General features: G+C 48.9%; 51 protein-coding genes and 1 tRNA gene (1 of these 52 cut by a window edge). 26 read left to right on the top strand and 26 right to left on the bottom strand.

Annotated elements, in window-relative coordinates; genetic code table 11:
• Positions 1-63, bottom strand: the beginning of a protein-coding gene (locus tag HZ996_09690; protein ID QTN39399.1) for a hypothetical protein. Its footprint begins 1,350 nt before the window's first position; the window shows 63 of its 1,413 coding nt (coding positions 1-63); its start codon is at positions 61-63; its stop codon lies off the left edge, out of view.
• A 726-nt stretch (positions 64-789) separates the two neighbouring features.
• Here HZ996_09690 and HZ996_09685 point away from each other — a divergent pair.
• Positions 790-863: transfer RNA gene (locus HZ996_09685), tRNA-Arg, on the top strand.
• Positions 864-930: 67 nt separating this feature from the next.
• On the opposite strand, the gene HZ996_09680 is transcribed toward HZ996_09685, so the two are convergent.
• Genes HZ996_09680 through HZ996_09650 form a run of 7 tightly spaced genes read right to left on the bottom strand, consistent with a single transcriptional unit; the run spans position 931 to position 10,018 of the window.
• The gene (locus HZ996_09680) at positions 931-1,200 is read right to left on the bottom strand and encodes an ATP-dependent Clp protease adaptor ClpS (GenBank protein ID QTN39398.1); all 270 of its coding nucleotides are present in this window, start codon (positions 1,198-1,200) and stop codon (positions 931-933) included.
• 34 nt (positions 1,201-1,234) lie between these two features.
• Complete coding sequence (locus HZ996_09675) at positions 1,235-5,644, bottom strand: hypothetical protein (GenBank protein QTN39397.1); 4,410 nt, start codon at positions 5,642-5,644, stop codon at positions 1,235-1,237.
• A complete protein-coding gene (gene prmA / locus HZ996_09670; GenBank protein QTN39396.1) occupies positions 5,641-6,471 on the bottom strand; it encodes a 50S ribosomal protein L11 methyltransferase in 831 nt (276 codons plus the stop codon). The genes HZ996_09675 and prmA overlap by 4 nt, the downstream gene beginning before the upstream one ends.
• Positions 6,468-7,238, bottom strand: a complete 771-nt coding sequence (locus HZ996_09665; protein QTN39395.1) for a triose-phosphate isomerase — start codon at positions 7,236-7,238, stop codon at positions 6,468-6,470. The genes prmA and HZ996_09665 overlap by 4 nt, the downstream gene beginning before the upstream one ends.
• Before the next feature lies 1 nt (position 7,239).
• On the bottom strand, positions 7,240-8,307 hold the full coding sequence (locus tag HZ996_09660) for an ABC transporter permease (protein QTN39394.1): 1,068 nt from the start codon (positions 8,305-8,307) through the stop codon (positions 7,240-7,242).
• Between the two features lie 47 nt (positions 8,308-8,354).
• Positions 8,355-9,476 (bottom strand): DoxX family protein, encoded by a 1,122-nt coding sequence (locus HZ996_09655; GenBank protein ID QTN39393.1) that lies wholly within the window; start codon positions 9,474-9,476, stop codon positions 8,355-8,357.
• The gene (locus HZ996_09650; GenBank protein ID QTN39392.1) at positions 9,473-10,018 is read right to left on the bottom strand and encodes a DUF1599 domain-containing protein; all 546 of its coding nucleotides are present in this window, start codon (positions 10,016-10,018) and stop codon (positions 9,473-9,475) included. Before HZ996_09650 ends, HZ996_09655 begins: the two co-directional genes overlap by 4 nt.
• Positions 10,019-10,028: 10 nt before the next feature.
• On the opposite strand from HZ996_09650, the gene folP reads away from it, so the two are divergent.
• Both folP and HZ996_09640 read left to right on the top strand, forming a co-directional pair.
• A complete protein-coding gene (folP, locus tag HZ996_09645) occupies positions 10,029-10,889 on the top strand; it encodes a dihydropteroate synthase (GenBank protein ID QTN39391.1) in 861 nt (286 codons plus the stop codon).
• 28 nt (positions 10,890-10,917) lie between these two features.
• Complete coding sequence (locus tag HZ996_09640) at positions 10,918-11,694, top strand: TIGR00159 family protein (protein QTN39390.1); 777 nt, start codon at positions 10,918-10,920, stop codon at positions 11,692-11,694.
• 73 nt (positions 11,695-11,767) lie between these two features.
• On the opposite strand, the gene HZ996_09635 is transcribed toward HZ996_09640, so the two are convergent.
• Genes HZ996_09635 through HZ996_09625 form a run of 3 tightly spaced genes read right to left on the bottom strand, consistent with a single transcriptional unit; the run spans position 11,768 to position 18,266 of the window.
• The gene (locus tag HZ996_09635) at positions 11,768-16,702 is read right to left on the bottom strand and encodes a S8 family serine peptidase (protein ID QTN39389.1); all 4,935 of its coding nucleotides are present in this window, start codon (positions 16,700-16,702) and stop codon (positions 11,768-11,770) included.
• A gap of 59 nt (positions 16,703-16,761) precedes the next feature.
• Positions 16,762-17,775 (bottom strand): glycoside hydrolase, encoded by a 1,014-nt coding sequence (locus HZ996_09630; protein QTN39388.1) that lies wholly within the window; start codon positions 17,773-17,775, stop codon positions 16,762-16,764.
• Complete coding sequence (locus HZ996_09625; GenBank protein QTN39387.1) at positions 17,772-18,266, bottom strand: hypothetical protein; 495 nt, start codon at positions 18,264-18,266, stop codon at positions 17,772-17,774. The genes HZ996_09630 and HZ996_09625 overlap by 4 nt, the downstream gene beginning before the upstream one ends.
• A gap of 53 nt (positions 18,267-18,319) precedes the next feature.
• Between HZ996_09625 and HZ996_09620 the strand changes: the two genes are divergently transcribed.
• Positions 18,320-20,803, top strand: coding sequence for a PIG-L family deacetylase (locus tag HZ996_09620; protein ID QTN39386.1), 2,484 nt, complete (start codon positions 18,320-18,322; stop codon positions 20,801-20,803).
• Positions 20,804-20,921: 118 nt separating this feature from the next.
• Complete coding sequence (locus HZ996_09615) at positions 20,922-22,619, top strand: sodium:solute symporter (protein QTN39385.1); 1,698 nt, start codon at positions 20,922-20,924, stop codon at positions 22,617-22,619.
• Here HZ996_09615 and HZ996_09610 read toward each other — a convergent pair.
• The 4 genes from HZ996_09610 to HZ996_09595 form a co-directional block, all read right to left on the bottom strand.
• The gene (locus tag HZ996_09610; protein QTN39384.1) at positions 22,588-23,232 is read right to left on the bottom strand and encodes an NAAT family transporter; all 645 of its coding nucleotides are present in this window, start codon (positions 23,230-23,232) and stop codon (positions 22,588-22,590) included. The genes HZ996_09615 and HZ996_09610 overlap by 32 nt on opposite strands.
• A gap of 91 nt (positions 23,233-23,323) precedes the next feature.
• Positions 23,324-24,187 carry a DUF2911 domain-containing protein gene (locus tag HZ996_09605; GenBank protein ID QTN39383.1) on the bottom strand — a complete coding sequence of 288 codons (864 nt, stop codon included), beginning with the start codon at positions 24,185-24,187 and terminating at the stop codon, positions 23,324-23,326.
• Between the two features lie 41 nt (positions 24,188-24,228).
• A complete protein-coding gene (locus HZ996_09600; GenBank protein QTN39382.1) occupies positions 24,229-24,720 on the bottom strand; it encodes a 6,7-dimethyl-8-ribityllumazine synthase in 492 nt (163 codons plus the stop codon).
• The gene (locus HZ996_09595) at positions 24,720-25,406 is read right to left on the bottom strand and encodes a tetratricopeptide repeat protein (GenBank protein ID QTN39381.1); all 687 of its coding nucleotides are present in this window, start codon (positions 25,404-25,406) and stop codon (positions 24,720-24,722) included. Before HZ996_09595 ends, HZ996_09600 begins: the two co-directional genes overlap by 1 nt.
• A 92-nt stretch (positions 25,407-25,498) precedes the next feature.
• On the opposite strand from HZ996_09595, the gene HZ996_09590 reads away from it, so the two are divergent.
• Both HZ996_09590 and HZ996_09585 read left to right on the top strand, forming a co-directional pair.
• Complete coding sequence (locus HZ996_09590; protein ID QTN39380.1) at positions 25,499-26,596, top strand: DNA replication/repair protein RecF; 1,098 nt, start codon at positions 25,499-25,501, stop codon at positions 26,594-26,596.
• Positions 26,593-26,880: a DUF721 domain-containing protein gene (locus HZ996_09585; GenBank protein QTN39379.1), complete on the top strand. Its 288-nt coding sequence runs from the start codon at positions 26,593-26,595 to the stop codon at positions 26,878-26,880. The genes HZ996_09590 and HZ996_09585 overlap by 4 nt, the downstream gene beginning before the upstream one ends.
• A 68-nt stretch (positions 26,881-26,948) precedes the next feature.
• Here HZ996_09585 and HZ996_09580 read toward each other — a convergent pair whose 3' ends face one another.
• On the bottom strand, positions 26,949-27,368 hold the full coding sequence (locus tag HZ996_09580) for a nucleoside-diphosphate kinase (GenBank protein ID QTN39378.1): 420 nt from the start codon (positions 27,366-27,368) through the stop codon (positions 26,949-26,951).
• Positions 27,369-27,448: 80 nt separating this feature from the next.
• Between HZ996_09580 and HZ996_09575 the strand changes: the two genes are divergently transcribed.
• Genes HZ996_09575 through HZ996_09560 form a run of 4 tightly spaced genes read left to right on the top strand, consistent with a single transcriptional unit; the run spans position 27,449 to position 31,294 of the window.
• Entirely contained in the window at positions 27,449-28,465 is a 1,017-nt protein-coding gene (locus HZ996_09575) for a bifunctional oligoribonuclease/PAP phosphatase NrnA (GenBank protein QTN39377.1), read from the top strand.
• A complete protein-coding gene (locus HZ996_09570) occupies positions 28,465-28,989 on the top strand; it encodes an FKBP-type peptidyl-prolyl cis-trans isomerase (protein QTN39376.1) in 525 nt (174 codons plus the stop codon). The genes HZ996_09575 and HZ996_09570 overlap by 1 nt, the downstream gene beginning before the upstream one ends.
• Positions 28,986-30,080, top strand: coding sequence for a peptidylprolyl isomerase (locus HZ996_09565; protein ID QTN39375.1), 1,095 nt, complete (start codon positions 28,986-28,988; stop codon positions 30,078-30,080). Before HZ996_09570 ends, HZ996_09565 begins: the two co-directional genes overlap by 4 nt.
• 59 nt (positions 30,081-30,139) lie before the next feature.
• Positions 30,140-31,294 (top strand): hypothetical protein, encoded by a 1,155-nt coding sequence (locus tag HZ996_09560; GenBank protein ID QTN39374.1) that lies wholly within the window; start codon positions 30,140-30,142, stop codon positions 31,292-31,294.
• Here the strand turns inward: HZ996_09560 and HZ996_09555 are convergent.
• The 6 genes from HZ996_09555 to dnaA all read right to left on the bottom strand — a co-directional run bounded on the left by HZ996_09555 (position 31,278) and on the right by dnaA (position 36,039).
• The gene (locus HZ996_09555) at positions 31,278-31,970 is read right to left on the bottom strand and encodes a class I SAM-dependent methyltransferase (protein QTN39373.1); all 693 of its coding nucleotides are present in this window, start codon (positions 31,968-31,970) and stop codon (positions 31,278-31,280) included. The genes HZ996_09560 and HZ996_09555 overlap by 17 nt on opposite strands.
• Positions 31,963-32,457: a peptide-methionine (R)-S-oxide reductase MsrB gene (msrB, locus tag HZ996_09550; protein QTN39372.1), complete on the bottom strand. Its 495-nt coding sequence runs from the start codon at positions 32,455-32,457 to the stop codon at positions 31,963-31,965. Before msrB ends, HZ996_09555 begins: the two co-directional genes overlap by 8 nt.
• 45 nt (positions 32,458-32,502) lie before the next feature.
• Entirely contained in the window at positions 32,503-33,354 is an 852-nt protein-coding gene (locus HZ996_09545) for an alpha/beta fold hydrolase (protein QTN39371.1), read from the bottom strand.
• Positions 33,354-34,070 carry an SAM-dependent methyltransferase gene (locus HZ996_09540; GenBank protein ID QTN40035.1) on the bottom strand — a complete coding sequence of 239 codons (717 nt, stop codon included), beginning with the start codon at positions 34,068-34,070 and terminating at the stop codon, positions 33,354-33,356. The genes HZ996_09545 and HZ996_09540 overlap by 1 nt, the downstream gene beginning before the upstream one ends.
• 19 nt (positions 34,071-34,089) lie before the next feature.
• Positions 34,090-34,539, bottom strand: a complete 450-nt coding sequence (locus HZ996_09535; protein ID QTN39370.1) for a low molecular weight phosphotyrosine protein phosphatase — start codon at positions 34,537-34,539, stop codon at positions 34,090-34,092.
• 69 nt (positions 34,540-34,608) lie between these two features.
• Positions 34,609-36,039, bottom strand: coding sequence for a chromosomal replication initiator protein DnaA (gene dnaA / locus HZ996_09530; GenBank protein ID QTN39369.1), 1,431 nt, complete (start codon positions 36,037-36,039; stop codon positions 34,609-34,611).
• 266 nt (positions 36,040-36,305) lie between these two features.
• On the opposite strand from dnaA, the gene HZ996_09525 reads away from it, so the two are divergent.
• On the top strand, positions 36,306-36,725 hold the full coding sequence (locus HZ996_09525; GenBank protein QTN39368.1) for an acyl-CoA thioesterase: 420 nt from the start codon (positions 36,306-36,308) through the stop codon (positions 36,723-36,725).
• Here the strand turns inward: HZ996_09525 and HZ996_09520 are convergent.
• From HZ996_09520 to ribD, 3 genes are read right to left on the bottom strand one after another with little or no spacing between them, the layout of a single operon-like run.
• Positions 36,701-37,324 carry a YigZ family protein gene (locus tag HZ996_09520; GenBank protein QTN39367.1) on the bottom strand — a complete coding sequence of 208 codons (624 nt, stop codon included), beginning with the start codon at positions 37,322-37,324 and terminating at the stop codon, positions 36,701-36,703. The two genes, HZ996_09525 and HZ996_09520, sit on opposite strands and share 25 nt — an antisense overlap.
• Complete coding sequence (locus HZ996_09515; GenBank protein ID QTN39366.1) at positions 37,311-38,183, bottom strand: DMT family transporter; 873 nt, start codon at positions 38,181-38,183, stop codon at positions 37,311-37,313. Before HZ996_09515 ends, HZ996_09520 begins: the two co-directional genes overlap by 14 nt.
• Positions 38,180-39,205 carry a bifunctional diaminohydroxyphosphoribosylaminopyrimidine deaminase/5-amino-6-(5-phosphoribosylamino)uracil reductase RibD gene (ribD, locus tag HZ996_09510; protein ID QTN39365.1) on the bottom strand — a complete coding sequence of 342 codons (1,026 nt, stop codon included), beginning with the start codon at positions 39,203-39,205 and terminating at the stop codon, positions 38,180-38,182. Before ribD ends, HZ996_09515 begins: the two co-directional genes overlap by 4 nt.
• A 44-nt stretch (positions 39,206-39,249) precedes the next feature.
• Between ribD and prmC the strand changes: the two genes are divergently transcribed.
• The 12 genes from prmC (at position 39,250) to HZ996_09450 (ending at position 50,917) form a co-directional block, all read left to right on the top strand.
• The gene (prmC, locus tag HZ996_09505) at positions 39,250-40,095 is read left to right on the top strand and encodes a peptide chain release factor N(5)-glutamine methyltransferase (GenBank protein ID QTN39364.1); all 846 of its coding nucleotides are present in this window, start codon (positions 39,250-39,252) and stop codon (positions 40,093-40,095) included.
• Positions 40,092-42,107, top strand: a complete 2,016-nt coding sequence (gene ligA, locus HZ996_09500) for an NAD-dependent DNA ligase LigA (GenBank protein QTN39363.1) — start codon at positions 40,092-40,094, stop codon at positions 42,105-42,107. The genes prmC and ligA overlap by 4 nt, the downstream gene beginning before the upstream one ends.
• Entirely contained in the window at positions 42,104-42,661 is a 558-nt protein-coding gene (locus tag HZ996_09495) for a hypothetical protein (protein ID QTN39362.1), read from the top strand. The genes ligA and HZ996_09495 overlap by 4 nt, the downstream gene beginning before the upstream one ends.
• Entirely contained in the window at positions 42,658-43,539 is an 882-nt protein-coding gene (locus tag HZ996_09490; GenBank protein ID QTN39361.1) for a 4-hydroxy-tetrahydrodipicolinate synthase, read from the top strand. The genes HZ996_09495 and HZ996_09490 overlap by 4 nt, the downstream gene beginning before the upstream one ends.
• Before the next feature lie 94 nt (positions 43,540-43,633).
• Positions 43,634-44,497: a UDP-2,3-diacylglucosamine diphosphatase gene (locus tag HZ996_09485; GenBank protein ID QTN39360.1), complete on the top strand. Its 864-nt coding sequence runs from the start codon at positions 43,634-43,636 to the stop codon at positions 44,495-44,497.
• A gap of 50 nt (positions 44,498-44,547) precedes the next feature.
• Positions 44,548-45,060 carry a hypothetical protein gene (locus HZ996_09480; protein ID QTN39359.1) on the top strand — a complete coding sequence of 171 codons (513 nt, stop codon included), beginning with the start codon at positions 44,548-44,550 and terminating at the stop codon, positions 45,058-45,060.
• A gap of 36 nt (positions 45,061-45,096) precedes the next feature.
• Positions 45,097-45,918, top strand: coding sequence for an outer membrane protein assembly factor BamD (bamD, locus tag HZ996_09475; GenBank protein QTN39358.1), 822 nt, complete (start codon positions 45,097-45,099; stop codon positions 45,916-45,918).
• On the top strand, positions 45,918-46,250 hold the full coding sequence (locus tag HZ996_09470; protein ID QTN39357.1) for a DNA-directed RNA polymerase subunit omega: 333 nt from the start codon (positions 45,918-45,920) through the stop codon (positions 46,248-46,250). Before bamD ends, HZ996_09470 begins: the two co-directional genes overlap by 1 nt.
• 4 nt (positions 46,251-46,254) lie before the next feature.
• Positions 46,255-47,463 carry a bifunctional phosphopantothenoylcysteine decarboxylase/phosphopantothenate--cysteine ligase CoaBC gene (coaBC, locus tag HZ996_09465; GenBank protein ID QTN39356.1) on the top strand — a complete coding sequence of 403 codons (1,209 nt, stop codon included), beginning with the start codon at positions 46,255-46,257 and terminating at the stop codon, positions 47,461-47,463.
• Positions 47,451-48,371, top strand: coding sequence for a DUF4835 family protein (locus HZ996_09460; GenBank protein QTN39355.1), 921 nt, complete (start codon positions 47,451-47,453; stop codon positions 48,369-48,371). Before coaBC ends, HZ996_09460 begins: the two co-directional genes overlap by 13 nt.
• A gap of 19 nt (positions 48,372-48,390) precedes the next feature.
• On the top strand, positions 48,391-50,058 hold the full coding sequence (recN, locus tag HZ996_09455) for a DNA repair protein RecN (GenBank protein ID QTN39354.1): 1,668 nt from the start codon (positions 48,391-48,393) through the stop codon (positions 50,056-50,058).
• A gap of 37 nt (positions 50,059-50,095) precedes the next feature.
• The gene (locus tag HZ996_09450; protein ID QTN39353.1) at positions 50,096-50,917 is read left to right on the top strand and encodes an SDR family oxidoreductase; all 822 of its coding nucleotides are present in this window, start codon (positions 50,096-50,098) and stop codon (positions 50,915-50,917) included.
• Positions 50,918-50,999: 82 nt separating this feature from the next.
• On the opposite strand, the gene HZ996_09445 is transcribed toward HZ996_09450, so the two are convergent.
• Entirely contained in the window at positions 51,000-53,612 is a 2,613-nt protein-coding gene (locus tag HZ996_09445; protein QTN39352.1) for an ATP-dependent Clp protease ATP-binding subunit, read from the bottom strand.
• A 217-nt stretch (positions 53,613-53,829) separates the two neighbouring features.
• Here HZ996_09445 and gyrA point away from each other — a divergent pair, with 217 nt between their 5' ends.
• Positions 53,830-56,370 carry a DNA gyrase subunit A gene (gene gyrA, locus HZ996_09440; protein QTN39351.1) on the top strand — a complete coding sequence of 847 codons (2,541 nt, stop codon included), beginning with the start codon at positions 53,830-53,832 and terminating at the stop codon, positions 56,368-56,370.
• 104 nt (positions 56,371-56,474) lie between these two features.
• Positions 56,475-57,656, top strand: coding sequence for a tetratricopeptide repeat protein (locus HZ996_09435; GenBank protein ID QTN39350.1), 1,182 nt, complete (start codon positions 56,475-56,477; stop codon positions 57,654-57,656).
• The last annotated feature ends 15 nt before the right edge of the window (positions 57,657-57,671 follow it).

Here is a 57,671-nt window from a genome sequence, read left to right as displayed (position 1 = left end):
TTCAGCATCAGAGAGTTTAGCGTTGAATCGGTTAAGGCGATTCCACCTTTCAAGATTGTCCATCGTTGTCCAAAATATGAAAAAGTATCGTTTCCCTAGTACTTTGGACTAACGATGTTTGTAGTGTAAGAAAATGAAGATGGAAGGATTCGTTTTTTAAGGCTGTTCGTAAACGTACTGAAAAAGTCCGTAATAGTTCTTTGAAGGAGCGCTACTTGACTAGCGTTGTCCAAATTGGAATATTTTCTCCTGTTGGGTAACTGTACCTTGTTCGATATTTGTCTCAGGTTTAATCGCAAAAACAAATATCATGACATCTCTTATCCAAATTATTCTTGCCTATCTCGGATTCGTTTTACCAGACGAGCAGTAATTAAGAGTAACCCTCTCAATCCTAAAGAAATGGAAGGCTTCGTATTCTAATAAGTCACAGGGGTATATAAAAAACCACGGCCACGAAACTGCCGTAAACAATGTTTCATGACCGTAGCTTTTTCCTAATTATGCTACACACCTTTGAGCGTTGCGTAGGTTAAACGCTCACTCATTGTGTTCATGACCTCCTAATTCTACACAGAGCGTAGGATTTAGAAATCTTGATTAAACCTGCAAATTGGTTTCACCCAAAAAGGTGAGGCCTTTTTTGCTTTATAATCCTCACAAAAATAGGAGATTGATTTTGTAATTCCAATTATTTACTTGGAATAGAGGCTATTAGTTATTCACAATCCATCTTTTCTTTCTTAGGTCTTGTTTTTTGGTGGATTGTTTTATCTTTGCCGTCCCAATGGCTCCGTAGCTTAACTGGATAGAGCACCTGACTACGGATCAGGAGGTTCGGGGTTCGAATCCCTGCGGGGTCACGGAAAAGAAAAGCCGCTGTTATCAATGGATACAGCGGCTTTTCCTATTTAAAAAGTCTTGTTCTTACTATTGAATCTCTGCGTTCAAACCTTCTTCTACAAGTGCAGACCACATAGGCTTGAGCTTGTCAAATTCAGCCGTCTTAACTGTGCACTTTCCATTGTAGTGGACAATCATGGTACATTGCTCTGCTTGGAGCAAATCATGACCACAAATTCGGATCAAGCAATCGATGACGTGATCAAAGGTGTTCACTTCATCATTGTGCAAGACAAGCTCTCGATTGCGAACCAGCTTCTCTTTTTGCTCAACTATTTCCAGTACTTCTTCTATCATTGTCTTGATTTACAGTGCAAAAGTACGAAAAGCTCTAATAGAATTCTTCGAATCGAGAAAGCCACTGATCTACACGACGTCGAGTTGAGATAGTGTATTGGAAATACGTTCCATCGTCCAGCTTCGCTTGTCGCTTGTTCAGGCTTAAGTCCTTAATCACATCATTAAAGGCTTCATCAGAAGACAAGCACTGCATTATGTTCCTGCGAAGGGAGAAATAGTACCAATTGCGTCGATCCAACTCAAAGTACATGTAGAACTCGTCTTGGCGCCGTTTCCTCACCAGTTCAATCTTTCCTCGAACCTTTTTATTGACCTGAATGGGCCCAATGCTCCCGATACCAATGTCACCTATGGTAAGGTAGCTGCTGGTGTAATCGTTCCAAGCCCATTCCACGTCCGTGAGCACGAGCGTCATCGTTCTGAGCTCTTTTGGCAGCTTCTCTACGGAACCATAGGTGCGAATCTCCTCCATGTAGACTAAGGCCGCTTCTTTACCCAGTAGGGCAATCAATGCCTCACGATAGACGTCGCGATCTAGATCAATCCCTTTGAGAATATTGTCATTGTTGATGTTCGCGGCCATGAGTTCGAGGGCTTCCTCAGTAAAGAAGAATCCAATACCCATAAACAGGTCCATTTCAATGGTATCGCGAGTAAGGTCATGAGAATACGCACCCCAGGTGTTGAGGGCAACACCGCTCAGGTCATTATCGAGATCAAAGGTTCCTGTTCCGCGAACTTCACACGTTTTGTTGTTGAAGGCCATGAGTTGGGACGGGTGGTCCGAATCTTCCAGTTTCTCCTCACTCGCAATGCGATATTCATTGCTACCCTCATCATAAATCAGCCAACCGGTACTTGAGAAATTGGGCTCAGAATAGGCATTTGCCTTCTTGGAGAGAAAATTACTGGTCATATCCACGGGATCTGCATTATAGAAGAGTCCCGAGAATAACTGGTTCCGTGCACGATCTGCCTCCAATCGGCTCAGATCAACCGCAATCCGCTCTGGATCAATGGTGGACCGGAAAGGAATTTTGTCGGTTAGAATAGCCTCACAGGCATGTTGGATTTCCGTATATCCGTCAAAGATGTAGTTCGGGTCATTCCCCAAGATAAAGACCTCGCCCTCAAAGCTGAAGAAAGGAGAGAGGTAGAATTCCTGATCCGCCGGAACAACACCGTGTGCGTTGGTCTGATAGGCCGTATCGACCCACATGGTGTCGATCGGGATAGGGAAGGCCTCAGAAAAGCGATCTAGATAGTCGATTTTCGAACGACCTCTATAATCCAGACGTCCTCGAACACGAACATTGGCTTCATAGAATTGATGGTAGGGGTCATCCCTCAGCACTTCAACACGAGAATTATCCAATCGATCCATTTTGGCATTGTCTCGTATGGCTACAAAACCTGAGTCCGGATAAATCCAGGCATCGGCCACCGCCATTTTTTCAACCCCATAACCCTCAAGGAGGGTATCGGCCATATAATACTTAGCGGCTTCTGCCGTATAGTTCAAGCTGTCCTGAGCCTCACGAGTCGAAACCATATACGCGGGACGGCCTGATGTCATTTGGTTCAAATCAAAAGTCTTAGCATCCATATCCCACACGGCGTGGTCCATATACACATCATACTGATTTTCAATCACGTGCAGGGCAAAGGCAGGATCACGAAGAGTGAATTCACCTCGGCGTTGGGCAAAATCAATGTCACCGCGTGCGTTGTCCAGGCCAAAGGCCCAGGGGCTCTCAGCCGTCAAACGCACTTTGAAATTCAGGCGGTCACTGTAAATGCGGTGATGATCAAAGCGATAAAGTGAAGCGTTGGTTTGGGCATTCTCAAAGTCCGTTCGGCCGCCCCCTTCAAGACCACTAGGGCGCAAAGCCAAGAAACCACGATGGCTCGCGTGCACATCAAAGATATCAAAGGGATTTTCCTTGGTATTGTTGATGAACATCACATCGTTATACGGCTCCCAGTGAACAGAGGCCACGAGCGCTCGAGCAGGAGGGTATTCCGTTCCCGACAATTGAGGACGCAACAAGAAGGTATCCGCGACGGCGTTCATCGAATCCAAGAAGAATAGAGAATTCCGAGTATAGGTCGTGCTGGTGATGTAATCCAGTTCACCTTTACCTTCAATTCCAGCATTGCTCACCTTGATGGTATCCCGATAGCGTCCTTTTCCTCCATAAGCCGGATATCCTCCTCCAGGTGTTGTGGTGACGAATCCTAGCGAATAATCCCGCATAACCTTGAGATCTTCCTCAAACATCGGGAAGATATCACCGGAATAGAACTGCCCGTTAAAGGCCAAGCCTTCGGTCTCGAACGTATCCAGACTGTCAATTTCAAAGGGTTCTACATGGAAATAGACTTTTGATCGATCATATACACCATTGTAGATCCGTCGATCATCCCAGTACACATAGCTATCGTTCCCAGATCTGAAGATCGGATACTCCGGGTAGCGCTCTCTGCTCGACTTGTTGTTCGGTCGGTCAATAAAGAGCTCGCCCGTCATGTTTTGCAGCTTATTCCGAATAGGTACCAGCTCACGACGACCGTATTCATCCGCATCAAAAGAGGGAACCAAGAACTTCATGGAGTCAATCACATTCATGTTGACCCGGAAATTCTGATACTCAAAAAAGAAGTCTCGCCCCATGAAATCGAATCTTCCCGCTTGAATGACCCCCGCAAAATTGAAATCGCGATTCTCTTTCAGCACCACTTGACCGCCGGCAGGGAAGAGGACTACTTTCTGAGAATCACTCAATAGAATGGGGCGCACACCGTACAATTCCAAATCTTGATTCAAAAGATTGAGACGCCCATTTTGCTGCTCGGCCATGGAGATAAAGCGAATGATGTCGTAGTCGATAAATCCTCCTCGAGCGTTGATGTAGTCAAACATCTTCTGCTCAAACTTCACACGACCTTTCTCTAGATCGTAGTTGACAAAACCCATAATGGTCATGTCCATCATCAGGAGCTTACACTGATACTCCTCCATTTGAAGGTACTGTGCAATTTCCTCAATCCAGAACTCATCTTGATGATCCGCCCGTTCCCACATGCGTTTTAACACGTACAGAACATTGGAATCATCCATTCCCTGGAGCTGATCAAAGCGTTCGTCTCGATAAAAGTTAACGGACTCCAATACCACGGGATTTACTTCACCCGCCTGGAGGTTGGAGAGCTTCATCACGGGCTCGTCCATGTCCCATTCCAAACGATCAAAGTACATCTCTACTTTGTGGTAGGAGTTGGAGTAGGGGCGTTGCGCTAGCCCCTCATCTTCCCGGAAAAGGGAAAGCACACGGTCCTCTTTGAAGAATCGGAGTTGAATCTTCGGGTGAAACATCGAATCCTCTTCAATCAGAATGGTAAGACGACAGTCCCCTCCTAGAATCTCATCGTCCCGTAGGACAAATCGATTGCTCAAAGCCTTCACCCGAGCTTCATCCTCAAAGTCAAAAAGCATGAGCGCTTTTCGGTCATCAGTTCCATATCCGATGAATCGATCGCCTTCCACGCTAAATCCACCTTCGTAGTATACGCCTTCCACAATGTCTGGGATCTGAAACTCCTTATTGTAGCTATTGAAGATGGGGAAGCGGTAATTGCCCTCACGGGCCGATGCAAGAATATTCTCCTCAAAGGAGCCCAGCATTGGTTCGGCAATATAGAATTGACTGTACAGGGTTACCGAATCAGCGGACCACTTCGTTTTGGTCGTTTGTATCTCGTATTCGTCGAGCTGAGCCAGTAGGCTGTCCGCGCTGATTCCTGCACGGGTCCAAAACACTTCACCGCCAACTCCCGTGAGTCGGTCTTCCATAAGGTCAAAGCGAATGACCGTGTTGAAGACAACACTTGAGTCTCCCTTGGCATAGCAAACCAAGGCGCCTTCCTCTGTTTCGATGACACCGGGCTCGCTTTGAACAAAGGCCCGCAAGTCGCCCAAAAACTTCCATTCCAAGGCTTGAGAGCGAAAAAGCACACTATCTCGGAGCAATTCCTTCGATCGAAGCATGAACTGATCAATACGGCGTCCACTCTGCGCGGAAACGATATCCGAGGTCGCTTGAAACCAGGTCGTCGTCACGGGGTCATTGCCAAGATCAACAACGGCGATCAAAGACTCCACATAATCAATGAAGCCAGGATAGGAGCGTACCCGCTTCTTGAGCATCCGATTGGCGGTCTCAATAATGGCCGTCTCTTCTTCTGGGGTATAAACACCCGAATTCCAATAAGCCGCGAAGAGCTCCATCGTGGCTACAGTTGTTTCCCCATTTTGCCCTTCCAGCATATAGGTGCCCAACTGCTCTAAGAACTGAGGGCCATCCTCACTGAATTCACGTAGGCGCTGCGCCCAAGCAGAACTGGCCCAAAGAATCAGCAACAGAATTAAGCTCTTCTTCATTTTTTAATCCATTTGGCGGCTACCCAATTTTGACGCTCGCGCCATCCTTCAAAGTGAAGCCCTAAAGCAGCCGCTGCACTCTTAAGTACTTCAAGGTCCTCGGTATAGAAGCCACTCATGTATAACGCTCCGCCATCGTTCAATATGCGGGCATAGGTGGGCAGCTGGTCCAATAGAATGTTTCGATTAATATTCGCGTACAGGGTTTGACACTGAATGTCTTGAATGGCTTCGACACCTCCATGGCGAACTTCAACCTGTTCGGATACTCCATTCAGAGTACAATTTTCAACCGCATTCTCATAGGCCCATTCATCGTAATCTACCGCCCAGACTTTGGGTGCGCCTTGTTGAGCAGCCAAAATCGCCAAGACAGCCGTTCCGGCACCCATATCCAACATGGGAGCATGAGGAACCGGCTCGTCCAACATCCAAGTCAACATTAAATACGTGGTGCTGTGATGTCCTGTACCAAAACTCATCTTTGGAGTGATGATGATCTCGCGGTCAAAGTCATCGGGTCGAGAAGGATGGAAAGAAGCGCGCAAATAAAGACGATTTTCCACCTCAATGGGCTCAAAATTCTTCTCCCACTCTTCATTCCAATTCTGTTGTTCTACTTCACGCACAGAATAGGAAGGAAGCGACGTCCCGAGGTACATGGACTTCCAATCATCATCGGAGAAGGCGTCCACAGGGAAATAGGCCTTTAAGCCATCCGCTTCCTCCACAACGCTCTCCGCCTGAGTTTCTTCAAGAAGAACCAAAAGGAGCTGCCGTTCTACGGCATCTTCCGCTAAAGACCAGTGTACCTCGATGTAATTCATACTCGATCGCGGATCTCGACGAGTTTGACAAAGTCGTCGGCTTTCAGTGAAGCTCCTCCGATCAACCCACCGTCAACATCAGGCTGAGAGAATAACTCTTCCGCATTGCTCGGCTTACAGCTACCGCCATATAAAACAGAGACGCTCTCTGCAATATCATCTCCAAAACGACCACGAAGCCATTGACGAATAAAAGCGTGCATTTCTTGAGCCTGCTCTGCAGTGGCTGTTTCTCCTGTACCAATGGCCCATACAGGCTCATAGGCAATAACCACTCGATTCATTTGCTCCTCAGTCAAATCCCCGAGAACCTCTTCTAGTTGACTTTGTACCACGGCTTCTTGTTTGCCATCGTACCGTTCTTGAAGCTGTTCCCCGACACAGTAAATAGGGCGCAAGCCAGCAGCAAAGGCCTGTTCGAGTTTCTTGAGCAGCAATTCGCCGTCTTCTCCGTGGTAGGCTCGTCGCTCACTATGTCCGAGAATGACGTACTGCGCCCCAATAGAGGCAATCATATTTGCGGAAACTTCGCCCGTAAACGCTCCTGACTCATGTGAAGAACAATCCTGAGCAGATACATGAAGGCTCGGAAAGTCTTCCGTCATCTGTTGAATGGCTTCCAAGTGTAAATACGATGGTGCTATCACCACTGCCACATCAGGGGTTTCCATTCCTTCCAATTGCTTTACTACTTCGGTAACGGTATCAATTCCCGTGGGGAAATCGTGATTCATTTTCCAGTTACCAGCGACCATTTTTGATCCCATATCACGTCGTTTTCAAACGAGGGTCGAGCCATCGATAAAGGACATCGACTCCCAGATTAATCAATACAAATAAGGCTCCAACCACCAAGACCGCACCCATTACAACGGGTAGGTCCAACTGATTTAAGGCACCTACAATTTCTTTTCCAAGTCCATTCCATCCAAAAATATATTCCACAAAGACCGCACCGGCCAGAAGAGAAGCAAACCAGCCACTGGTAGCCGTCACTACAGGTGTCAAGGCGTTTCGGAGCGCATGGCGAAGCACCACTACAACACGGCTCAAGCCTTTAGACTGTGCCGTGCGCACAAAGTCCTGACTTAGTACGTCCAACATAGAACTCCTGGTCAATTGCGTGATCACCGCAAGTGGCCGAATCCCTAAAGTGAGTGCCGGAAGAATCAGGTTCTTATAGTTGATGTAGACGCCTTCACCAAAATCATCCACGGAATACAGACTTCCGGTCATCGAGAGTCCTGTCCACTCCGACCAGACAAAACCAAAAAGCCAAGCCATTAAAATGGCCGAGAAGAAAGAGGGGAGTGCCATCCCCAGAGTACTCAGGACCGAAAGTCCTCGATCCAGCCAGCCATTAGGCCAAACGGCAGAAAGAACACCAAAGAATACGCCTAGGATAAAGGCCAGAGTAATGCTCGCAACAGCCAGCACAGCCGTATTGGGCAGAGTATCCGCTATAATGGAGCTTACCGGAGTGCCGTTTCGTTGAAAACTTTCACGTAGATAAGGTGCTTTTAAAGCCAACGCGTGCGCACCAAGCGGTACGGAAACCAGCACGGAATAGCCAGGCTTTTCCAGGTAGTTTAAAGCAGCCTCGTTCTGACGATGGTGCCAGCTTACTGGAGAAAGATCATTTAGATAGTAGAGGTACTGTTGCCCCAGCGGCAAGTCAAAGCCGTACTTGGCCCGAATAGCGGCCAATTGCTCGGCGTCTTCCCGTTGATCGAGCATCATGCGCGCAGGATCACCCGGCAAAACGGCAAACAGCAAGAATAGGACGGTGGCCACGCCCCAAAGCACTGCAATACTGTACCCCAAACTTTTCGCCATATGGCTAAGATACGGGGCTCCTAGGTCTTATGGAATGAGGGTGAAGCTTAGTTTTCCACAGCTTTACGAGCAGCTTCCAGATCTGCAGGCAAGTCGTTGTAATGCCATTTTGCGGCAATGACTCCATTCTTGATGTACACCAATCCAGGGTTGCTGCGCACAATAGTCTTCAAGGTGGTTTCATCACAGAAAGCAACCTGATAGGCGGCCTGTACTTGATGACGATATTCTTCTACTTGATCGTATCCAGAACTGGACATGCCCAAGAAGATGACACCAGCCTCATCACAGCTGCGAACCAAGTCGTTCACGCGCTTGTGCAGCTTTGGACTCACCGGAGCCTCGTTGATGCGATACATAACCAAGAGGAATAACTCGGATTCCTGCATCAGGCTTTCCGTGTAGTCCACGTCATCAATGGCCATGGTGAAGTCGTGAATAGGAGCGTGGTATCCTTCCTTGACGAGTTTCTGATCGCGAGCGACATATTCCGCTCCTTCGATGTTCCAAGGCTCGTCCTCTGTTGAAAACTCTTGATCCACACCGTCAACCTTGTAGGTCCACGTAATCTCGAATTCATCAACGGGTGCTCCTTCGGGAATCGTCATGTCTTCTACAATATCGGTCCCCACCTTGTAGGCGCGGAAATCAATCAGTGGAAGGTGATTCAGGACGTAGTACGCCATAAAGGCCTGCAGGACAATGGAAACGGTCAAGATAATTCGTGCCGTAGGCACAGCTAGTAAGGGCTGAATGCGTTTGGCCTGGACAAAAAGGAATATAGCCGCGGCGCTCAAGATCACGTCCTTCGTAAAACTCTCCCACGGCGTCAGCGGAATGGCGTCACCGAAGCAACCGCAATCCGTCACCTTGTTGAAATAGGCAGAGTAGAAGGTGAGGAAGGTGAAGAAGATCATCATGAGCAAGAGGCCCCAAAGCGTCCACTTGGTGTAGATTCCCATCAAAAGGGCAAGGCCCACCACAATTTCGAAAATGCAGATGACCACCGCCAAGGTCAAGGCCAAGGGAACCATGAATTCGGTTCCAAATACCGTGAAGTACTCCTCGAGCTTAAAGCTGAATCCCAGAGGGTCGTTGAGCTTAATGAAACCGGAGAAAATAAACAGCGCACCGGTTAAGGCGCGGACCAATTGAACAAGGAAATTCATGCTGCTGCTTCGTTAAGTTTAATCAGGGCAAAGACGCTGTAATTGACCATGTCAAAGTAATTGGCATCGATCCCTTCAGATACCAGCGTTAAACCGGCATTATCTTCAATTTGTTTGATGCGCAGGAGTTTCTGGAGGATCAGGTCTGTAAATGAACTGACCCGCATATCGCGCCATGCTTCCCCATAATCGTGATTCTTGGCCATCATGAGCTCCTTGGCCTTTTGCGCTTGTGCGTCAAAAGCATCGGTAGCCGCGTCCAAGTCCATATCGGGCTGTTCCGCCACACCGAGATCCATTTGAATCAAGGCCATGAGGCTGTAATTGAGAATCCCGATGAACTCGCCCCGAATACCATCGGCCACCTTCTGGGTACCCTTGTCTTCGATGCTGCGAATGCGCTGGGCTTTAATGAAAATCTGATCGGTAAGGGACGGCAAACGCAGGATGCGCCACGCGGTTCCGTAATCTTTCCCTTTCTTTGTGTAGAGGTCGCGGCACTCGCTAATCACGGCGTCGTACTGCGCTTCGGTCTTACTCATATTCCTGCTGATGACGTCGTCCAAAGGTACACTTTTTGGCCAACTGCCTTCGATCCGAATCGGAGGTCAATTGCTTGATTTTTCCACACCCAAAGTGATGGGGATTGTCAATCTCACTCCCGATTCCTTTGTCTCCGAAAGCCGCGCAACGCAGCTGGACGATGTGCGCCGTAAAGTAGACCAGCACCTCGACGCCGGAGCCCATATTCTGGACTTCGGTGCCTACTCCAGTCGTCCGGGAGCTCAAGACATTTCGGTCGAGGAGGAGTGGAGTCGCATTGAAGGCATTCTTTTGGCCCTGCGAGCCGATGGTATTGACACGCCCATCAGCATCGATACCTTTCGGGCCGAGGTAGCCCGCCGCGCTTTAGAGGAAGGAGCGGACATCATCAACGACATCTCTGGCGGCTCCGATCCGGATATGTTTCCCCTTGTGGCTCAGTCTCGTGCTCCTTACATCTTGATGCACATGCAAGGCACGCCCCAAAACATGCAAGACAATCCCACCTACGGCGACGTCGTGCGCGATGTCAACCTTTACCTAGCTCAAAAAATCCGAACCTTACGCGAACTTGGGGTCCACGACATCATCGCCGACGTAGGCTTTGGTTTTGGCAAAACCGTCGATCAGAACTATGCACTCCTTCGTGAGCTACGGCAATTCCATGCCTTGGGTGTTCCCTTGCTCGTTGGCGTGAGTCGAAAAAGCATGATCAACAAAGTGCTGGACATCAAAGCGGCCCAAGCCCTGAATGGCACCTCGGTGCTTCATGCCTTTGCCTTAGAGCGCGGTGCAGCTATTCTCCGGGCGCATGATGTTCGTGAAGCAGTCGAAGCTGTAAAGCTGTTTCAGGCCCTACGGGCCGATTGATTATCTTAGCGCCAAAGCCCAAGCGTCAGTGAGTTTCATCGACTTCGGTATTCTGGACATCATCGACATCGTTCTGGTGGCCATCCTTCTGTATCAGCTTTACCAGCTGGTCAAGGGAACCGTCGCCATCAACATCTTAATTGGAGTCACCGCCATCTACCTGCTTTGGAAGATCGTAGAGGCCCTTAAAATGGAGCTCCTCAGCGAAATCCTCGGCCAGTTCATCGGCGTTGGTGTCATCGCACTAATCATCGTTTTCCAGCAAGAATTGAGACGTTTTCTGCTCATGATTGGAACCACCAGTTTCAGTAGTCGGCGAAACATCATGCGGCAGATTGCCAACTTCAACCGGGAGACGGAAGATCATACTGTAGACGTAGACGCCATCGTCGAGGCCTCCAAGGATATGGCTGCAGAAAAAACAGGAGCCCTCATGGTCATCACTCGAAACTCGGAATTGAACCAAGTATCGGACAGCGGTGACCGTATCGAAGCTGGGCTTTCCAAAAGACTCTTAGAAAGCATCTTCGCCAAGAACAGTCCGCTCCATGATGGAGCCGTGATCATTCGTGACGATAAGATCATTGCAGCACGCGCTGTATTGCCAACAACCGAACGCAATGATGTTCCTGCCCACTTTGGGATGCGCCACCGCGCAGCCCTTGGGGTAAGCGAACAAAGCGATGCCTTAGTCGTCATCGTTTCCGAAGAAACGGGCAAGATCAGTTACGCGGTGGGAGGTGACCTCCGCGTCAACCTAGAACCCATGGAGCTTCAAAAACAATTGGAGAAAGACCTTCGATAGACTCAACTGCTTTGAACGAATAAAAAAAAGCCCGCTTCAAAAGAGCGGGCTTTTCTAAATTATAAGGTGTGCCTTATTGCTTGATCAAAGGTGATTGCCAGAAGTGCGTATCACTTTGAGCTTGCACTTGGTACCATCCTGCGGCCAAGTCTTGAATGGACCAAGTCAATCCAGAACTCAAATCACTTGGGTTCACCGCTTCAGAGCGAACAATGCGTCCTTGAGCGTCAATCAGGCGAACTTCGACTTCGCTTTTCAACTCAGTTCCCGTGTATTGGAGATTCATGACATCGCTTGTCGGTTGAGGGAAGAGCACGAAGCTCTCCTCAGACCATTCCTCAAGTCCGATACCCTGAATCAAAACGTTAAGCGAGTACGTGTCAATGCCACATGAACTCCAGAGCATCAACTCAACAGGATATGTGCCATTTGAAGCATAGGTATGCTGTGGTGAATAGGCGCTCGAGTTATTTCCGTCACCAAAGTCCCAATAGAGTGAATCCGCACTAGCTTGAGCGGTGATAGGGTTGAAATCAACCGTTCCAACGCTTGGGTTGGCAATGGTGAACTCGGCAGACTCTAGAGCGTCAATTTGCACGGTATAACTCGCATTGGCCGAACCACCTCCGTTATCTGCAGAGAGGTTTACGGTAATGCTACCGCTGACATCGAAGGATACCTGGTGCGGTCCTGGCCCTGTAGCTGTTTGAGGAGATGCATTTGGTCCAAAGTCCCAATTGTAATTCAAGAACGCTCCACCAGAACCATCACTAAAGTCAATTCCTTCAAACACACAAGCCGAAGGCTGACTAGCAATAATGCTGGCAGCCGGGAGAGGCTGTCCAATGTTGATGTTGTCGATGTATACGTTGTTTCCGTAACCGCTCTTTGAAATCCATCGGAACTGCACGTCCGTTAGTCCAATATAGGCCGATAGGTCAATATCTGTACAGGCATTGAGCGAACCACACCAATCCGTGCTTGCGGATGGGGCAAATGCGGTATTCTGACTTGGAACCGTTTCAAAGTTTCCTCCGGGAGATCCATCGTAGCTCGCAATTCGAGACCAGGTCGCTCCACAGTCTGTAGAAACCCATACCGCCATACTATCGTAAAGCGATACGCTATAACCTGCATAAGCGTGATCGAAGGTTAAATGTGGATTTACGGCTCCGGTAAAGTCAAGAGTAGGGGTTGTCAACCAGTCTTCCACCTCAGAAGTTTGGGCAGATGAATAGTTGAAGTTGTTTACTCCCGCGGCCCAATTCCCTCCGTTGCCGGAGGCAGAACGGCGCTCCCAGGTAATGTCTCCATCTGGGTTTGTCACCCGGAATCGGTCAAAGCCTGACGCCTGCTCAAAGTCTTCGAAGAAGGGGAGTAAGGTGCTTCCGATGAAAACAGGCTGTGCAATTCCCACAGAATCAACACCCACACCATTGTCCGCGGTCATACCTACAGTATATGATCCAGCTGCAGTGAACTGAATACTCACATTCGTGGAAGTCGCACTTGTTCCGTTAACATAGCTCCAACCGGTAGCGGGACTGACGTACCATGCGAAAACGGTTGGCGCACCTGTGGAGGTGTTGATAAAATCAACCACTTGTCCTGGGCAACCTTCAAACGTGCTCGCGTCAAATCCAGCAGATGGAGCATTTGAAGGAGCCTCGATTTTAAAGTCATCCAGCGCGATGTCCGAAGACCAGTCTGGTCCGGTAACTCCTCTAAGTCGAACAACTAATGTATCTCCCAGGTAAGGAGCTAGGCTCAAACTTGCCAAATTCCAAGCGGAACCTTGATCGCCGGAGAGCGCGGGAAGAACGTCTTCAATCAAACGTCCATTGACTATAACATCTGTGTGAAGTTCTCCTACTGCAGTACCATTCATGTGGTATCGATAAGTCAATTCATATGAACCAGTTGAAGGAATGGCCACACAAGGAGAATACATAATGGCTTCCTGGCCCGTACATCCATTGGACGCTTCGAGATAAACATACTTCCCGTTGGATGTTCCTGGGTTATAGTCCTGATTCGGCCCTGTATTGTTCGATGGGGTTCCACCAAAGTCTGTTCTCCAATCGATATCGTCGTCGATTCCATTGGTCAGATTCAACCATCCGCCTGGTAAGGGACATACGGTGGCTCCGCAGTCGCTGCTCGTATTACACGCTGTAAAGGATTCTAGATTGTCCATCCAAGGGGTCATGGACACTGTACTTCCAGTCAGCAGGTAGAAACTGACTTTAGCCGTGTCGTTGTATTTATTTTGATCCGAAAGAATACTGTGGTATACATCCAAACTGTTCGTTCCCGCAACATTCGGAGTAAAGGACTGAGTAAATGTAACGTCCATAGTACTTCCCGACGAAAGAGTATCAGTCCACGTCTGAGTCACAGGTGTCCCTCCGTCATGCACATAACTAGCACTAAATCCGTGTACATCGTTGGCTCCCTGGTTGGTCAAGCGAACGACGACCTCTGAAGATCCTCCTCCCGAACATCCAGGCTGTGGGCCATTAAATGGGGTAATTACCTCCAAAAGAACATCATCGTTTAACGCACAATTCGATAATCCCGCTCCTACAAAGAAGGCGTCACGACGCTCTCCAAGTCCTCCGTTGGGACCGACAGCACGTATGGTATAATAGTAGTCCAAGGAGGGGTCATGTTGCAATACGGCGCCTGTTGTGGTCGTGGAAGTACCCACCACTTGCATATAGGCGGTATCCATCCGCATGATTTCATAGCTTGCGGCTCCGGTTACGGCATTCCAAGAAAAGGCTATGGAATCCGGGCAAATAGACTGTACTTGGAAGCCACCTACACGGCGTAGAGCCGTATTGACGCTGTCACTTTCATCACTTACCGATCCTCGGCTAACGCGTACCAACACTTCATCGCTGGCCAAAGAGGCGGGTACACTCCAGTTACGGAAACGAGCCGTCGCACCGGCGGTACCAATGGTGTTCCAAGTGGTTCCGTTGTCATCACTGTAGTCTAGAGTAAAGCTGTTACCATTGCTCAGCGCATCCCAGCGAATCACTTCCGTTGTTGAAGGCTCAAGGGCCGCACCGCCATTCGGGAAGGTGAGGATGATTTCGTCATCAATCGCATATTCAAAAACCACGACATAGGGCTGTGGTCCATTCGGGATGGAGGCCCCAGAAACTTCAATAGTGTACGTTCCAGCGGCAGGGAAGTCCAAGGTCACCTGCTCAACGTTATTCATGTTGTCTATTCCACGTGTAGCGTTCGCATTAAGGTTGGTCGCATTTGGGGTATCGTCCAATACCCAAGGATCCCAGGAAGTCCCTGAAGGATCTTTCACGACCAACTTCAGGTCATTCACTAATGGTGTAGCCGCGAAAGGACTTCCTTCGACATCATTCCAGTAAAGCATAATTTTAACTTCACCAACGCTTCCAGGCAAGGTGATATTAAAACTGTCGAGTTCGGCTGTAGAAATAGAGTCTTGGAAGAAGTTTCCTTCAAGAATAGTCTTCTGAGCGCGTCGTGCGTTAACACGACCATATCCATAGCGGAAATCCGGACCTGGATTTCCCAAGTCTTCTGCCGAGTTCATCAGAATTCCCTTCATCAACGCTGAAGTTGGCTCCGTTCCTCCGTTGGTTTCTTTGAACGCTTGGTACATCGTCGCCAAGGATCCAGCAACACCCGGACAAGCCATAGACGTACCTGTAAAACTAGCATAGCTATTTACGTCCACCGTAGAGTAAACGCTCGTACCTACGGCACAAACATCTGGTTTGATTCGACCGTCATCCGCAGGACCACGGCTACTGCTGTTCGCCAGTGCATCGTTGAACTGGACATTACCTACCGCCAAGGTATTCTTACCCACCTTGATTCCTCCGGTAATATTTCCCCAACCAGCACCAGCTCCGTATCCACAATTGGACGTTCCGCTGTTACCCGCACTAAAGACGTGCATAAGGCCTGGATTGTCATAAATGGTTTCATCAGCAAAACTGGCGTACGAGGTGTATCCCGCATTACATCCATTTCCATAGGAAGTAGAGGTGATGCGAACTTGGTGTACATCGTAGTGCGAATCTGAGCTATCGACATTGTCAAAAGGCTCATAGGCGAACAAGTAAGCGCCGGGTGCATTTCCGCGACCGTCTGGATCGTAGTTTCCAGAACCAAAGATGATTCCGGCACAATGGTCCCCATGATTTCCAGAACTAGGATCTGCATAGCGCTGGTCAACGCGTCCTTCATAATCGATGTGCGGCCCAATGACTCCGTCATCTCCCATGGCAACAACAACGCCAGAACCGTCAAATCCACCGTATTGAACAGATCCGTTTTGATTGTAATTGACGCGGTGATTGGTGCGGCCACGATCGTTCTCAGGAACAGGGGTGGGGTCAATGGCCTCTACGAAGTATACTTCAGGAAGAGCGGCAATCGCTTCAATTTCGGTGATGGGGACGGACAGTTCGATTTGATTCCGTTTGGAGAAACGACCAATGATGTCTGCTCCTGCGGAGCGAAATACGTTCAATGCCTGATCTGCAGTAAAGTCGCTTTGGTAAATGACACTGAGTAGGATGTCATTCTCACCATTCAAAGCGTGTTCCGGAAAATCGCGATTGGCCAGGCTTACCGTCATTTTATATTCGGGCTCAATGACCATAACACTTCGAACACCCCAGCGATCTAGATCGGCAATTGCCGCATCTGAAGAAATACGTGCCTGAAAAGCATTTTGGGGTAGATAGGTGTTTAGTACGATTCCAGCTGCTTCCATTTCTGCTTTTTCTGCAGCCGTAGGAAGATCATTGAATTGAAGAATGCGGTAGTAAACTCCGTTTCTCAATTCATCAGCTTGATAGGGGTTTTGAACGAAGGAATCCAGGTTTGCTGGACAGTCGTAAACCCCTGTTTTTAGGTGTAGTTGCTGCGCAGAACGGTTTTGCGCTGAGGCTGTGCCTACCGACAAAACAAAAAGGAGAAGCGCTGCGATTCGGGTTAGTTTCATAGCAATATTAGTAGTAGTTAACGTAAGTGGAGGCCTAAGATAAGGCCTAGATCGATTAGTTATGGTTCAATAGCGTCAGTAAAATAGTCACGTATGACCTCCAAAGAGGGTTTGTTTTGAGGTGTAAATCCCGTATGCCCAGTTCCACCAGCACTTTCCGGACGGTCAAACCACTTCCACAAGAAGCCCCCAGCGAAGGATTTTTGCTGCCAAACGGCATTGTACAATCCGATATATCCATTCAGCTGCGTAGCTATGTCATACTCCTTCCGACGACTCGAATCCCAAGGCTCCGTAAAGCCTCCATATACAGAGCGATAGCCGTATTCTGTAAAAAGTACAGGCCTCTCCACCTCATTGGCAAAACCATCGATGACCGCATATTGTTTAAGCCAGATCTTTCGAATTTTCTCAGCAGTGGCTTTAGGATTATCCGTCAAAGGAAAGTAGGCGTCGATACCGATGTAATCTAATTCCTTCCAAAACGGAACGTGGTCGTATTCGTCCCAATTCGCAGCGTAGGTGACCATACCCGAATACACGGCCCGAACAGAATCAATCAAATCAAACCAATAATCGGGACGTTGCTCGACGAATTTCTCGAGTTCAGTACCCAATATAAAGAGTTCGGCACCCTCATCTTCTGCTATTTCAGCAAAGGTGATGATGTACTTCGTGTACGATGCCTCTAGCGTTGCCCAGTCTTCTTCGGTATCAAAGGACCAATGCCCCGTATAGGCGCCATTGAATAGCCAAATATGCGGTTTGATTGCTACGGAATACCCTAAATCATGTGCCATGGACGTGCAGTGCCGGATGCCCTCACTTGTTTCCCCGACCCATTGACGTTCGCTGTTGAATCTGAGGTTCGGATCATCATTCGAAGAAAACCCATAAGGCATGAGGCACAGCCAGTTAACCGATGCCTCCTCAACTGATTTCATAACATCAGCTGTAGGCTTTGATCCACTCGCTACCCAACTGACTCCGTGTATTTTTTTATGCTTTTCGCCCGATGTATTTTGGCCTACGGCCAGATGCGCGAAGAGCACCAACAACAACCAAATCCTCATGGCTTACGACGGTATATTCCGTAAAACAAAGTCTGCCATTCTTCTAGGTCACTGGAAGCAGCCCAATGCTGAACCACACTGCCGTCTTCTTGGGGAATGAAATTCATTCTGTAGTAAATGGGGCCTTGATGATTGTGTCCTTGTCCCATAAAGACCATCCGGTCTTCTTTCCAGTGTCCTTTGAAACTGAGGGTAGAGCCGGCTCCATCCACCCAGGTCTGTGACCATGTATTCGTCGATGGATCATATGAATTAAAGCTCTTTCCTTCACTTCCGGCGGATGCGGTCCAATTCTCGGCTAAAACGCAGTCGTTGAGAATTAAATCGACCCGATTCTCACCAACTTGAACCCCGGATGTATCGAACACCGCCCAATCACCAACCCAAAAATGAAACTGGCGATGACCTTCGGTATCGCAAGGGGCAGGGGTCTGCGCCTGAACGCATCGGCCCGTAAGGGCCAAAAGTAAGAGCACCACTGCTTTCTTCATAAGCACAACAATTTCTCTAATTTAGGCTTTTCTTAAGCGAAACAACCTTCAATATGCTTCCCAAGATCCTCAGAATTCTTTTGGTTATTGGTCTGCTCGGCGACATTGCCGTGGCGCAAGAAACACGCACCGATTTATCGTCCAGTGAAATACGTTTGGCACTCGAGAAATTCGGGCACCTCGGGCGAGTTCTTTACATGGCCGCTCACCCCGATGATGAAAATACACGGCTGATTGCCTACCTCGATAATGGAGCTTACGCCAGAACGGCTTATTTATCCCTAACCCGCGGAGACGGTGGTCAAAACCTAATTGGGACCGAGAAGGGTGCAGAACTAGGGCTCATTCGGACGCAAGAACTCCTTGAGGCGCGGAGCATTGATCGAGGAGAACAGTTTTTCTCTCGAGCAGTAGACTTTGGTTATTCTAAGAATCCTGAAGAGACTTTTGAGATTTGGGATAAGGACAAGGTCTTGGCCGATGCGGTACGAGTGATTCGTCAATTCAAGCCCGATGTCATCATCACACGTTTTCCTCCGAATGAACGCGCTGGGCATGGTCACCACACCGCTTCGGCCATGTTGGCTGAGGAGGCGATGGACGCGGCAGCAGATAAGAATTTCATGAGCGAGGAATTAGGCGAATTGCCGGTCCACGAAGTCAAGCGATTGTACTGGAATACCAGCCCTTGGTGGTTTAGAGACCTGCCGGACCGCATGGCGGCTGGAGACGACAAAATTTTCACGGTAGATGTAGGAGCCTACAATCCACTTTTGGGGCAGGGTTATACAGAGATTGCATCCGAGAGCCGGTCCATGCATAAGAGTCAGGGTTTTGGTTCATCGAAAAGCCGTGGAGAACAACTGGAATACCTCGAGTATGTCAAAGGAGATCAAGTCACCGACGGAGACCTATTTCAAGGAATTGCCCGTAGCTGGGATGATTTGAAAAACGGCCAGGGCATTCACGATCAATGGGAGCAAATTCGATCCAACTTCGACGCTACGGCCCCAGAAAAGTCTATTCCAGCGTTACTCGAGCTCCGCAGATCTCTCGGTTCTGAAAAGATCGACTATGCCGATATCGCCTTCAAGCAGGGTGAATTGGATCGTATCATCTTGGCCTGCGTCGGAGTATACGTTGAAGCCATTGCTCCCGTATATTCGGTTGCACCCGGGGAAGACCTTGAAGTCGTCTTTAGCTTCATTAAGCGTTCCGATTATCCTGTGAGTTATTCTGTTGATGCTAGCGATGATCAATCAACCTCTTATGAAGGAGCGGAGCAAAACAAGATGTATGAAAATAAGCTCACGCTCAAAGCACCTGAGGCTTATTCTACTCCATATTGGCTAGACAAAGCCTATTTCGGAGTATTCCAGGTAGATGACCCCAACAACATAGGAAAGCCGGAGTCAGACCCAGCAATGAGTGTATGGGCCAATATTGAAATTGACGGCCATGATTTCCGCATGATAGTCCCAGTGGAATACAAATGGACGGATCGCGTTCGTGGAGGACTATACAGACCTGTTCATGTTTTACCGGCTGTAACGGCTTCTTACACGGAAGACAATTACATATTTACCAGCTCCGAACCGCGCACGGTCGAGCTACTGGTGAAGAACCACAGCAACTCGGAGAAGACGGCCCTCATAGAGCCTTGTTACCCGGAAAACTGGACGGTGGAGCCAGAGCAAATGACCGTAGAACTTGCTGAGGCTGGAACTGAGAAGCGCCTGAAGTTTCAAGTTACTCCTTCCGATGAGGGATTGGAATCAGGCTTGAGCGCCCTTATCTATGTCGATGAAGACACCTTGGTTCAAGGGTTCACCGAAATCGACCACGAACACATTGAGATTCAAACCTTGCTACCTAAGAATGGGGTAAAGGCTGTCCGAATTGAGGTGGAGAAAGTAGGCGAGAAGATCGGCTACATCATGGGCTCTGGTGACGATGTCCCCAAGGGATTGGAACAGTTGGGCTATGAAGTGGTGCTTTTGGACCAATCAAGCATTTCCACAACTGATTTAAGCCAGTTTCAAGCCGTCATCGCCGGTATTCGTGCATACAACACATTGCCTTGGCTCAAGTATCAAAAAGACCTGCTCATGGAATACGTCCAAGGCGGCGGAAACTACATCGTTCAGTACAACACCAGCAGGGGAGTGGACCCTGCGGATATGGGGCCTTATAGCTTTGCCTTGAGCCGCGACCGAGTAACAGATGAATATGCTAAGGCTACTATGTTAGCTCCAGAACACCCCATTATGACCACTCCTAATGCCTTGGGCGACACAGACTTCGATGGATGGGTTCAGGAGCGCGGTTTGTACTTTCCAAACGAATGGAGTGAAGAATACACGCCCTTGCTCCGTTGGGCCGACAAAGGCGAGAGCGATAAGGACGGTGGTCTGATTGTCGCTGAATACGGCGAGGGAGCCTTTATCTATACGGGTATTTCCTTTTTCCGCGAAATCCCAGCAGGAGTTCCAGGAGCCTTTAGACTATTGGCCAACATCGTGAGCTACGAACCATGAGCGATCCCGTAAGTAAGCCGCCCGGATTTAAGACCTGGCCAAGAATGTACCTCTTTGTCCTGGGAGTGATGCTACTGCAGGTAGCACTCTACCTTTGGATCACAACCTTATACCAATAATGGAGACGCTCGATTGGATCGTACTTTTCGGAACGCTTGGGACTATTGTTGGTTATGGTACTTGGAAGACCCGTCAACAAAACAGCTTAGACAGCTACCTAAAAGGAGATAACCAGATGCGATGGGCCACCATTGGTTTATCCATCATGGCCACACAGGCTTCGGCCATCACCTTCTTAAGCACGCCAGGAAAAGCCTATGAAAGCGGAATGGAGTTCGTCCAGTTCTACATTGGATTACCCATCGCCATGGTCATCCTTTCGGCCTTCGTACTTCCTTTGTACTACAAGCTGAAGGTCTACACCGCCTACGAATACTTGGAAAGCCGCTTTGACCTGAAAACCAGGCTCTTTACGGCCTTTTTATTCTTGATTCAACGTGGCCTAGCCGCCGGAATCACCATCTACGCCCCGGCCATCATCCTGTCAACGATGCTCGGCTGGAACCTCACCTTTACCAACCTCTTTGTCGGAATCCTGGTCATCATCTATACCGTTTCTGGCGGCACACGCGCCGTGAGCCTAACCCAGAAATGGCAAATGGCCATCATCATGGGTGGGATGTTCATCGCCTTCGGAATCCTGCTCAACAGCCTCCCAAACGGCATGGGCATTCGCGAAGCCACGGATGTGGCAGGTTTTATGGGACGTATGAACGTCATCAATACGGAAATTAATCTCAACAACCGCTACACCATCTGGTCGGGTATCTTTGGTGGAGTCTTCTTATTCCTCAGCTACTTCGGTACCGACCAGAGTCAGGTGCAGCGCTACCTGGGAGGGCGGGATCTCACCGAAAGCCGCATGGGCTTGATGTTCAACGGACTGCTCAAAGTCCCGATGCAATTCTTCATTCTCTTCGTAGGGATCATGGTTTTCGTCTTTTATCAATTCGAAAAGCCGCCGGTATTCTTTAATCGCGCCGCTCAGGCGCAAGTCATTCAAACCAATTCCGCACCGGACCTGGCCGCCCTCAACATGGAGCACGATTTCATTTGGGAACAGAAAAAGCGCGCCCAGGAAGAGCTTGTTTTGGCCCTACGGGCCGATGACGAGCCCCGCGCAGCCGCCATATCCGAAGTCGTCAACAATCTTCAAGGCGAACTCGAGCGGGTCCGTACCGAGTATAAGGACGAGGTCAAACGCGCCAATCCGGACCTGGAAACCAAGGACTACGACTATGTCTTCATCACTTGGGTAATGACTTATTTGCCCACGGGACTCGTTGGTTTACTCTTTGCCGTGATCTTCTCGGCTGCCATGAGTTCCACGTCCAGTGAATTGAACGCACTGGCCAGTTGTACCGTGATAGACTTTTACAAAAGACTCGCGAAACCTGAGGCCAGTCAGCGTCACTACTTAATGGCCTCCAAGCTCATTACTGTGGCTTGGGGAATCTTTGCTATTCTCTTTGCCGTATACGCCAACCTCTTCGAGAACCTGATCGAGGCGGTGAATATCCTGGGTTCTTTATTCTATGGGACCGTTCTAGGAGTATTCCTGTGCGGCTTCTTCCTGAAGTTCATCCGTGCGACTCCCGTGTTTATCGCGGCCATCATCGCGGAAACGGGGGTAATCTTTACCTATTTCTATTTCGGAAACGAGGTAGGGTTTCTCTGGTATAACTTTATTGGTTGCGCCGCTGTAGCCGTTCTGGCTACCTTGATCAACTTTGCAAGTAGATCAATGTCTCCTTGATGATTGGACGCAGTCCGCTCAGGAAGAACTCTACGGCAATGACCATCACAATAAGGCCCATAATTCGCATGAGGATCTTGGCTCCTGTTTCCCCCAGCACCTTTAAAATCTGATTGGCACTGACCAAGAGGAGTAGGGTGATCAAACACACGGCGAAAATTCCGGCATAAAAAGCCCCAACCTGTATGGCGCCACTGGCCTGTTCTTTTAGGACAATAGCGTTAGTAATGGCTCCGGGGCCTGTAATCATGGGAATGGCCAAAGGTGTAATCGAGATATCCCCGACGTATTCCTTCACCTGCTTGCTCGGCACCTTAGTTCGCTGCAAACGCGCCTGAAGCATGTCTTGACCGACCATGAAGAAGATGATTCCTCCGACAATGCGGAAGGAGTGAACGGATATCCCGAAAAAGTCGAAAAGCACCTGACCACTTAATGAAAAAAGCACCAAGGTGATAAAAGATACGAGCATGGCCTTTTGCGCCGTGTTTCGTCGGTGCACATTGTCGAGCCCATCGGTCATGGTCAAGAAGATAGGCAAGACCCCGAGTGGGTTGATAACGGTAAAAAAACTGGTGAAAACCACCAGGAAAAAGCTGAGTTCCTGAGACATAAGCTTCGTTTTTAATCGCCCGCAAAGGTCTAAATAAAAAAGCCGCCACCCAATAGGGTAGCGGCCTTTCCTTAGTTAATGTCTTCAAAGCTTACCAGCCTTTCATCTCTTCGACGAGACCAGGTCCGTATGTGAACTCACGACCATCAGCTTTAGCTGTTTCTTCTCCTACGCGCACAGCCTCTTTTCCGACCATCTTAGCGCTCTTGTCTTGACCGTCAGCATGGAGCAATTCAGCTTTCACCCAGTAGGTATACCAGCTAGCATCTCCACCTTCAGCCAAGCTCATGTTGACCCATTCCAGCCCCTTGTCGAGGTCTTTTCCTGAGTTTAAGCAGTAGTTTGCCGCGTTGCGATAGGTGCGCCAGTCTGGCTCATCAGCAAGAGCGGCATCGATATTGGCCAAAGCACGTGCATGGACTTCAACTTGAAGAGGAGCTGCAACGTGGTAGTCGGACCACATTAAGTTCAACTTGGCATTTCCTTCTCCATCCATATCGCTGAACCAGAATTCCATGCGCTCTGTGTGCATTTCTTCCATTGGAATGCGATCAACTTTGGCTGTGTAGCGTGCTACATCATTTGCCTCATCGTAATCACCTTCTCCCCACAATTCCGTTTCTGAGTTCAGAATCAAAACGCATTCTTTCTCACCAGGAATAGAGAATAGGCTGTAGGTACCGGCGTCCACCTTGGTGTCGCCAAACATGAACTCGGTAGATGCAGTGAACTGGTTAGCTTTATTAGCTCCAGTACGCCATACTTCGCCATATGGTACTAAGCCACCGAAGATGTCACGTCCTTTAACTCCTGGACGAGAGTATTCCATTGTGAAATCAGTTAGACCCACTGTTTGCATTACCGTGGCAGATGGGCTAGGTGCAGGTAGATCTTGAGCTACAGTTGTGAAGCTAAATACGCCACAAAGAGCTGCAGCAAAGAAGAACTTTTTCATAGCAGTGTTTTTTGTTTTGAGGGTTAAAGATAAAAAGAAACTCAGGAGAGCTGTTTTTTCAGCGCTACCATCTTGACGGCAGTAACACCCGCTTCAGCTCCTTTGTTTCCGTGCTTTCCGCCAGAGCGCGCACGGCTCTGATCAATATGGTCATCTGTGAGCACTCCAAAGATCACAGGAATACTCATCTGGATGTTCAGGTCTTTGATACCTTGGGCAACAGCAGAGCAGACATAATCGAAATGTGCTGTCTCTCCGCGAATAACAGACCCCAAGCAAATAATGGCATCTACTGATTTGTGATCCGCCACTAGTTTTGCTCCGTGAATCAACTCAAAGCTGCCCGGGACGTCAAAACGCTCGATGTCCGTTTCGCTTACTCCACAAGCCGTGAGGGCCTCAAGAGCACCCTTATACAAGCCTTCAGTGATCTCTTCGTTCCACTCAGAAACAACAATTCCGAAGCGCCAACCAGTGGCCTTCGGAATTGAGTCATAATCGTGGTCCGATAAATTCTTGTTCTCTGTGGCCATTATTGTTTGGCTTCAACGCGAGCGATATACTTATCAATATCCTGCGCATCACGAGATTCTGGAAATTCCTTTTTCAACTGGGAGTACAGTTTCAATGCCTCTCCATTTGACCCTAGGTATTCAGCTGTTTGAGCAGCTTTCATCAAATACAATGGAGTAGTGAAATCGTTGGTACGTGCATTGACCGCCTTTTTGTAGTAGTCCAACGCATCTTCCGGTTGATCAATCTGAGCAAAGCAATCGCCAATAGCCCCTAGGTGTACGGCAGCTAAAATTTCATCGCTTCCATCAAATTCTTCCAAGTAGTCAATGGCTGATACGTAGTCACCTAAACGCATGTAGGATACTCCTGCGTAGTAGTTTGCCAGGTTTCCAGCTTTGGTGCTGCTATAGTCATCCGCAACGTCTAGAAACCCGAGATTCAATCCATCGCCATTCAAAGCGCCCGCAACATTGTTCTTTTCGAATGCACGTTCCGCCCAAGCTAGCTCAGTAGCCGCTTCGTTTTCCTTTGGCGTTTGAATGAAGTACTTATATCCTTGATATCCACCGATCAAAAGCACAATCGCTGCTACAGCAATCAACAGTACGTTCTGATTCTCTTCAATGTACTGCTCGGTTTTGGAGAGGGCTTGCTCGACTGCCTCCAACTGCTCATCTCCTTGACTTTTCTTCTTCTTGGCCATGAATCTTTCTAAATTTGAGGCACAAAAGTAATTCTTTTTCGACAAATTACCGATCAGGACTTTTGGCCCTAAAGGCCAGCCCAATCCACTCTATGTATTTAAAGGAACTCTCACTCGTTCAGTTCAAGAACTACCCGGAACTTCGGCTTCAATTTGACGCTCAAATCAATTGCTTTGTCGGACCCAACGGATCCGGTAAAACCAATTTACTGGATGCGGTTTATTACATGAGTTTCTGCAAGAGTTATTTCAATCCCGTAGACTCACAGAACGTTCGGCACGGTGACGAATTCTTTGTTGTGGAAGGTTGGTATGATCGGAAGGAGCGTCCAGAGCACCTTTACCTCGGTGTTAAAAAGGGGCAGAAGAAATCCGTTCGTCGCAACAAAAAAGAATACGAGCGCATATCCGAGCATATTGGATTGTTTCCGCTTGTCATTATCAGCCCTTCGGACCGAGACTTGATTCTCGAAGGGTCTGATGTGCGAAGGAAGTTCATGGACGGAGTAATAGCGCAAAGCAACAAACGATATCTAGACGATCTCCTTCAATACAATCGTGTACTCCAGCAGCGAAACTCCCTGCTCAAGTACTTTGCTGCGAATAGAAAATTTGATGCCGCCTCATTGGAGATCTATGACGAACAGCTCGATCCTTTGGCAGAGCGAATACATGCTGATCGTCAGGCCTTTTTAGATCGATTCATCCCCATTTTTCAAAAGTACTATCAAGATATCAGTGGTGGGGCGGAAGAGGTTGGAATAGAATATCGGACCAAATTGGGCGAACAGAACCTGCAGCTTGTACTCTTTGAATGCCGAGATGTGGACCGCCAACGACAGCACACTACGCAGGGCACGCACAAAGACGACCTTGAATTTACCTTACACGGTTATCCGATTAAGAAGACTGGGTCTCAAGGACAGCAAAAGACCTTCCTGATTGCGCTAAAACTGGCTCAGTTTAGTTTCCTCAAAGAATTGACGGGTATAACACCCATCTTGCTCTTGGATGACATCTTTGACAAATTGGACGATCAACGAGTTAGTGCACTCATCAGAATGGTTGAAGAACATCGTTTCGGTCAGATATTCCTCTCGGACACTCATTTTGATCGGACGGAAGAAATCGTCAAGCAGTTCAATGAATCCTACCAAATGTTTTCCGTTGAAGGAGGGCAAGTAAAATGAGAAGTCAGGAAAAGTCCATAGGGGAGATTCTCAAGCTCATGACTCGTGAATACGGAATGGAGCTCAAATTGCTTCAAGCTCAAGCCATCGATGCCTGGTACAGCGAAGTTCCTCCCGTGTTTAAAGAGCATATTTCCGAGGTATTCATGCTCGAACGCAAATTGATTGTACGGCTAGACGATGACGTGCTGCGTCATGAGCTGCACTACCATAGAAGCACACTTGTAGAGCGCATCAACGGGCACCTGGACCGGCCCCTCGTTCAAGAAATCATCCTTAAGTAAGAACGGTCAGGACAAAAAAAAGGCCGTCCTATTCAGAACGGCCTCTTCCTAAAGCATTTTAGTGTCGCTTAGTAGCGCTCGCGCACGCTGAAGAAGAAGTATCCTTCAATGGCAGCGTTGTCATCAGAATCGCTTCCGTGAATCGCGTTAGCAGCAATAGACTCTGCATACATCTTACGAATGGTACCTTCTGCAGCCTCTGCAGGATTAGTAGCTCCGATCAACGTACGGAAGTCTTCAACTGCGTTGTCTTTTTCCAAGATGGCTGCTACGATGTGACCGCTGGTCATGTACTCAACGAGTTCGCCAAAGAATGGACGCTCACTGTGGATTGCGTAAAACTGCTCAGCATCACGACGAGACAATTGGGTCATCTTCATCGCTACGATACGGAATCCAGCAGCGTTGATTTTTTCGAGGATCGCACCGATGTGTCCGTTTTGAACAGCATCTGGCTTGATCATGGTAAATGTTCTGTTTGTTGCCATAACAATTGATTGTTTCGGACGGCGAAATTAGGACTAATTATGTCTTTATCAAAGCTTTCCTTTTCCCTACTTTTGGCGCTATGGAAAAAGCCGCTCTCGACAAACTGGCCTCATTCTTCAAGGAACCGCATCACATTGTCATTACGACGCATAAGAATCCAGATGGCGACGCCATGGGATCCTCACTTGCCATGGCGCGGTACCTCAGAAAAAAGAAGCAAAGCGTACAGGTTATTACTCCCACGGATTATCCCAATTTCTTGAAGTGGATGCCCGGAAATAGCGATGTCCTTGTCCATACGGAGGCCGAGGAGAAGGCCAACGACCTGATTGAAAAGGCCGATATGATCATTTGCCTTGATTTTAACGCCTTGAGTCGAATTGGTGCTATGGAAGAGCCGGTCCGAAAAAGTTCAGGAGTTAAAATGATGATTGATCACCACCAACAACCTGAGCAGTTTGCCGCCTTTACGAGGAGTGTTCCAGAGGTGGGCTCTACCTGTCAGTTGGTTTTTGAGTGGATTGTGGAAATGGGAGACAAAGAGCTTATCGATGCCGAAATGGCACAATGCCTCTACACAGGAATCATGACGGATTCTGGAGGCTTCCGGTTTTCGAGCACAACACCTAAGACCCATCACATTACAGCGGACTTGATTGAATTCGGCGCCAAACCTCATGAAATCTATGACCGGGTCATGGACAACAACAAGGAATCAAGACTTCGCCTCTTGGGTTATGCATTGAGCGAAAAACTCCGCGTCCTACCCGAATACAAAACAGCCTACATTGGATTGACGGCGGAAGAACTTGAACGTTTTCAATTCGAAAAAGGAGATACCGAAGGGTTTGTCAACTACGCACTTTCTGTTGAGGGAGTAAAATTTGCCGCCCTGATCATGGATAAAGACGGGTTGCGAAAGATTTCCTTCCGAAGTAAAGGGGATTGGGACGTAAACACCTTTGCGCGAACCCACTTCAATGGTGGTGGCCACAAGAACGCCGCAGGAGGTGCTAGTGACTTGAGCATGGACGAAACGGTTCAAAAATTCGTTGATCTACTACCTCAATACAGAGAGGAGTTAAGCGGAAAGTGATGATGAGATCTACATTAGTTCTGGCGTTAATTCTCGGCTTATGCACGGGGTGTTCTTCATGCAGTGGTCAAAAGAAAGCGGAAGAGCAACAACGCCAACAAACCGAAGACATTATAGAAGCTAATCGGCGAATTCTGGAAGAAGAAGCTCGTTTGATTGATGAATACATTGAAAAGCACTCCTTGGACATGGTCAAGAGTCGAACTGGCTTGCGATATGCTATTCGAGAGACTGGTTCCGGACCTAAGCCAACAGATGGCCAGGTCGTCTTGATTGATTACGAGAGCTTTTTCTTAGACGATTCAAATCTGGGACCAGCTGGGACCAGTCAAATGGTGATTCGCGTGAATCAAGACTATACCATACGCGGGCTAGTAGAAGGAGTACAAATGATGCGCGTTGGCGATAGTGCCAAGTTTATTCTACCTTCGCACCTCGCTTATGGCATGCAGGGTGTTCCGGGAGAAATTCCACGCCGAGCCACCGTAATTTTTGACGTAACCTTAACAGCGATCAACGAATGAAAAACATATTGAAATCAGTCGTTTTGGCAATGGGATTCATGACCATGATTTCCTGCCAAGCACAAAATCAGAGTACAATGGTAAATGGTGAAGAAGTGAACTTGGAAGAGGGCATGTACGCCAAAGTAACGACCAACAAAGGAGATATTTTGTTGGCTTTGGAGTTTGAAAAGACTCCTATGACTGTAGCAAACTTCGTAGGGCTTGCTGAAGGAGCTATTGAAAACACACACAAGGGCGCTGGAGAGCCTTACTACGATGGAATCAAATTCCACCGTGTAATTGCTGACTTCATGATTCAAGGGGGAGATCCTCAAGGAACTGGATCAGGTGGCCCTGGGTACAAATTCCCAGATGAGTTTGATCCGAGTTTGCGCCACGATACCTCAGGCATCCTCTCTATGGCCAACGCAGGACCGGGAACAAACGGAAGCCAATTCTTCATCACCCACAAGGAAACTCCTTGGTTGGACGACAAGCACAGTGTATTTGGGCACGTCGTTGAAGGACAAGACGTAGTAGATGCGATTGCTCAGAACGATGTTATGGAAACGGTTGAGATTTTGCGCATCGGAAGTGCAGCAGAGGCGTTTGACGCACCGGGAACATTTGCTGCTAAGCAAGAGGAGATCGTTGCTGAAGCGGCCGCAGCAGCTGAGAAAGCACAAGCGGATTTCGAAGCTTGGTTGAACGATGAGTATCCAAACCGCGAAACAACTGAAAGCGGATTGATGTACGTCATTACCGAGCAAGGTGATGGACCCGCCCCAGCACAGGGAGACAGCATCAACGTACAGTACGTGGGTAAATTTATCGATGGAAAAGTATTTGATACGAGCTGGGAGCAAGTGGCTAAAGACAACAACATCTACAACCCACAACGCCCTTACGCACCACTTCCATTGACCTGTGGTGTTGGACAAGTTATTCCAGGATGGGATGAAGGTCTTCAACTGTTGAACCAAGGAGGTTCAGCTACCTTGATCATTCCTCCACACTTGGCTTATGGAGAGCGTGGTTACCCAGGCTTCATTCCACCAAATTCAACTTTGGTCTTCGACGTGACCTTGGTCAACGTGGTCAAGAAGTAAGGACTACAGAACCTACAGAAAGGCGCCCCAGATGGGCGCCTTTTTTGTTTCTTTGAACCATGGACTTCTGGCAAGAGCACTCGAAATACAAGAACCCCCGATTTACGGAGCGATACATCGATCCCGCTGATTGGCTGAGCTATTGTGAGTCCTTGCCGGAAAACTTCATTCAAGGCGCGTACGGCTCATCTGAAGAGGGCAGAGCCATTCCTCATTTCAAATGGGGTACGGGCGACACAAAGGTGCTCCTCTGGTCACAGATGCACGGTAATGAGCCCACAGCTACCCAGGCCCTAAGTGACCTCTTTCAACTTTTAAGCGAGACGGAATTACCCGAAGTCAAGCGGTGGCATGAGCACCTGACCCTTCACTTCATTCCAATGTTGAATCCAGACGGCTCGGCTCGATACCAGCGCCGAAATGCCTTGGGGATCGACATTAACCGTGATGCCGTTGCTCAACAAAGTGCAGAGAGTCAGTTCTTTTGGTCAAAAGTGGATGAGATCAATCCCGAAGTTGGCTTTAACCTGCACGATCAAAGGACCATGTACAGTGCCGGCGATTCAAGTCATCCGGCGACCATCAGCTTTCTAGCACCCAGTCCTGATACCGATCAAAGTCAATCAGCGTCCAGAACTCGGGCGATGCAGCTCATTGGGCATATGACTCAATGTTTAAGACCCCACTTGGGTGAATGCATCGGTCGATATTCGGATGAGTTTTATCCCACAGCCTTTGGCGACAATCTACAGCGAAAAGGGGTTTCCACCGTTCTCATAGAGAGTGGAGAGAGCAGAAATACACCCGAGCGCGAAGAAACCAGACAGGCCAATTTCCTCTGCTTAGCGGAGGCCCTGAACAAGCTCTGCCAAGGCGAACTCAACGATGCACATCTTACCGAATACCAGGGTATTCCCGAGAATCAAACGCGTTTCTACGACATCGTACTAGAAGGCATCATCCTGGATCATTACACCGTTGATGTCGGACTGAGGGCCTCGGAGGTGCTCAGAGACCGTCGCGTAGTTAAGTCCTACCAAGTGGCGGATATCGGAGATCTATCCTTTGCACCGCGTTTCCAAACGCATAGTATGAAGGACTGGACAGGATCGGCACAATGGACCTTGGAAGAAAAACCACAGGCAGTTTTTCAGAAAGAAGGAGAGACCCTACGGGTCGATGAGTGGGGCGTCCACCTCAATCCCACCGAATAAGGCCGCCGTAGTCGTAATGAGGACCATCGAGCCGTAGGCTCCAGGTACCTTGAACCTCTGCAAGCACGCGCTTCAACTGCTCCGGGTCTACGAACACCCATGGAAACCAAGAACTTAGAATTGCTCTATAACGCAACCGGTACCGGAACTCGCCATAGTACCGATCATCGGGTATGCCCACGCCCTCGTAGAGGTAAATGACATCGGAAGAGTCGAAAATGAGCTGACCTCCAGGGTTCAGCCAACGTCGCAGATGAAGTAAGAAGGCTGGAAGACGCTCCAAGGTGCCCGCGAGGCCCAGTCCATTCATCAGAAGGACAATACTGTCATAGCCACCGTCGGGTTGAAAGTTCCAGAGGTCTGTTTCGTGGACGTGCTTCACGCCTCTGTGGCGCATCACCTCACAGGCCCCGGGCGAAAGTTCAAGCGCTTCAACTTCCAAACCACGGTCTTGTAAATGAAGGGAGTGCCCGCCAGCGGCTGCGCCGACGTCCAAAACGCGTCCGCGCGCATGACTCAAGAGATCTCGTTCGAGTTGAGGCATCCCGTCATAGGTGCGCATCAGATGCGGAACTGGAAATTCTTCAGGAGCAAAATTCGGGGCATCCGTCCAGAGCTTTTCTTTTCGGATCCCGTTCCATTCATCGAGTAAGGATTGCCCTAGGGCGTCATTCATCCTGGGAAGGTACGAAGTCTAAGGAGACTGAATTGATGCAGTAGCGCATTCCCGTCGGACGTGGGCCATCATTGAAAACATGGCCCAAATGGCCCCCACAACGATTGCACAAGACCTCCGTTCGAACCATTCCATAGGTTCGGTCCGATTCTTCCGCGACATTGGTCTCATTGATGGGTTCCCAATAGCTCGGCCAGCCCGTGCCTGACTTGAACTTTGTATCGCTTGAAAATAGAGGAAGGGCGCAGCCTGCACATACGTAGGTACCTTTTCCTTTGTGGTCCCAGTACTTACCTGAAAAGGCGCGTTCGGTTCCTTTCTGGCGAAGAACGTAGTATTCTTGAGTGGTCAACTCGGCTTTCCATTCGGATTCCGATTTGACAATCTTGGTTGAATCTTGCTGTTGGCTGAGTCCGCTATCCGGTGTTGAATCAGCAGGGCTGGCCGAACAAGCAGCCAAAAATAAAGTGACAAGTAATATGCGCATTCCGCTCAGTTTTGGACAGACAACGTCCACAATACATGAGGAGTTTTACCCCTTAACAAAATTAACAACCTCTTGGATGGCCTCTGGATCCCTAAGTATCCGGCGATGGCCCAGTCCTTCCGTTTCTCGGTAGACCGCTCGATCTCCCCAGACGTACTTCATTTCTCTTGCATTGTGAATCGCCACGTCATAGTCATTTACATCATGCAAGATAAAACCGCGACGGTCGCCCAACTGTCGTATGGCCGACGAGGAATCATAATCCTCAAGGTCGTATCCGAAGGCGTTTTCTATATGTCTTTTGATGCGCTCGGCAATGTCAGGCGAGGCTTTAATCATCCGGCAGAAATTATCTATGATCTCCGATATCTTGTTCGGGGTCCCGATCACCGTGATCTTCTCGATGGAATCATCGGTTGTTGCAGCATGCAAGGAGGCAAGACCACCCATCGAGTGGCCCACGTATTGCCGGATTCCTGGATAGGCCTTTTTTATACGGCGAATGGAGTCCACGAATTCGAGTAAATCTGTTTTATGCCCCGTGGATTTTCCGTGAGACGGAGCGTCAAAGCTAATGACCTCAAACCCCTCCCGAACCAATGCCAAAGCAATAAGCCCGAGTTGTGTTCCGCGACCGCTCCATCCATGCGTCAGTAGTACTTGGGGACCTGAACCCCAGCGATACAGTTGAAGAGTCTTGTTTTTAGGCCCTTCAAGCGTGAGCTGTTCGGCTTGATTTAACGCCGGTTCTTCGTAATCGGGAGTTGGGAATTTTACCGGTTTAAAGAAGAAGTACAGAACGAGCTTTAAGGCCCAATTTGAATGGATGCGTTCGGTCCAGTAGACCAAATTTCGAATGAAATTCGGAATGCGAACACTCTTCTTTTGATCTTCCATCAGGCTTGAATCAAAAAGATACAAGGGATTTTATGGAGGTCGGGGATTCCAAGCCTTCGCCAATCCTTAACGGGATGGGTTTGCACAAACTCGCCGGGAACGGTGAGGTTCGCCGCAAGACACAACCGAGTAGTCGGAGCTAGTTGACTGAGCAAATCGTCTATTAGTTTGTGGTTGCGGTAGGGCGTTTCAATGAAGATTTGCGTTTGCTTTTCTTCTCGTGATCGGCGCTCCAGTGACTTGATTCTCTTCTTTCTGTCCGATTTTTCAATGGGCAAATAGCCGACAAAGGCAAAGTTTTGCCCATTCATGCCTGAGGCGGTAAGACCGAGCAGGATAGAGGAAGGGCCAACCAATGGAACCACCTGAAAGCCCTGCTCATGAGCCATTTTAACGATCTCAGAGCCCGGATCGGCAATGGCTGGCATTCCCGCTTCAGAAATAAGACCAATGTCGCGTCCCGTAAGAAGGCCATCCAAAAAACGATCGCGTTCTGCCTCATCCGTGTACTTGTTCAGTATGTGGATCGTGATCTTGTCCTGTGGAGCTTTTAAGCCGATTTTTTTCAGGAATCGGCGTGCTGTCTTTTCGTTTTCGACGATGAATTCCTCAAGTTCAATTACCGTCTTTTTCACAGAGAGGGGCAGCACTTCAAGAGGTTCATTATCCCCAAGAGTGTTGGGAACCAAGTAGAGGACGCCAGGTTCGCTGGCGATTTCATCGGGCCGTAGGCCCTCAAATTCGCTCGACAATTCGGTCACTTGCGTCGTTTAAAAGTTGATATACATGCTCAAAGCCCTGATCGCCGCCGTAGTAGGGATCGGGAACTTCGCGGTTTTCTCCCGGATAGATTTCATTGAGAATCAAGTGCACCTTTTCTTCGTCCGCAGCAGTTCGAGCCAGGCGCAAGACGTTTTGCTCATTGGATCGATCCATCACGAAAATGTAATCGAATCGGTCGAAATCTTCGGTCACGAATTGTCGAGCCCTTTGCGAGGTAAGGTCAATGCCGTGCTCACGGGCCGTTGCAATCGATCGGGGATCCGGTAATTCTCCAACGTGATAGGCAGCCGTACCCGCCGAATCGACTTCGACTTCACCCACATCCACTTTGCTTTCGAGAATTCCTTGAGCAAGGGGACTTCGGCATATGTTGCCCAAACACACCATCAATACTTTTGTCATGACTGAAAAATAAAAAACAGGAACCAAGTAAGCCTTAATTCCTGTTTAATTCTCTGATTGGGTTCAGGTTTAGTTGAGCGTTAATTTCTTTTCGATTTCCTCTACATACGTCCGGAATCGCTTGTCGGTTTCCGCCAAGTTATTGACCGTTCGGCAGGCGTGTAGCACCGTTGCGTGATCTTTATTCCCGCACTGGGCACCAATACTCGCCAAAGACGACTTGGTCAATTGTTTGGAGAAGTACATAGCCAACTGGCGCGCTTGAACGATCTCACGTTTCCGTGTTTTACTCTTCAAGAGTTCAATGGGCATATCGAAATAGTCGCAGACCACTTTTTGAATATAATCGATGCTCACCTCGCGCGTGGTGTTCTTCACGAACTTGTCAATCATCTGCTTGGCTAAATCCAAGGTGATCTTCTTCTTGTTCAGTGAAGATTGAGCCAACAAGGAAATCAGTGCACCTTCCAACTCACGAATATTCGTAGTGATGGAGTAGGCGAGGTACTCGATAACCTCTTTGGGCATCTCTATACCGTCCTTGTACAATTTGCGATTCAAGATCGCAATACGAGTCTCTAAATCAGGCGCTTGAAGATCAGCAGACAATCCCCACTTAAAGCGGGAAAGCAATCGTTGTTCCATTCCTTGCATGTCCACCGGAGCACGGTCTGACGTCAGAACGATTTGACGGCCGTGTTGGTGGAGGTGATTGAAGATATGGAAAAACACATCTTGGGTTTTTTCTTTACCGGCGAAGAATTGCACGTCGTCAATGATGAGTACATCTATCATTTGATAGAAGTGTACAAAGTCGTTCTTGGTGTTTTGACGAATGCTCTCGATGAACTGTTGCGTGAATTTCTCGGCGCTGACGTATAAGACGGTCTTCTCGGGATACTGATCCTTGATCTGAATTCCGATGCCGTGGGCCAAATGCGTTTTTCCCAATCCAACACCACCGTAAATCAACAAGGGGTTGAAGGACGTGCCACCCGGGTTCTTGGCAACGGCAAATCCAGCTGATCTCGCCAGGCGGTTGCAATCGCCTTCCACGAAATTTTCAAAAGTGTAGTTCGGGTTCAGTTGAGACTCGACATTCACTTTTTTAAGACCAGGGATAATGAAAGGGTTTTTAACACCGCTTCCACCGAGCTCTACGGGCATAGACACTTTGGGGTTCTTAATAGGACCGCGATTGTTGCTCGGAATCTTAACCGTATACGGCTTGGTATTGCCGTAGGTGTTCTCCATTACAATGCTGTAAACCAGCTTCGCGTCCGCCCCCAATTCTTTGCGAATGGCAGACTTGAGCAACTTGATGTAGTGCTCTTCTAACCACTCATAAAAAAACTTACTGGGAACCTGAATGCTCAGGACATTGTCTTTGATCTTCAAGGGCTTGATCGGAAGGAACCATGTTTTGTAACTCTGAGGACTAATATTATCCTTAATAAAGTCAAGACAATTCTTCCATACCGATTCTGCAGTGTGTTCCATGAAAACCAAAAAAACTACTAGGTTTGACTAATATTTTCCTGGGGAAAAGTGAGTAGAGGACTCCCCGTTGGATGAGGGACAAATGTGTTAACAAAAAAGTTATTAAAAAAATATTCCGGCGCTTGAATTTTAGGTTTTTTTTGTCAATATTCTGAGCGCTTCACCTCGCGGAAACCCGCATTCTACCGTACTAAACCGCTGATATTAACAACTTTGGGTAAGGTCAACCAAAACTGGGTTCAAGCCTTTCACAGAATTCTGAAAAAATGATCAGAAATGAGACCCAAATTCGGGTGCGATATTCCGAAACGGACCAGATGGGTGTCGTCTATTACGGAAACTACGCTCAGTACTTCGAAGTAGGCCGTGTTGAGCTCCTTAGAGAGCTCGGAACCAGCTATCGCGAACTGGAAGAAGCCGGCACCATGTTGCCTGTTCTAGAGCTTCAATTAAAGTACATCCGAAGTGCGAAGTACGACGACCTGTTAACCGTCAGCACCGAAATTCGAGAATGGCCGGATGCGCGAATAACATTCCATCACGAAATACGGAATGAAGAGGGGACGCTTTTGAACGTCGGAAAGGTCACCTTGGTGTTCTTCGACATGGAGCGCCAACGCCCGCGAAAAATGCCCGAGGAGCTGGCCGCATACTTCAAGTCTTACTTTCCCTCTGAAGGCTCCTGAAGGGTGATGTAGGTCAATCCAGCCATTTCCTTTTCAAAATCATCGAACTGAGAACGCGGCACCTCAATCCGTCCTGAACACTCCGCCTCGTAAGTCGGATCCAGTAGTTCAAGTCCCTTGTGATGTAACCAGCGCTGCACATCTGCTGTATGCTCATAGGTATAGGTGAATCGTATGGACTGGGAAAGCCATCGCGGGATGATCGATGATTCTTCCAAGGCCAGCCGAGCCGCTTCCTTATAAGCCGTAATCAAACCTCCTACGCCGAGTTTGACGCCGCCAAAATACCGAACCACAACAATAAAGACCTCGTGGACCTCGAAGGACAGGAGCTGTCCATAAATCGGCTTACCTGCAGATCCACTCGGTTCACCATCATCGTTCATCCGGTATTGGCCGGTGACCGGATCGAGCCGGTAGGCGTAGCAATAGTGGCGAGCTGTTGGATGCTCTTGACGAACTTCTTCCAGAGCGTTTTCGACATCTTCAATGGATCGGACAGGAAAGAGGTAGGCCAGAAACTTGCTTCCTTTCTCCTTGTACTCACCATATGCTCGCTTGCTCGGAGCCGAGTATTGATCTTGGTTACTGTCCTGCATAGGCCATAAGCCAAATGGCGGCAACAGCAAGTGCTATCCCGGCCTTGTGTGCGGCATTGAGTTTTTCATGAAAGAGGACCACGCCGAGCACAGCACTTGAAAGGACGATGGCGACATTGTTGATTGGGAAGATCAAACTCGACGGAAAGCGCTCCCACTGTAAGGTTTTCAAAAGAAAGTAAATGCTGCCAAAATTGGGAACACCGAGAATGAGTCCAGCCAGTATGTCTTTTCTCCTCCAGTATGTTCCAGCTTGAGGTTTTAGGGTAACCTGAGCCATTCCCAGTAAACCAGCAGTTCCAAAAACCGCCGACGTATACAGCACGAATTGACCATCTGGAACTAGGTTGGTTTGATGATACTTCAATAAGGTGTCCATCAATCCAGCCCCAAAGAACAGGGTCACGGGGAAATACCAGTACTTCGCTACCGGTAGTGCTCCCTCGGCCTTGTTCGGCCTTGTAATCAGGAACACCGCCACCAGTGCAGATCCAATGCCCAATCCTCCCCACCAGGTCAATTGCTCGCCGTACAGCAGGAGGGAGGCAGTGACCGGAATAGCGACGGACATTTTAACGGCCACTGACGTCACCGAGACACCTGTTTTCTGCGCCCCAAGTGCCAAGACGTTAAAAAGAAAAATAAATAAGAAGCCCATATAAAGAATGTGTGGCGCCCAGGGCTCATTCCACCATTCAGAGTCTATCCACACACGACCCTGCCACACAATTCCGAGGGTCAATGCAGTCAAGTAATTGATGACAATAGCGCGCCTGTTGTCAATCCCGTAATCGCCAAATCCACGGAGGATGACGAACACGAGGCTAGAGGTCAGGATGCTTAGAAAAAGGTAAATCATGTGTCACGTAGCATTACGTTCAATCGATCTTGGTCAATGAAGCGCTCCTCCAGATAAATGCCCGAAATGACCGGCGCTTCAAGGCCGCCATTAAGTGACTCCGGGCCCGTTAGAATGCGAGCTTCATCCCACAAACCTCGACTGATAAAGTATTCCAGTGTTTGCGCCCCACCTTCAACAATCAGCGATCGGATTTCCGCTGCTTGAAGATGCTCCAGTATCCGGTCGACGGATCGCACATCCCAGTCGATCTCAAAATGTCGATCGCTGTACGGGTGTGTCCCTTGATGTCCAAAGGTCCATGTTTCGCCCTCCAGGTGCCAGAGGTGAAGGTTTTTTGGGAGATCACTTTCCAAATCAATGACCAAGCGAAGTGGATTCGTTCCGGCCCATTCGCGCACATCCAAGCGCGGATTGTCCACCAAGGCCGTTCGATACCCTATCAGTATGGCGTCTTCTTCCGACCGCCAGCGATGAACCCATTGCTTGGCTCTGGGCCCCGTAATCCAAACCGGGCCGCGGTCTGCAGCGCCCTTTCCTGGGTCCATATATCCATCGGAGCTCTGAGCCCACTTCAAAATCACATAGGGACGACCCTTTTCCAGGGCGGTGAGGAAACGTCGATTCATCCATCGCGCCGCAGGCGCTTCGATCCCCACCACAACATCGACTCCAGCAGCGCGCAAGCGCTCTAATCCTTTTCCGCCTACGGCGGGATTCGGGTCTTCCACAGCAACCACCACCTTTTTCACGCCCTCCTCAATGATCCGAAGGCTACAAGGAGGTGTGCGGCCCGTATGGTTGCAAGGTTCAAGGGTCACGTACATGGTGCTCTCTGGAATCAAGGCTTTGTCTGCTTCAGCTACCGAATCGAAGCAGCGAACTTCAGCGTGACCCTCGCCAGGGCGGACGTGCCAGCCCTCTCCAATGATTCGGCCTTCGTGAACCAGCACAGCACCAACGGTCGGGTTGGGACTCGCCGTCCCCAAACCGCTTTCTGCAAGCGCGATGGCGCGTTTCATAAAGTACTCGTGATTCACAGCGCTAAAGCTATTAAATTCGCAGGATGAACTGGTCGGAGGCAAAGAAACATCTACGGCAGGCCTTGCCGGAAGAATCGGACCGAGAAAAGGACAGCTTGTTCTTTCTCATCTATGAGGATTTGTGCGGAGAAACGCGCAAGACCTTCCTCATTGAACCACGGCGCGATATGAGTCTAGAACAAGAGGCCCAATTTCTTTCGATTACCCGTCGTCTGCAAAATCATGAACCGGTGCAGTACATCCTTGGGAAAGGGCATTTCTTCGGTCGTGATTTCAAGGTTTCACCGGCCGTGCTCATTCCGCGTCCAGAAACGGAAGAGCTCATTCATTGGGCCATGACGGAAGTCCTGGCCACAGAGGGCCGCTGCTTGGACCTCGGAACAGGGTCGGGCTGCTTGGCGGTGACCTGGGCTGCAGAATGCCCGGGATGGGAAGTTCAGGGCTGGGACATCAGCACCGAGGCCCTGGAAGTGGCGCGGGAGAATGCAGCGAGCATCGTGCCGCAGGCACCCATTGAATTCCACCGCGCAGATATGCTGGAGCCACCGCGGCTCGATCAGCCATTCGACGTCATGCTCTCCAACCCGCCGTACGTCCGATACATGGAGCAAGAGCGCATGCATCCGCGCGTCATCGAACACGAACCATCTTCCGCGCTTTGGGTGCCCAACGACGATCCACTGCGATTTTACCAAGCGCTGGCGCGCATTGCGGATCAGGGCCTACGGCCCGATGGGCACCTCTTCGTAGAGATCAACCAATATCTCGCCAAAGAAACCGAGGATTTATTCAGAAGGAGCGGTTTTTCTTGGGTACATTTGAAACACGATCTGAGCGGCAACGCTCGCCTTATGCATGTCCGAAAATGAGTCTAACGCTGTTTGAAGCGCAGGAGCGCATTGAGGCCCTTAGGGCTGAATTGCACGACCACAACCACAAGTACTACGTCCTGGATCGACCCGAGATCAGTGATCGGGAATTCGATGCCAAGATGGAAGAGCTTCAGCGCTTGGAGGCCGAGTATCCAGATTTTGACGATCCAAACAGTCCTTCGCACCGTGTAGGAGGAACAGTGACCAAGGAGTTCCCCACGGTTGCACACCAGACGCCTATGCTCAGTCTGAGTAACTCTTACAACATGGAGGAGATTGGCGACTTTGCTGCCCGCATTCAAAAGCTCATTGATGAACCTGTTGAGTACGTTTGCGAACTCAAGTACGACGGAGCGGCCATCAGCCTGCTCTACGAGAACGGCCGATTGGTCCGCGGCGCCACACGGGGTGATGGTACCCAAGGAGATGACATTACCACGAACTTAAAGACCATTTCTACCATACCCTTGGTGCTTCAAGGGTCCGACTATCCTTCGGCCTTTGAGATCCGAGGAGAGGTCTTTATGCCGGTCGAGGGATTCACCAAATTGAATCGCGATCGAGTAGAGGCGGGTTATGAGCCGTTTGCAAACCCGCGGAATTCGGCTGCTGGATCTTTAAAAATGCAAGACAGCGCTGTAGTGGCCACGCGCCCATTGGATTGTTTCCTCTATTTGGTGGCTGGTTCGGAATTGCCCTATGACACCCACTTTGCTTTACTGGAAGCAGCGCGTTCTTGGGGGTTCCAAGTTCCCGATTACATTCGACTGGTTCCGGACATCGCCGGTGTTCAGGCCTTTATTGAAGAATGGGCAGAGAAAAGACATGATCTTCCCTTTGAAATCGATGGTGTGGTCATCAAGGTCAATCGCCTCGATCAACAGGAAGAATTGGGCAATACCGCCAAATCGCCGCGCTGGGCCATTGCTTATAAGTTTCCGGCGGAATCTGCCTCCACCATTTTGGAAGAGATCACTTATCAAGTGGGGCGTACGGGAGCCATAACACCTGTCGCCAACTTGGCCGCCGTTCAATTGGCTGGAACGACCGTTAAACGCGCTAGCCTGCACAATGCAGACATCATTGAAAAACTCGACGTGCGCGTGGGTGATCGCGTATATGTAGAGAAAGGAGGGGAGATCATCCCCAAGATTACGGGCGTTGATTTTCAAGGCCGAGACCCTTTGAGTTCGCCGACACAGTACATCACACATTGTCCGGAATGCGGTACGGAACTCATCCGACAAGAGGGAGAAGCACAGCATTACTGCCCCAATACCTACGGTTGTCCGCCTCAGGTCAAAGGTCGAATCGAACACTTCATTTCCCGAAAGGCGATGGACATTGACGGGCTCGGTAGCGAGACCGTTGACTTAATGCACCAGGCGGGACTCATTGAAAACTATGCCGATTTGTATGATGTGCGCCTTGAAGATATTCTGCCGTTGGAGCGAATGGGGCAAAAGTCAGCCGAGAATCTCGTCAACGGTATTGAGGCCTCGAAGCAGATTCCATTTGAACGCGTTTTGTATGCGTTGGGGATCCGTTTTGTAGGGCAAACCGTGGCGAAGAAACTCGCTCTTCATTATAAGAGCTTGGACGCCCTATCCCAAGCTTCATTGGAGGCTTTGATCGAAGTAGACGAAATCGGCGATCGAATTGCTCAATCCGTGGTGGACTTCTTTGCCAACGAACGCAACAGGGCTATCATCGAGCGATTGACACAAGCGGGCTTGCAGTTCGAGATCCTTGAGGATGATTCAGCATCCGGCCCAAATCTGCTCGACGGAAAGAAATTCGTGGTCAGTGGCGTATTTGAGAAATTCTCACGGAATGAATTGAAAGCGGCTATTGAACACTTCGGAGGAAAGAATGTGGGCAGTATCTCAGGGAGTACCGACTACGTACTCGCCGGTGACAAAATGGGTCCGAGCAAGCGAGAGAAAGCTGAAAAGCTCGGTGTCCCCATCATCACGGAGGAAGAATTCATTGAAATGACCAGCTCATGAAGTTCATCAAACAACTTCGGGAGCGTTGGGGATTTTGGAAACTCCGCCGCATGAGTGCTGAAGTCCAAAGAGAGCGCGCACAAAATATTCGTTGGAGCGAAAAGCCAACCATCGGACTCCTGTATTTTCATCGACCCGAAGAAGAGGCCAAGCTTCATCAATGGGTGGAACATAAAGCAAAGTCGGGGTTCAAAGTCCGTTCCTTGGGCTTCATGGAACTCGCGAAAGGAGAGGAGCTCCCAGCATCTGGACTCCGATACGAATATTTCTCGCAAAAAGAGCTGAATTGGTTTTATCAGCCTGTATCCAATTCCGTCAAGTCCTTTATCGAAAGTGAATTTGACGTGCTCATCGATCTCGACCGAGTTGGACGCCTGCCTATTCGATACGCCTTGCAGCAATCCAAAGCGCGGATGAAAATTGGACGATGCGGCGAAGAGGTTCCCTTTGACCTTTGCTTCGAAGTAGATCGCTCCACGGATATTGAATCCTTCTTGGCCATTACTGAGCAGTACTTGAACATGATGGACCCCACCCAAAATAAAGCTTCATGAAAAAATTGAAAGGAACAGGTGTAGCCCTCGTTACGCCATTTAAAAAAGACCGCCGAATTGACTTTGCCGCACTTGATCGCTTGGTGAACCACTGTATTGATGGAGGAGTAGAATACCTCGTGGTCATGGGGACCACGGGCGAAAGCGCTACGCTCAGCAAAGACGAAAAGGTAGCTGTTCTCGAAGGTGTAAAAGAGAGTAATGCCGGCAGACTTCCCCTTGTCTTAGGGGTTGGAGGTAACGACACGATGGATCTTGAACGACAGATGCGCGATCAGGATTGGGATGGTATTTCAGCCATTCTATCTGTGAGTCCTTACTACAATAAGCCCACTCAAGCGGGCATTATTCATCACTACACCTACTTAGCCGATCATGCACCAAAGCCCATCATTATGTACAATGTACCGGGCAGGACAGCGAGCAACATGACCGCAGAAACAACCTTGACGCTTGCGGAGCATCCCAATATTGCAGCAGTAAAGGAGGCGAGTGGAGATCTCATTCAAATCATGGACATCTTGTCCCGAAAACCCGAAGGCTTTGAGGTCATTAGCGGTGATGATGCCCTGACTTCTTTGATGTTATTCGCTGGTGGTCATGGAGTAATCTCCGTTGTGGGCCAGGCCTTTCCTCGAGTATTTACGGACATGGTTCGCGCCGGGCTGTCTCGAAAGGTCAAGAAAACCAATGAAGGACATTATCGACTTTGGACCTTGACGGATTTACTTTTTGAAGAGGGGAATCCGGCCGGGGTTAAAATGGCCCTGCACCTCCAAGGTATCATGGATCCTCATGTTCGACCTCCTTTAATGCCAGCCACGACATCCTTAAAGCGTAAAATTGACGCGGCTATGGCTGAGGCCGGCCTCAAATGAAACGAAAGCATAAAGCGCTCTTAACGGGTGATTAACGGCTGGTCTGTTCTTTTGGTAAAACAGGAGAATATGTTGCACCGTCAATCATCGACTTGTGAAGCGCCGTAAGGTAGATGTAGTCATCATATCAGACGTCCACCTGGGAACCTACGGTTGTCATGCCAAGGAACTTTCGCACTACTTAAAGTCCATTCGACCGGGGAAACTCATCCTCAACGGGGACATCATTGATATATGGCAATTCAGAAAGCGCTATTGGCCAAAAAGCCACATGAACGTTGCCAAACAGATCATTGGTATGGCCGCAAAAGGGGTGCCGGTTTATTACATTACCGGAAACCACGATGAAATGCTGCGCAAGTTCTCCGACTTTGACTTGGGCAACTTCCACCTCCGAGACAAAATGATCCTACCTATAGGGTATCAAAAAGCCTGGATTTTTCATGGGGATATCTTTGACGCGAGTATCCAACAGGCCAAGTGGCTCGCTAAGATGGGGGGATGGGGGTACGACCTGCTCATCTTGATCAACCGCTTGGTGAACTATGTGTTAGAGGTCTTGGGGCGAGAGCGCATGTCATTGTCGAAGAAAATTAAGAACTCGGTAAAGCGCGCGGTTTCATATATCTCCGATTTTGAGGAGACTGCAGCCGAGCTTGCCATGGATCAGAACTATGACTATGTCATATGCGGTCATATTCACCAGCCCCAAATGAAAGTGGTGAAAAAGAAAAACCGAAGAGTCACCTACTTAAATTCGGGAGACTGGATCGAGAATCTTTCAGCCCTCGAGTATCACCACGGGAAATGGCGCATCTATCGATTCGAAGAGGAGTTCGACATCACCAAATTCCGATCGGATGATCCGGAAGAAGAGTCCTGGACCCAAATTCCCGATCCATCAGAGTTGCTCGAAAAAATGTACTTGATCGGGCACGAAGGTGATTTAGAGGAGTAAACCGCTGGTTTCAGACACTTTTTCTACTTTTATGGAGTTGATTATGTGATATGAAGAAGCTTTTTTTACTCTTGGCCTTAGCGGCCGGAATCCAAGGATTTAGCCAGCAACAAGGTCAAAGTGGACAGCGATTTGTCGATAAATTACGCTTTGGCGGAAACTTGGGATTGACCTTTGGAACGGTCACCTCCATTGAAGTATCTCCCTTGGTTGGTTATCAAGCTACAGAACGATTGATGCTCGGCGTCGGTGGAACGTACCTGTACTACAAAGACACGCGCTATACGCCGGATTTTACCAATTCGTACTACGGTGGAAGAACGTTTGGAACCTTCAACATCACGCCTCAGATTTTCGCTTGGGCCGAGTACGAATTCCTCAATGGAGAGTTATACAACCCCATCGACCAGAGCTTTCAGCGTCAATGGTTTGACAATTTCTTCGTCGGAGGTGGACTCCGTCAAGGTCCCATTATGATAACTGCACTGTACAACTTGAGCTATCAAAGCCAGGATGGATTCTACGGATCACCATGGGTGATTCGTGTTGGAGCCTTCTTCTAAGCCCTTTTTCACATTACATTTTTGTACTTTTGCACCATGCTAAAAGGCGTATTGCGTTTATTCTCTTTTGTCCTGATTACTTTCCTTTTGTTCACCGGCTGTTCCGAGTACAATAAAGCTCTGAAGAGTCCAGATTTGAACTATAAGCTGGAGGTAGCCAAGAAATACTACGATCGCCAGGATTACATCCGGGCGTATCCACTCTTTGAGGAGCTTCTGAATCTTTATCGGGGAACAGCAAAGAGTCAAGAGGTGTATTACTACTACGCCATGACGCACTATGGTATGGAAGATTATATCCTTGCCGCTTACCACTTTAAAAACTTCTCAACCACTTTCCCGCAAAGTGAGAAGGCAGAAGAGTGCGCATATTTAGCAGCCTATTGCTACTATCTCGATTCGCCGAGATACAGCTTGGATCAAAGCAGTACCAACAAGGCCATCAACGAACTTCAGCTCTTCATCAACACCCATCCGGGCAGCGCTAGGGTAGATACAGCAACGATTTACATTGACAAGTTGCGCGACAAACTAGAGCAGAAAAGTTTCGAAATCGGGAAGCAGTATTTGAAGATTGGGGATTACAAGTCTGCCATTTTCGCCTTGGATAACACGCTGAACGATTACCCGGATACAGAATATCGCGAAGAGGCCTTATATTTGCAGATTCGCGCTAACTACTTATTGGCCGCTAATTCAGTCGATTACAAAAAAGAAGAGCGGTATGAAAATGCGACTCGGGCCTACCAGAACTTTGTTCGTTGGTTCCCGGAGAGCGATTGGAGAAAAGACGCGGACAAATTAAACGACAAGATCAATAGCGATCTAGAAGAATTTAGAAATCAAGAGCAGCTCTAATGAATTACAAGAAGACAGAAGCTTCTAAGAGTACAGAAACCCGGAACCCGGTCGCCATGACCAAGGGAACGGATAACATTTACGAATCCATCTCCATCTTGGCCAAGCGCGCCAATCAGATCAACTCAGAGATCAAGGAGGAATTGTTGGCGAAGCTCAGCGAATTCGCTACGCACACCGACAGTTTGGACGAAGTATTCGAGAACAAAGAGCAGATTGAGGTCAGTCGCTTTTACGAGCGCCTTCCTAAACCAACCTTGATTGCAATTCAAGAGTGGTTGGAAGATAAGATCCACTACCGCATGCCGGAAGAGGAAGAAGGAAACGCCTAAGACCATGTTGCGCGGCAAAAAGGTATTGCTCGGGGTGACCGCCAGTATCGCCGCGTATAAATCGGCGCACATTGTGCGCGAATTCATCAAAGCTGGAGCAGAAGTGCGGGTCATTATGACACCGGCTGCCAAAGACTTTGTGACTCCCCTGACATTATCTACGTTAAGCAAGCATCCCGTGCTCACCTCGTTTACCCATGAGGAAGACGACGGTGCGGTATGGAACAACCACGTGGAACTGGGATTGTGGGCAGATCTCATGATCATCGCCCCGGCAACCGCTAACACCCTGAGCAAAATGGCTCGTGGTGAAGCGGACAATTTACTTGTCGCCACCTATTTATCGGCCAAATGTCCTGTTTACGTGGCTCCTGCCATGGATCTTGACATGTACCGACACGGAAGCACGGCGGATAACCTAGCGAAGTTGGAATCCTTCGGGAACGGTGTTATTCCTGCGGAGAGTGGTGAGCTCGCAAGTGGCCTACACGGAGAAGGTCGCATGGCAGAACCAGAGCATATCCGTGCCTATATCGAAGAAGAGTTTCGATCTAAAGGGTCCCTCGCGAGAAAGCGGGTGGTTATTACCGCAGGCCCCACCCAAGAGCCCATTGATCCGGTACGCTACATCGGCAACCGCAGCACAGGAAAAATGGGAATCGCCTTATCAGAAGCTTGTTTGAACCGTGGCGCCGAAGTTCAATTGATCCTCGGACCCACGCACATCGCGGTACCAGATCATCCGAATTTGATCACGGAGCGCGTGCAGACCGCTGAAGAGATGCATCGCGCCGCTCAGGCGCAATTTAAGAATAGCCACTTGGCCATTGCCAGTGCAGCTGTAGCGGATTTTAAGCCCGCTCATCAAGCAACACAGAAAATCAAGAAGGAGGGCGGTGTACCGCCTATTGAATTGAGCGCCAATCCTGATATCTTGGCAGAGTGGGGAGCATCTAAAACTACTCAGGTGGTGGTCGGCTTTGCACTGGAGACGGACAATGAGCAAGCCAATGCCGAGGGAAAGCTCAAGCGCAAGAACCTCGACGTCATTATATTAAACTCCTTGAAAGATGAAGGAGCTGGATTTGGCCACGACACCAATCAAGTCACGATTATTGACCGGAACAATAAGCAGGTCAAAATCGGGTTAAAAAGTAAATCGGAAATCGCGAGTGACATTGTCGATTTCCTCGAAAAAGAATGGATTCAGTGAAGCAGTTAGCGCTTTCCCTTTTGGCCTTAATCCTGGTTCTGCCTGCATCGCGCATGGAGGCACAGGAATTGAACTGCCGTGTGCAGGTGATCAGCCCGCAAGTTCAAAGCTCCAACAAGCAAGTCTTTCAAACCTTGCAGCAGGCCATTTTTGAATTCATGAACAACAAGCGCTGGACGGACCAGGTATACACCATGGAAGAGCGCATTGAATGCTCCATTCAAATCAACATTACGGATCAGATCTCTGCGGATGAGTTTTCCGGAACCATCAGCGTTCAAAGCTCTCGCCCCGTGTATAACTCTAGCTACAACACCACCGTCCTCAACTGGCAAGACAACAACCTCTGGTTCCGTTACCTCGAGTTTGCCCCATTGGACTTCAATGAGAACACTCATTTATCCAATCTCACCAGTGTTTTGGCTTATTACGCCTACATGATTATTGCACTGGACATGGAGACCTTTTCTCCGAAAGGAGGGGAGCCGTTCCTGTTGAAAGCACAAAAGATTGTGGGTAATGCTCAGGGCGATCGCGAGGCAAGCGGATGGCAACCCTTTGAGAGCAACCGAAACCGTTATTGGCTCACAGAACTCTTCTTTGACCAGAATTTTGAGCCCTTCCGCAACGGGTTGTACCTGTACCACCGCCAGGGACTGGATCAGATGACGGAAGACGACGCAGAGGGCCGACGAAACATCACCGCTTCCATCGAGGAAATGCACAAAGTGCATCGGAACCGTCCGAACAGCTTCTTGATGTCCGTCTTTTTCGACGCTAAGGCACAGGAAATTGCGAACATTTACAGCACTGATTTAGTCGAAGATAAGGCTAGGGTAGTCCAGCTCTTATCTGATCTGGCCCCGGGGCAGTCTCAACTATGGGACAAGCTCGGCACCAACAACTAAGTTTTCTATCTTCGCTCGTATGCTGAAAGAGCTGCGAATCTCCAACTACGCTTTAATTGAAGAATTGGGCCTACGGCCCGATGCCGCCCTAAACACCATTACTGGTGAAACCGGTGCAGGAAAGAGCATCATGCTCGGTGCACTCGGGCTGATTCTGGGACAGCGTGCCGATCTGAGCATCCTGCGTGATCCGGAGCAAAAATGCGTGGTCGAAGCCGACTTTGACCTTGGCGCATTATCCTTGGAATCCTTTTTCAAAGCGCATGATTTAGATTACGAGCAAGTCAGCATCATTCGACGAGAAATCATCCCCTCGGGAAAGTCAAGAGCTTTTGTAAACGACACACCTGTAAAGCTGCCCGTCTTGAGGGAGCTATGCGAATTCCTCATCGACATTCACGGTCAGAATCAAACGAGGTGGCTCGCGGATGGAGGCTTTCAATTAGACCTTGTGGATGGACTGGCGCAAAATGCCGTAGTCCTCAAGAACTACCGGGACTGCTATCGAAACTGGTCAAAACTCCAAAGGGACATCAAGGTCTGGGAACAACAAGAGCTGTCACAGAAGAATGAGCTGGACTACCATCAGTTCCTGCTGAACGAGCTCGAAGAGGCAGCCCTTTTACCTGATGAACTCAAAGGGCTTGAAGAAGAAGCCAAGACCTTAGAACATGCGGAGGACATACGAGAAAGCCTATCCAGTGGACTTCAACTATTGGATGAAGATGAGTCAGGTATTATCAACAATATCAAGATATTACGTTCTCAATTAAGTCGCCTCAGCTCCTGGAGCGACACCTATGCCCATTGGATGGAACGGATCGAGGCGCAGTTGATCGAGTGGGATGACTTGAGCTTCGAAATGAATCGCGCAGCGGCCGACGTAGTTGTAGACCCCGCGCGATTGGAGCAGGTGAATAACCGTATTGACCTGCTGCACAACCTCATGCAGAAGCATCACGTCGAAGACGTGTCTGGTCTACTCGAAAAGCAAGAAGAGCTTCAGCACAAGGTTTCTGATGTTACCTCCTTGGGCGATCGACTTGTAGAGGCCAGAAAAGAAAGCGGGATACTGCACGAACAGCTGTTGGAACTGGGCCGGGAACTAGGGGCATCGCGCCGTGAGGCGCAAAAACCGCTCATCAAAGAGCTAGAGGCCTTACTGAGCAGACTGGGCATGCCAGATGCGGCCTTTGACTTGCACTGGGTGGAGACCGAAGAGCCTGGTGACAAGGGTCTTGAAACCGTGGAGTTCTTGTTCTCTGCCAATAAAGGGAGAGCCCCTGAGCCTTTGAAAAAAGTGGCCAGTGGAGGAGAAATGAGTCGTTTCATGCTCGGAATGAAGAACCTGATGGCCCAGTATAAGCAGCTGCCGACCATTCTCTTTGACGAGATTGACACCGGTGTTTCCGGAGAAATCGCCGATCGGATGGGTACCTTGATGTCGGAAATGGGCTCCCGGATGCAGGTGATTTGCATTACGCATCTACCTCAAGTTGCAGCCAAAGGGTCCAAGCACTTCAAGGTTTATAAAGAGCTGCGAGCAGAGGATACTTACACGGATATCAAGGAGTTAAGTGGCGCGGATCGAGTAGAGGAGGTGGCTTCTATGTTGAGCGGGGCGAGGAAAAGCGACGCAGCAAGGCAGAATGCACGAGAGCTCTTAGAGGATCGCGTGGCTGGCTAAGGTCAATTGTTATATTTGTAACCCAAACAAATTAGTTATGGCTAACGGAATTTTAGCAGGAAAAAAAGGAATTATTTTCGGCGCTTTGAATGCAGAGTCCATTGCATGGAAAGTCGCTGAAATTGCACATGCAGAAGGTGCGCAGTTTGTATTGACCAACGCGCCCATCGCCATGCGTATGGGAGAAATCAACAACCTCGCGGAGAAATGCGGAGCGGAAGTGATTCCAGCCGACGCGACTTCATTGGAAGACCTAGAGAACTTGATTACGCGTTCTCAAGAAATCTTAGGCGGAAAGTTGGATTTTGTGTTACACAGTATCGGAATGTCGGTGAACGTGCGTAAAGGACGCCCTTACACGGATCTGAACTACGATTGGCTGACTAAGGGTTGGGACGTGAGTGCCGTGAGTTTCCACAAGATGATGCAGACCTTGTACAAACAAGATGCGATGTCGGAGTGGGGGAGCATCCTAGGCTTGACCTATATAGCTGCTCAACGAGTATTCCCAGATTACAACGATATGGCGGACAACAAGTCCTATCTCGAGAGCATCGCCCGCAGCTTCGGGTACTACTTCGGAAAGGAAAAGAATGTGCGCGTAAATACCATCTCTCAATCACCGACTATGACAACTGCCGGGTCAGGTGTTAAAGGATTTGGTGGCTTTTTCAAGTACGCGGATCAAATCAGCCCGCTTGGGAATGCTTCAGCCGAAGATTGTGCGAACTACTGCGTAAGTCTGTTCTCGGACTTCACGCGAATGGTGACCATGCAAAATCTCTTCCACGACGGCGGATTCAGCAATACCGGTATTAGCCAAGAGGTGATGAACTTATTCCAAGGAGACGAAGAATAAGCCGCCTTTCGAAAGACGATTTAAATCCATAAAAAAAGCCCCGAACTGTATTCAAGTCGGGGCTTTTCTATGATTATCGGCCTCAGTCTTCTTTTTCAGACTTCGCCGGATCTTCTTTCTCCGCTTTTGGAGCGTCATCCTTAGCCTTCTTTGGCTTGGCCTTCTTCTTGACCTTCACGGTAATCTCCTCTTTCTTTTCGTCGTAATCAACCTTTACGGTATCTCCTTCCGAAATCGAAGAGTTGATGATCTCCTCTGCCAATGGGTCTTCCATATAGCGTTGAATGGCTCGCTTCAATGGTCGAGCACCGAAGTCTCGATCAAAGCCTTTTTCAGCGATGAAGTCCTTGGCTTTCTCACTCAATTGCACCTTGTATCCCAATTCAGTAATACGCTGGTAGAGTTTGTCCAATTCGAGATCGATGATCTTGAAGATGTCCTCCTTAGCTAGGCTATTGAAGAGGACAACGTCGTCAATACGATTCAAGAATTCCGGAGCAAAGGCCTTTTTCAAGGCACCCTCGATTACGCTCTTGGCATGGGCATCCATGCTGTCCTGCTTAGCTGTGGTGCTGAATCCAACTCCTTGTCCGAAGTCCTTCAACTGACGAGAACCAATATTGGAGGTCATGATGACAATGGTATTCTTGAAGTCAATTTTTCGACCCAAGCTATCCGTCATCAAACCATCGTCCAAGGCTTGGAGTAGGAGGTTGAACACATCGGGATGTGCTTTCTCAATCTCATCGAGCAGAATAACGCTGTAAGGTTTACGGCGCACCTTTTCGGTGAGCTGACCACCTTCCTCATATCCGACATATCCCGGAGGCGCTCCGATCAAACGAGACACGGCGAATTTCTCCATGTACTCGCTCATATCAATACGAATCAAAGCGTCATCTGTATCGAAGAGCTTGGTGCTCAAGGCCTTCGCGAGCTCTGTTTTCCCGACACCTGTAGGTCCGAGGAAAATGAAACTTCCAATCGGCTTATTAGGATCTTTCAGCCCGGCACGGTTTCGCTGGATGGCTTTTACCACCTTGTCCACCGCGTCGTTTTGACCGATCACTTTATCCTTGAGTTCAGCAGCCATGTTCTTGAGCTTATTGCTCTCGTTTTGAGCAATGCGCTGCACGGGAATTCCCGACATCATGGCCACCACTTCCGCAACATTGTCTTCGTCCACGGTTTCACGGTGATTCTTGACTTCTTGCTCCCATTGACGCTTCGCTGCTTCCAACTCGGCTTCAATGCGCTTTTCATCATCACGTAATCGCGCTGCTTCTTCGTACTTCTGGCGTTTTACCACTTGGATTTTCTCTGCTCGAATACCTTCGAGGTCTTTCTCCAACTGGACAACCGTTTCTGGAACGCGAATATTCGAAATGTGCACACGGCTTCCCGCCTCATCTAAGGCATCAATGGCCTTATCGGGAAGGAAGCGATCACTGATGTACCGAGACGTCAAGGTGACACAAGCCTCCAGTGCGTCATTGGTATAGTTCACATTGTGGTGATCTTCGTATCGTTCACGGATGTTTTTTAGGATCTCCAGCGTTTCTTCCGGCGAGGTGGGCTCCACCATCACTTTTTGGAATCGACGCTCTAAGGCTCCGTCTTTTTCGATTGACTGACGGTATTCGTCTAGTGTGGTTGCACCGATGCATTGAATCTCACCACGGGCAAGGGCAGGCTTAAACATATTGCTGGCATCCAAGGATCCAGCTGCCCCTCCTGCGCCCACGATGGTGTGAATCTCATCGATGAACAAGATGATATCGTCGTTCTTTTCGAGTTCGTTCATCACCGCTTTCATACGCTCTTCAAACTGACCGCGGTACTTGGTACCCGCCACAAGAGAAGCTAAATCAAGAGTGATGACACGCTTGTCAAACAAGACTCGACTGACCTTTCGCTTCACAATACGCAAAGCCAATCCTTCGGCTATCGCCGATTTACCCACACCGGGCTCACCGATGAGTAGAGGATTGTTCTTTTTGCGTCGGCTCAAGATCTGCGAAACGCGTTCGATCTCTTTTTCCCGGCCTACGACCGGATCTAGTTTATCATCTTCAGCCAGCTTAGTCAGATCTCGACCGAAGTTGTCGAGTACTGGCGTACTGGATTTAGAATCTGTTTTCTTCTTAGAACTTCCGGAGCTAAACGGATTGCTCTTTCCTTCATCTTCAAATTCGTCATCGTCTTTATCAGAAAAGGGCAAGTCCGAGGTTGGTTTGTTCCCCAAATTGGAGTCCTCGCTGTAGTGCGCTTGATATTCTTCTTTCACTTTATCGTAATCCACACCGCTTTGACGCAAGATGCGGGATACAGGATCGTCTTCATTTCGCAAAATACAAAGGAGAAGATGAGACGTACCGATCACACTGCTTTTGAACAGCTTAGCTTCTAAGAAAGTCGTTTTCAAGGCTTTCTCAGCCTGACGCGTTAAGGGCAAGTTGGTACGCTTACTCACTTTAGTCGTCAAATCGCTTTTGCTGATCGACTCAATTTTCTTGCGAAAGGCAGGAAGGTCAACGCCCAGAGATTCTAAAATCTCAATAGCGATTCCTTCACCTTCGCGAATCAAACCAAGCATTAAATGCTCCGTGCCAATGTAATCATGCCCTAAGCGCAGAGCTTCCTCCTTGCTGTAGCCGATCACATCTTTGACTCGGGGTGAAAAATTTTCGTCCATTTGCTTGGTGTTTCAGAGGTAACGCAAGTGCTACCTCAAGGGTTTATATCAAATGTAGCCAATGCACTATTAAAACGACTTTAACGTCAAAATCATTTTATCAACAGTGCGTGTGCAAAAAAGTCCAATTTTCATGCCATTCAGCAACCCTGACAGGACGTCGTTTTGGTATATTCGTACGTTATTAAAAAGTTAATTCTCACAACCTGGATTGAGCATGAGTGAAGAGAGAATTGTTCCCATAAACATTGAGGAGGAGATGAAATCGGCCTACATCGATTATTCGATGTCGGTCATTGTGTCACGCGCCTTGCCAGATGTCCGCGATGGACTCAAGCCGGTGCACCGTAGAATCCTCTTTGGGATGTATGAATTGGGCGTTTTGTCGAACCGCCCATACAAGAAATCAGCGCGTATTGTCGGGGAGGTCTTGGGTAAGTTTCACCCACATGGTGACACTGCCGTGTACGACGCAATGGTGCGTATGGCCCAGCCGTGGTCACTGCGCTACATGATGGTAGATGGCCAAGGTAACTTTGGTTCCGTAGATGGAGATAGTCCAGCGGCCATGCGTTACACCGAAGCACGCTTGCAGAAGTTGGCCGAAGAGATGTTGACGGACATTGATAAAAACACCGTTGACCATCAGCTCAACTTTGACGACACCATCAAAGAACCAACCGTACTACCTGCCAAGATTCCAAACCTCTTGGTGAATGGAGCATCTGGAATCGCAGTCGGTATGGCCACGAACATGCCACCTCACAACCTCAGTGAAGTGGTGGACGGCACCTGCGCCTACATTGACAACAAAGACATCGAAGTCAGTGAGCTCATTGAGCATGTGAAAGCACCGGATTTCCCGACGGGAGGGGTGATTTACGGTTATGAAGGAGTTCGCGAGGCTTTTGAAACGGGTCGAGGACGCGTAGTTATGCGTGCCAATGCGAACATCGAGGAGGTAGATGGTCGCGAGGCTATTGTCGTCACGGAGATTCCATATCAGGTCAATAAGGCCGATATGATCAAGAAGACGGCCGATATGGTCAACGACAAAAAGATCGAGGGCATCTCCGATATTCGTGATGAAAGTGATCGGAACGGAATGCGCATCGTGTACATCATCAAGCGCGACGCCATCCCGAACATTGTCTTGAATACGCTGTACAAATACACCGCGCTTCAGACATCTTTCAGCGTGAACAACATTGCCTTGGTAGGTGGCCGCCCAAAGCAGCTCAACCTCAAGGACATGATCGTTCATTTCGTGGATCACCGTCACGAAATCGTCGTACGCCGCACCCAGTACGAACTGGAACAAGCGGAAAAGCGAGCTCACGTTCTCGAAGGGCTCCTGATCGCGCTGGATCACCTAGACGAGGTTATTGCCTTAATTCGTGCAAGCCGCACCCCTGAAGACGCACGTAATGGCTTAATGAGTGAGTTTAGCTTGAGTGAAATCCAGGCGCGGGCCATTCTGGACATGCGCTTGCAGAAGCTTACCGGACTCGAGCGCGATAAGATTAAAGAAGAGCATGCAGAATTGATGAAGACCATCGAGTACTTGCGTTCCATCTTGGATAGCGAGGACAAGCGTATGGAGATCATCAAGGAAGAATTGCTTGAAATGAAAGAGAAGTACGGGGATGAGCGTCGTACACAGATCAACTACGCCGGTGGAGATCTCAACATCGAGGACATGATTCCGGACGAGGACGTGGTGATCACGATTTCGCACTTGGGGTACATCAAACGTACACCTCTCGCCGAATATAAGAAGCAGCGTAGAGGAGGGGTAGGACATCGCGGTGTCAGCACGCGCGACGAGGACTTCCTTGAATACCTCTTTGTCGCCAGTAACCACAACTACCTCTTGTTCTTCACCGAGCAGGGCCGTTGTTTCTGGTTGCGCGTTTTCGAGATTCCAGAAGGAGGGAAGGGATCTAAAGGTCGAGCCATTCAAAACTTGATCAATATCCCGTCCGACGATAAGGTACGTGCCTTCATTAACGTGACTTCTCTCAAAGACGAGGACTACATCAACAGTCACTACATCATGATGTGCACCAAGGCTGGCCAAGTCAAGAAGACCAGCCTGGAAGCGTACTCTCGTCCGCGTGTGAATGGAATCAATGCCATTACCATCCGAGAAGGAGACATGCTTTTGGAAGCTAAATTGACTACCGGAGACAGTGAAATCCTCATGGCGGCCCGTAACGGGAAGGCCATTCGATTTGACGAGTCAGCTGTCCGCCCCATGGGAAGAACAGCCTCCGGAGTTCGCGGAATGCTCTTGGCCTCAGATGACGATGAAGTCGTCGGTATGGTCTGCGTCAATGACCTTGAATCGGATATCCTCGTGGTCAGTGAGCGCGGATACGGTAAGCGTACCAAGGTTGACGACTATCGAAAGACGAACCGTGGTGGTAAAGGAGTGAAAACACTGAACATCACCGACAAAACTGGGGAGTTGATTTCCATAAAAAACGTTGTAGATACTGATGATTTGATGATCATCAACAAGAGCGGAATCACCATTCGCCAGGGCGTTGAAGAGCTCCGTGTAATGGGACGTGCAACGCAAGGTGTTCGATTGATTAACCTTCGTGAAGGCGATGAAATCGCTGCGGTGACCAAAGTAGCCGTTGAAGATGACGACGAGCCTTTATTGGATGAAGATGGCAACCCAATCCTCTCTGAAGAAGGTGCTGAAGAAGGCACTGAAACCAACGATCAAGAAGAGGGCGGAGAGGCCTAAATCACACCTTTGGTACAGAAATTGCCCGTTTCTTCATGAAACGGGCTTTTTTTATGCCCACAATAGATGTAATTTTGACGCGAACCCAAGACCAATTAATGAAAATGAAAAAGTTAGTTGTCCTTTTCGCCGCAGTATTGATCTCTGCGGTATCAATGGCTCAGGGAGCTGCAACCAGTACCGCCATCATTCGCCTACGCGCCGATGATTGGTTAGAAGCCAAAGGATATATCGACCAAGCCTACGACGAGATGATGGAAGCGAGAGCTGAAAACCGCGTCGTAAAAGAAAAGGTGGCCTCCAAGTTTTGGTACCACCGTGCTATGATTTACCAGCGCATTTCCGTTTCTAACGATCCACAATTCGCAGAATACAAAAAACCTGCATTGGGTACAGCCGCGGATGCTCTCGAAGAACTCTTTGCTGTGGACCAAAAAGGCTCGTACACCAAGGAAGGAAAAGAGCTGTACGCGTATGTCATCAACGGATACTTGAACCGTGCCTTTGACCAAATCGACACCGAAGAATTCTCTGGAGCAAGAAGCGATTTCGAGCGTGCATACGAGTTGAAAAAGAATCCAATCGTAGGTGAAGTAGACACTACGACTTTGTACAACGCCGCTTTGATGGCACAGTACGGAGAAGAGTACGAAGAAGCTATTCGCTTGAATCGAATGCTTATCGAAATGGATTATCAAGGAGCGCGTACGTTTGTGCTTTTGAGCCAGATCTACAAGCAAATGGAAGACGAGGAAGGTGCCATTGCCGTTGTTCGTGAAGGCCGTGAGAAATATCCTTCTGATCGTGATCTGTTGATCGAGGAAGTGAATTACTACATCGGTAAAGGCGACGATCAAAAAGCGACCGAAACCTTGAACTTAGCTGTAGAAGCTGATCCAGGAAATGCATTACTTTGGAACGCCTTGGGAACCATCCAATTGAAACTCGGCGATGAGGAGAAGGCTATGGAAGCTTTGAGCAAAGCAGTTGAATTGAACGATTCTTTGCCTGAAGCACATTATTCACTCGGTGTAATCTGGGTAGAGCGCGCCAACGGAATGGTGGAGAAATTGAACGCTGATGGCGTTTCCGATTCAGAATACGAGAAACTCAAAGAAGAGCAACTCGGATATTTCCGCAAAAGCTTGCCGTATTTCGAGAAAGCCCTCGAGCTTATGCCAGAGGATTTGTTGACTTTGGACGCTTTGAAGGTAGTATACTACAAACTCGATATGACGGACAAGTCCATCGAAATGAAAAAGCGCATTGACGCGCTGCAAGGATAATCTCCTGAGATAAGA

Source organism: Cryomorphaceae bacterium (assembly GCA_017798125.1).
GTDB lineage: Bacteria > Bacteroidota > Bacteroidia > Flavobacteriales > ECT2AJA-044 > ECT2AJA-044.
Note: the sequence above shows the minus strand (reverse complement) of the source record. Positions and strands in the feature narration are given on the sequence as shown.

What these genes read in the sequence shown, in the direction of transcription:
- HZ996_09680 (QTN39398.1), bottom strand. Translation starts at nt 1,200, where the DNA reads ATGATAGAAGAAGTACTGGAAATAGTTGAGCAAAAAGAGAAGCTGGTT.
- HZ996_09675 (QTN39397.1), bottom strand. Translation starts at nt 5,644, where the DNA reads ATGAAGAAGAGCTTAATTCTGTTGCTGATTCTTTGGGCCAGTTCTGCT.
- prmA (QTN39396.1), bottom strand. Translation starts at nt 6,471, where the DNA reads ATGAATTACATCGAGGTACACTGGTCTTTAGCGGAAGATGCCGTAGAA.
- HZ996_09665 (QTN39395.1), bottom strand. Translation starts at nt 7,238, where the DNA reads ATGGGATCAAAAATGGTCGCTGGTAACTGGAAAATGAATCACGATTTC.
- HZ996_09660 (QTN39394.1), bottom strand. Translation starts at nt 8,307, where the DNA reads ATGGCGAAAAGTTTGGGGTACAGTATTGCAGTGCTTTGGGGCGTGGCC.
- HZ996_09655 (QTN39393.1), bottom strand. Translation starts at nt 9,476, where the DNA reads ATGAATTTCCTTGTTCAATTGGTCCGCGCCTTAACCGGTGCGCTGTTT.
- HZ996_09650 (QTN39392.1), bottom strand. Translation starts at nt 10,018, where the DNA reads ATGAGTAAGACCGAAGCGCAGTACGACGCCGTGATTAGCGAGTGCCGC.
- folP (QTN39391.1), top strand. Translation starts at nt 10,029, where the DNA reads ATGACGTCGTCCAAAGGTACACTTTTTGGCCAACTGCCTTCGATCCGA.
- HZ996_09635 (QTN39389.1), bottom strand. Translation starts at nt 16,702, where the DNA reads ATGAAACTAACCCGAATCGCAGCGCTTCTCCTTTTTGTTTTGTCGGTA.
- HZ996_09630 (QTN39388.1), bottom strand. Translation starts at nt 17,775, where the DNA reads ATGAGGATTTGGTTGTTGTTGGTGCTCTTCGCGCATCTGGCCGTAGGC.
- HZ996_09625 (QTN39387.1), bottom strand. Translation starts at nt 18,266, where the DNA reads ATGAAGAAAGCAGTGGTGCTCTTACTTTTGGCCCTTACGGGCCGATGC.
- HZ996_09620 (QTN39386.1), top strand. Translation starts at nt 18,320, where the DNA reads ATGCTTCCCAAGATCCTCAGAATTCTTTTGGTTATTGGTCTGCTCGGC.
- HZ996_09615 (QTN39385.1), top strand. Translation starts at nt 20,922, where the DNA reads ATGGAGACGCTCGATTGGATCGTACTTTTCGGAACGCTTGGGACTATT.
- HZ996_09610 (QTN39384.1), bottom strand. Translation starts at nt 23,232, where the DNA reads ATGTCTCAGGAACTCAGCTTTTTCCTGGTGGTTTTCACCAGTTTTTTT.
- HZ996_09605 (QTN39383.1), bottom strand. Translation starts at nt 24,187, where the DNA reads ATGAAAAAGTTCTTCTTTGCTGCAGCTCTTTGTGGCGTATTTAGCTTC.
- HZ996_09600 (QTN39382.1), bottom strand. Translation starts at nt 24,720, where the DNA reads ATGGCCACAGAGAACAAGAATTTATCGGACCACGATTATGACTCAATT.
- HZ996_09595 (QTN39381.1), bottom strand. Translation starts at nt 25,406, where the DNA reads ATGGCCAAGAAGAAGAAAAGTCAAGGAGATGAGCAGTTGGAGGCAGTC.
- HZ996_09590 (QTN39380.1), top strand. Translation starts at nt 25,499, where the DNA reads ATGTATTTAAAGGAACTCTCACTCGTTCAGTTCAAGAACTACCCGGAA.
- HZ996_09585 (QTN39379.1), top strand. Translation starts at nt 26,593, where the DNA reads ATGAGAAGTCAGGAAAAGTCCATAGGGGAGATTCTCAAGCTCATGACT.
- HZ996_09580 (QTN39378.1), bottom strand. Translation starts at nt 27,368, where the DNA reads ATGGCAACAAACAGAACATTTACCATGATCAAGCCAGATGCTGTTCAA.
- HZ996_09575 (QTN39377.1), top strand. Translation starts at nt 27,449, where the DNA reads ATGGAAAAAGCCGCTCTCGACAAACTGGCCTCATTCTTCAAGGAACCG.
- HZ996_09570 (QTN39376.1), top strand. Translation starts at nt 28,465, where the DNA reads ATGATGAGATCTACATTAGTTCTGGCGTTAATTCTCGGCTTATGCACG.
- HZ996_09565 (QTN39375.1), top strand. Translation starts at nt 28,986, where the DNA reads ATGAAAAACATATTGAAATCAGTCGTTTTGGCAATGGGATTCATGACC.
- HZ996_09560 (QTN39374.1), top strand. Translation starts at nt 30,140, where the DNA reads ATGGACTTCTGGCAAGAGCACTCGAAATACAAGAACCCCCGATTTACG.
- HZ996_09555 (QTN39373.1), bottom strand. Translation starts at nt 31,970, where the DNA reads ATGAATGACGCCCTAGGGCAATCCTTACTCGATGAATGGAACGGGATC.
- msrB (QTN39372.1), bottom strand. Translation starts at nt 32,457, where the DNA reads ATGCGCATATTACTTGTCACTTTATTTTTGGCTGCTTGTTCGGCCAGC.
- HZ996_09545 (QTN39371.1), bottom strand. Translation starts at nt 33,354, where the DNA reads ATGGAAGATCAAAAGAAGAGTGTTCGCATTCCGAATTTCATTCGAAAT.
- HZ996_09535 (QTN39370.1), bottom strand. Translation starts at nt 34,539, where the DNA reads ATGACAAAAGTATTGATGGTGTGTTTGGGCAACATATGCCGAAGTCCC.
- dnaA (QTN39369.1), bottom strand. Translation starts at nt 36,039, where the DNA reads ATGGAACACACTGCAGAATCGGTATGGAAGAATTGTCTTGACTTTATT.
- HZ996_09525 (QTN39368.1), top strand. Translation starts at nt 36,306, where the DNA reads ATGATCAGAAATGAGACCCAAATTCGGGTGCGATATTCCGAAACGGAC.
- HZ996_09520 (QTN39367.1), bottom strand. Translation starts at nt 37,324, where the DNA reads ATGCAGGACAGTAACCAAGATCAATACTCGGCTCCGAGCAAGCGAGCA.
- HZ996_09515 (QTN39366.1), bottom strand. Translation starts at nt 38,183, where the DNA reads ATGATTTACCTTTTTCTAAGCATCCTGACCTCTAGCCTCGTGTTCGTC.
- ribD (QTN39365.1), bottom strand. Translation starts at nt 39,205, where the DNA reads ATGAAACGCGCCATCGCGCTTGCAGAAAGCGGTTTGGGGACGGCGAGT.
- prmC (QTN39364.1), top strand. Translation starts at nt 39,250, where the DNA reads ATGAACTGGTCGGAGGCAAAGAAACATCTACGGCAGGCCTTGCCGGAA.
- ligA (QTN39363.1), top strand. Translation starts at nt 40,092, where the DNA reads ATGAGTCTAACGCTGTTTGAAGCGCAGGAGCGCATTGAGGCCCTTAGG.
- HZ996_09495 (QTN39362.1), top strand. Translation starts at nt 42,104, where the DNA reads ATGAAGTTCATCAAACAACTTCGGGAGCGTTGGGGATTTTGGAAACTC.
- HZ996_09490 (QTN39361.1), top strand. Translation starts at nt 42,658, where the DNA reads ATGAAAAAATTGAAAGGAACAGGTGTAGCCCTCGTTACGCCATTTAAA.
- HZ996_09480 (QTN39359.1), top strand. Translation starts at nt 44,548, where the DNA reads ATGAAGAAGCTTTTTTTACTCTTGGCCTTAGCGGCCGGAATCCAAGGA.
- bamD (QTN39358.1), top strand. Translation starts at nt 45,097, where the DNA reads ATGCTAAAAGGCGTATTGCGTTTATTCTCTTTTGTCCTGATTACTTTC.
- HZ996_09470 (QTN39357.1), top strand. Translation starts at nt 45,918, where the DNA reads ATGAATTACAAGAAGACAGAAGCTTCTAAGAGTACAGAAACCCGGAAC.
- coaBC (QTN39356.1), top strand. Translation starts at nt 46,255, where the DNA reads ATGTTGCGCGGCAAAAAGGTATTGCTCGGGGTGACCGCCAGTATCGCC.
- HZ996_09460 (QTN39355.1), top strand. Translation starts at nt 47,451, where the DNA reads ATGGATTCAGTGAAGCAGTTAGCGCTTTCCCTTTTGGCCTTAATCCTG.
- recN (QTN39354.1), top strand. Translation starts at nt 48,391, where the DNA reads ATGCTGAAAGAGCTGCGAATCTCCAACTACGCTTTAATTGAAGAATTG.
- HZ996_09450 (QTN39353.1), top strand. Translation starts at nt 50,096, where the DNA reads ATGGCTAACGGAATTTTAGCAGGAAAAAAAGGAATTATTTTCGGCGCT.
- HZ996_09445 (QTN39352.1), bottom strand. Translation starts at nt 53,612, where the DNA reads ATGGACGAAAATTTTTCACCCCGAGTCAAAGATGTGATCGGCTACAGC.
- gyrA (QTN39351.1), top strand. Translation starts at nt 53,830, where the DNA reads ATGAGTGAAGAGAGAATTGTTCCCATAAACATTGAGGAGGAGATGAAA.
- HZ996_09435 (QTN39350.1), top strand. Translation starts at nt 56,475, where the DNA reads ATGAAAAAGTTAGTTGTCCTTTTCGCCGCAGTATTGATCTCTGCGGTA.